Here is a 56,149-nt window from a genome sequence, read left to right as displayed (position 1 = left end):
CGGGTTGGAGGATTCCTGGGTCGATCCGTTAACCGGCCTGCACAATCGCCGATATGCGATGCGCGCGATGAATCAGATCATGCACAAGGCTGCGCGGACCGAGCAAGGTTTTGCGGTGATGCTGGCTGACCTGGATCACTTCAAGTGTATCAACGACACCTTCGGCCACACCGGCGGGGATCTGGTGCTGGCCGAGGCAGCGGCCCGGATGAAACAAACGATTGGCTCGGCCGGGTTCATCGCACGAATCGGTGGCGAAGAGTTCATGGTTGGCCTCGCCGAAACAACGCAGGCCAAAGCACTGAAACTAGCAAGAAGCTTGTGTGATTGCATCCGTGACAAACCTTTTGAGCTGCCAGACGCTCCTGCCCCAATACCGGTCACGATCAGCATCGGACTAATCGCAGCCCAACCAAACGGGTGGTCGCAATCTCATCAACTACCCCGGTTGGAGGGGCTGATCAAATCGGCCGACACCGCGCTTTATGCTGCCAAGTCGGCTGGGCGCAACCAGGTTCGGGTCCGGCAGAGCGCAGCCTGAACCGATCAATCCTTGTGCTTGCGCCCATGCGCCTTGCGCTCGACCACTTCCTGCAGCCGGTCCGCGTAAGCCTGACGTTCCGCGTCAGTCATCGCGGTGATGCGGCCCAGCCATTTATCCTGTAATGCGCTTTGCAATTCGGCCATGGCTTGCGCCTGTTGCTGCAGCAGCGCCTGTACCGCCTCGGGATCGAACGGTTCCGCGCGCAAGGCTGCCTCAAGCGCGGCAAAGTCCTGCGACCGCATATTCGCCCCCTTGGTATGCCGCTCAGACAACTCACCGCGCAACGCTTTCCGTTCTTCTTTGGGCAGCGCCCGGTACAACGTTGGGGCAAATCCGGGCGGACCCTTGCCGTGATGCCCGCCTTTGACCCTGTAAACAGTGCCCAAAGCGACCCCGACAACCAAAAGGTTCAGCGCCAGCGATACGGTCAAAAGAACCGTCACCCACCGTCTTTTGGGTTTGGCATTATCGCTCATTCGGCGTCCTCCAGAAAAGTTGTGTCCAGGCCAAGGTCAGCGACCACAAAGCTGGTGTCCTGCGGAAAAATAATCGTTGCCGGGTCAGGTAAAAAGTCGGGCGCGGCAAATCCGATCCAAACCCCTGCGGCACTGGCCGCGACCAAACCACCCATGCTCTGCCAGCCTCCGATCCCGTCCAGCAGCCGCGCCCAGACAGAACGCGGTGGATCTGCAGGTTTCATCCGGTCAAGACGCACCGTTTCGGCGTCCGTCAGAATGCGAACCGCCAGATCATCGGGCAGTTCCGGCCGGGCTTGCCGTGCCTGAGCAAACAACTGGTCCAATTTCATGTCATCTTCAGCCATCTTCGTACCCCAGTTCATCTTGCCGTCCTGCCAGTATTGCCGCCAAGGCACGCTTTCCACGCGCGGTCAGGCTTTCTACCGCTTCAGTCGAAATGCCCATGATCCCGGCGATTTCAGGGTTGGGCAGTTCTTCGATATGCCGCAAAATCACCGCTTGCCGTTGGCGGTCTGGCAATTGCGACAACGCTGATTGCAGCGCATCCTTACGCGCCGCTTCTTGTAGCCGCTCGGTAGCGCTCAGGTCTTCATCCTCGGGCTCGGGCACATCGTCCAGACGGTCCGGCCTTTTCTTGCGCTGCACATCCACACACAGGTTCAGCGTAACGCGATAGAGCCAGGTGGACACCTTGGCCTGCCCCGGCACCCATTTGGGGGCCATCTGCCACAGCCGCATCATGGCGTCCTGCGTTACGTCTTCGGCCTCGGCGCGGTTGCCCAGCATTCGCATCGCGACTGAAAAACAACGCGGCCCCAACCGGTCAGTCAACTGACGGGCAGCCGCCGCGTCGCCGCCCGCGAACTGCCGCAGCAACGCATCATCTGTCGTATCCGCGGCACATTCTGCGCCGCGGACATCTTGAAATGGAGAGGTCAGATCCTCCATCCTTCATCAGCTGTCGTCAGAGTCCGCCTTGCCGTGTTTCTTGTGCTTGCGACCCATCCGCTCTTTCGCATCGGCGTATTCCTGTTCCGAGATCGTTCCGCTGTTATCCGCGTCGATACGGTCAAACATCTTGCCAGCGCGGCGCGGTTTGGGCAACTCGTCTTCACTCAGAAAGCCGTCCTGATTGGCGTCGTGTTTTTCGAACATCTTGGTCACGCGGTCATTGGCGCGTTTTTGGCCAGCGGCCTGCATTTCTTCGACGCTCAGTTTGCCGTCGCCGTCAGCGTCAGCGTTCGAGAATCGCTGCGTGCGGTGGGCCTCCAATTCTTCCTGCGTCAGTTGACCGTCACCATTGGCATCCAGTTCTTGAAAGCTTGCAGGTTCACGATCCTTTGGTCCGGCCGCCAATACGGACGTGCCTGTGATTGCAATAGCCGAGATAAGGATGGCCGGAATGAATTTGGCGCTTTTCATGTCGTTTTCCCTTTGTTTGGCGGCCCCATCGCCGCTGCTCACATAAGTTCAAACGCAGGGCTGGATGCTTTCCGTCGCAAAAATCCAAAAAACTTTGCAGGCCTTTACCAAAACCCCACGCCACAAAGCGACGCACCCCTCTTTTTTTCAGGGCAAAACAAGCGCATTATCCGGCTCAAACGAACGCGCGAGTTTTACAATGACAGATCAAACGATCGACACCACGACTGAGAATGACCGCCCCACTTGGCCTGCTTTGGTCAAAGGCTTCCGCTGCCGCTGCCCCAAATGCGGCGAGGGCAAGGTTCTGAAAGGCTATCTGAAGGTCAAGGACAGCTGCGACTCTTGTGGGCAAGAGCTGTTTCACCATCGGGCAGATGACGGTCCGGCGTACCTGACCATTCTGCTGGTCGGACACCTGATGGCACCGGCCCTTCACGTGTCTTATGTAGAGTTTCGCCCGGAACCGATGACCATGTTCCTGATCTTTGCCATCGGTTGTACGGCCCTGTCCTTGTTCCTGCTGCCTCGGCTGAAGGGCGCGGTTGTCGCGTACCAATGGGCACGTCGCATGCACGGATTCGAAAAAGCGCAATGACCTCGCTCATCGGCTCGCACAGAACATGACAGTCGACAAATCAGCGATACGGGACGCGGCAACGGTCATCGTTCTTCGAGATCGTATGATCGAGCCGTCCATCCTGATGGGGCAACGCGGTGCAAAGGCCGTATTCATGCCCAATAAGTTCGTGTTTCCCGGCGGTGCCGTCGATGCCGAGGACAGCTCGGTACCTTTGGCCACGCCCCTGCCCGCGTTGTGCAGCGATAGGCTGGACGAAAAGTCCGAACCGGGATTGCAAAACGCACTGGCCGCAGCCGCAATTCGTGAATTGTGGGAAGAAACCGGGCTGATCCTGGGGGATCCCGGCGGGTGGAGCGGCACAGTTCCGGAGGATTGGCAGGGCTTTGCCGACTTGGGTTACCGCCCATCGGCCAGCGCGCTGCAATTTGTGTTCCGTGCTGTGACCCCTCCGGGGCGCCCACGCCGTTTCGACGCACGGTTCTTTCTGGTCGATGCCAACGCCGTTCAGGGGGATCTGGATGATTTCAGCCGCGCGTCGGATGAGCTGTCCCATTTGCAATGGGTCCCGCTGGACCGCGCGCGCGAACTGGACCTGCCCTTCATTACCGAGGTCGTTCTTGCGGAAATAGCGGCCCGGGCTACAAATCCCGAACCACCCGCCACCGTGCCGCTATATCTGCATACCGAAGAACAAAGCCTGTTCTTGCAGCTCAAGGGTTATCCCATGCCCGACGCGGACTAGGCGTCACCTCATCCGGCTGATAACCGTCGTCACCTCGGGCTTTTTACCGATTTCTGACTTGGCGGTCTGGCGCACGATGCGGCGCAAAGCTTCCTCCAGCTTGTCATCGTCGCGCAACGTCTTGGCATCGGCCCGCATCAGGAATTGGTTCAGGTCCTCTTCCAACACTTCAATCAGCGCCGCCCGCGACGTCCCGATTTCAGGCAAGCCCATCGTGTCGCACCACGGCTCACCCAGCGGCTCGTCCTCTTCGTCCAAAATGACCGTCACGGTCACGTGCCCGTTCAAAGCCATGCGAATACGGTCACGCACGATCCCGTCCAGAGCCCCGACCTTGACGGTGCCGTCCAGATAGGTGCGGCCGGTTTCAATATAATCCACCACCTGCGGCGCATTGCCTGTCAGGTCAACCATCGTTCCGTTGACGGCCAGAATGCCCGTACGCCCACCGGCCTCGGCCAGTTTAGTGTGTTCACGCAAATGCCGATGCTCGCCGTGCATCGGGATCACCATCTGCGGGTCGATCAGGGCGTGAACTCTTTCAAGATCCGGTCGGTTGGCATGGCCGGACACGTGGTACAGACCTGAACTGTCATCCACCACATCCACACCCTTTTCGCTGAGCTGGTTCATGATGAAAATCACGCCGCGCTCATTTCCGGGGATGGTTTTGGATGAGAACAGGAACAGATCACCCTCTTTCAGCTCCAGCCCGCGGTATTTGCCCCGCGCCAGTTGGGCACTGGCGGCGCGGCGTTCGCCCTGGCTGCCGGTCACGATCAGCATCAGGTTCTGGCGCGGCATGTCCACGGCCTCTTCGGCACTGACAACCTTGGGAAAATCCGTGAGGATTCCAGTTTCAGTCGCGGCTTCGATCATCCGTCGCATGGCACGACCCAGCAACACAACCGAACGCCCGGCGCGCTGGCCCGCTTCGGCCAGTGTTTTCACCCGTGCAACGTTCGATGCAAAGGTGGTCGCAACCACCATACCTTCGGCGCTTTCAACCAGTTTGGTGATCTCGGGGCCGACCTCGGATTCCGAACGACCTGCATGTCCAGAAAAAACATTGGTGCTGTCACAGACCAGCGCCTTAACACCGGATTTCGCGACCTCGGCCCACAGATCGGGATCAAAGGGCTCACCCACCACGGGGTTTTCATCCAGCTTGAAGTCACCAGTATGCACAATCCGCCCCTTGGGCGTGTCGATCACCAGCGCAGCACTTTCGGGGATCGAATGCGACACAGGCAGGAAGCCAATCGTGAAGGGACCGACCGAGACCTGCTCGGGCCAGGCCGATACCGTGCGGACCGCGTCCTCGGGGTGGCCATGTTCCTCCATCTTGCGACGGGCAATGTTGGCGGTGAATGCGCGTGCATAGACAGGTGCGCCCAGTGCCTCATAGCAATGGGCCACGGCGCCGACGTGGTCTTCGTGCGCGTGGGTGACGAATACGGCCTCAAGCCGGTCCGCCCTTTCGCGCAGCCACGAGATATCGGCATGGATCAGATCAACGCCCGGCGTCGTGTCCATATCCGGAAAGGTCACGCCAAGATCCACCAGGATCAGACGCTCTTTCCCGGGCTTTCCATAGCCATAGACATACGCATTCATGCCAATTTCGCCGGCACCACCCAGCGGCAAATAGATCAGTCGTTCACTGCTCATGTCGAGCCATTATCCTTGTTATAGCGATGGATCACGGTCAGCCCGTGCATCGTCAGATCTTCTTCGATCGCATCAAACCCGACATCCGCCTGATCGAACAAAGGCGCAAGCCCACCGGTGCCGACCACTTTCATCGGCATGCCGTATTCTGCCTTGATCCGGGCAATCAGCCCCTCGATCAAGCCGGAATAGCCCCAATACACGCCGGACTGGATACATCCAACCGTATTCGTACCAATCACCTTTTCCGGGCGGGTAATGTCGATATGCGGCAATGCAGCCGCGCCTTGGTGGAGTGCCTCAAGGCTGAGGTTCACACCCGGTGCAATGATGCCGCCAACATAGGCACCGTCGTGGGCCACTACATCGAAATTCGTGGCCGTCCCGAAATCGACCACAACAACATCGCCGCCATGGCGGTCAAACGCGCCCACGGCATTGGCCAACCGGTCCGGGCCGGGGATTGTTCCTTCGTCAATGCGCGGTGCCACGGGCAACAGGCATTCAGGCTTGCCCACAACCAGCGGCCGACACCCAAAGAAGCGATCAGCAAAAATACGCAGGTTAAAGACCACACGCGGCACGGTCGAGGCGATCACCACGTCAGTGATCTCCGCTTCGATCCCGTAATGTTTCACCAGCGTCGAATACCAAGTGAAATAGGCATCCGCCGTACGCGAATGATGGGTCGAGGTGCGCAGGGTACACAGGAACTTTTCGCCGTCCCAGATCGAGAAAACGGTATTGGTGTTGCCGCAGTCGATAGCCAGAAGCATCTGAGCCCCCTTTAGAAGTACACGTCCGCCGCAGGAATGCTGACACGGCCTTTTGCGGTCTTTAGGACAAGGTTGCCGCCCGAGTCCACGGTTTCAAAGGTTCCAACCGTTTCAGATGTCGAGGTTCGCGCTGTGATCACTTCACCCAAGCGAGCGGCACGAGACAGCCAGGCAGTGCGGATCGGCTCGAACCCGTAGGTCACGAACTGAGTTTCATATTGTGCATAAGCCGCGGCCAATTCGGTCAGAAAATCCTCGGGCAGCACTGCGGCACCGGTTTCCGACAACAGAGAGACTGGCCGCACCGCGCTTTGTTCCACCGCATAGGCTGGGGGCGCCTGGGAAAGATTTACACCGATGCCAATCGACAGATACGACACGCCCCCGCCCTTTCCGGTGCTTTCCAGCAAGATGCCCGCCAGCTTGCCCCCGTTCAGCAGCACGTCGTTGGGCCACTTCAATGACAGCCCGTCGGCGCGACCGGTGACCGCGACACAGGCGTCGAACAGCGCCAAGGCCGCCACAAAGCTGCGCAAGGCCGCTTGTTCCGGATTACCCTGCGGTCGCATTAACAAGGTCGCCGCCAGGTTGCCCTTGGGGTTGGCCCACGCCCTACCCCGTCGTCCCCGCGCCGCCGTCTGGTGATGCGCCATGATCCACACAGGGCCCGGCGCCGTAGGGGCAAGCCGGGCAGCCTCATTCAATGTACTGTCGACTTCCTGCACGATGTGCAGTCCGTATCCTTGCGGCCAATCAGTCACGTCAAAAAGGCCCGGCCTTTTGACCGAGCCCCCTGTAATTGGATGTTAAACACGTCAGTTGACAAGCGTCGCTGCCGCAGCCGCAGCCGCGCCTTCGATGCCGAACTGATAGAAAACGCCCACCAGCATCAACGCCGCCGACCCCATCAGCGCGACCCACAGAACCGGGGTCGAGTGGGTTTCGATCGGATCCTCGTTCTCGGCCCCGAAATACATATAGAACACGATCCGCAGGTAATAGAACGCACCGATCACAGAGGCGATGGCCGACACGATCACCAACCCGGTCAGACCCGCGCTGATACCAGCCTGCCAGACGCCGAACTTGGCGAAAAAGCCCAACATTGGCGGAACGCCAGCAAGGCTGAACATTAGGATCAGAACAGCCAGGGCCTTACCCGGATCGCGTTTAGAAAACTGGCGCAGCGCATCGATATCAGTGACGGGTTTGCCATCGCGCTCCATCATCAGGATGAAGGCAAAGGTGCCGATATTCATGGTCACGTAAATTGCCAGATACATCAGCATCGCTTTGATGCCCATTTCCGTACCCGCTGCCAGACCGATCAGCGCATAACCCATATGGGCAATCGATGAAAACGCCATCAGCCGCTTGATATTGCGCTGACCAATCGCGGCAACCGCACCCAGCAGCATCGACAGAACCGAAAGCAGCACGATCACCTGCTGCCAGTCTTTCACTACGCCACCAAAGGCGTCATGCATCAGGCGGGCAAACAGCGCCATCGCTGCCACTTTTGGTGCGGTTGCAAAGAAGGCGGTGATCGGCGTGGGCGATCCTTCGTACACGTCCGGCGTCCACATATGGAAGGGCACAGCCGAAACCTTGAAGGCAAGGCCCGAGATCAGGAAGATCAGGCCGAACAGCAGACCAACCGAGATGTCGTCATGGTGGACCGTTTGGATGATGCCCGAAAACAGCGTCGTGCCAGTAAAGCCATAAACAAGCGATGCACCATACAGCAGCAGCCCCGAACTGAGCGCACCCAGTACGAAGTACTTCAGACCGGCCTCAGTTGATTTGGCGCTGTCACGACGCAACGCAGCCACGACGTACAGCGAAAGGGATTGCAGCTCCAGCCCCATATACAAGGACATCAGATCGCCTGCGCTGACCATCATCATCATACCGACAGCAGCCAGTGCCACCAGCAACGGGTATTCGAACCGCAACAGATCGCGGCGGGTCATATATTCCTGGCTCATCACCAGAACAGCCGCAGCCGACAGCAGGATCGCGACCTTGGCAAACCGCGAGAACCCGTCATCGACGAACATCCCGTTGAACGCCACGTTGGTGCCATCGCCATTGGTTGCAATCCAGAAGGATAGCAGCGCCATTAGCCCCGCCGTCGTCCACACCAGAATTGGCGCCAGCGCGTCTTTCGTCGTGTAAACTGCCCCGATAAGGGCGGCCATCGCATACACGGCCAGAACGATTTCCGGCAGGATTATTGTCAGATCAGCCTGGATCATGTCTCCAAAGCTCCCTTAATGCGAGGCGGCCGTCTGGGTCGCGGCCTCAGCCGCGGCCAGAGCCGAGTCATAGTTCGAAATCAGCGCGGCGGTCGAATTGCCGATCACATCGGTCACCAGCGACGGGTAAACGCCCAGCAGGATGGTCATCACGATCAGCGGTGCAAAGATCAGCCGCTCGCGCGAGCTCATGTCCGTCATTGCCTTGAGGCTTTCCTTGATCAGATCGCCAAACACGACTCGGCGATACAGCCACAACGCATAGGCAGCCGAGAAGATCACGCCAGATGCAGCCACAGCCGTCACCCAGGTATTGACCTGGAACGCGCCCATCAGCGTCAGGAATTCACCGATGAACCCGGATGTACCCGGCAGGCCGACATTGGCCATTGTGAACAGCATGAAGACCAGCGCGTATGCGGGCATGCGGATCACCAGACCGCCATAAGCGTCGATGTCACGCGTGTGCATCCGGTCATAGATGACACCGACACACAGGAAGAGCGCGGCCGAGATAAACCCGTGGCTGAGCATCTGGAAGATCGCGCCGTCAATACCCTGCTGGTTCGCAGCAAAGATACCCATAGTCACAAAGCCCATATGAGCAACCGAGGAATAAGCGATCAGCTTTTTCATATCCTCCTGCACCAGCGCCACCAGCGAGGTGTAGACTACTGCGATGGCCGACATCCAAAGGACCAGATCGGTCATCACCGCTGACCCGACTGGGAACATCGGCAGACTGAACCGCAGGAAGCCATAGCCGCCCATCTTCAGCAGGATCGCCGCCAGCACAACCGAGCCTGCAGTCGGCGCCTGAACGTGTGCGTCAGGTAGCCAGGTATGAACCGGCCACATCGGCATTTTCACCGCAAACGAGGCAAAGAAGGCCAGGAACATCAACGTCTGCATACCGCCGACGATATAAACGCCCAGCACGCTGAACCCTTCGGACGAGAAATGGTGGCTCATCAAGGCTTCGATATCAGTTGTGCCTGCATCGGAATACATCGCAACCATCGCCACCAGCATCAGCACCGAGCCCAGGAAAGTATAGAGGAAGAACTTGAAGCTTGCGTAAATCCGGTTCGCCCCACCCCAGATGCCGATGATCAGGAACATTGGGATCAGGCCGGCCTCGAAGAACAGATAGAACAGGACCAGATCCAGCGCCATGAATACGCCCAGCATCAGCGTTTCCAGCAGCAGGAAGGCGATCATGTATTCTTTGACGCGGTCGGTGACCTGCCAGCTGGCCAGAATGGTCAGCGGCATGATGAAAGTGGTCAGCAGTACGAACAGAACGCTGATACCGTCTACACCCATCTTGTATTTCAGACCCAGCAGCCACTCGGCCTCTTCCACCATCTGAAAGCCGGTATTGGACGGATCAAACCCTGTGTAGATACCGATCGAGACAAGGAAGGTCACCGTGGTCGCCACCAGTGCAACCCATTTCGCGTTGCGCTGCGCAGCCGCGTCCTCACCATGCAGGAACAGGGCCAGGATGCCTGCCGCCACTGCCGGAATAAAGGTGACGATCGAGAGGATATTATCCATTAGTGTGCGCCTCCGCCGATCGACATCCAGGTGACCAGGGCAGCGATACCCAGAACCATCCAGAAGGCATAAGTAAAGATGTAGCCCGTCTGTGCCTTGCCTGCGAGGCGGGTAAAGAAGGGAATAACGCCCATCGAAACCCCGTTCAGGAAGCCGTCGATAGTATTGCCATCACCGCGTTTCCACAGGAACCGACCAAGCGCAACGGTGGGTTTGACAAAGATCGCATCGTAGATCTCGTCAAAGTACCACTTGTTCAGCAGGAACAGGTAAAGCGGACGCTGGTTCTGTGCCAGACGCCCCGGCAGGGACGGGTTCACGATATAGAACCAATAGGCCATGACAAAACCCAGCGCCATCGCGACAAAGGGTGAGACCTTGACCCATTTCGGGGCGGCATGCGCATCGTCCAGAATATGGTTGTCCGGCGCGATATAGATCGCGCCCTCGCCCGGCTCACCCGCGAAGACATAGTGGTGATCACCGCCATGCGCATCCTTCTCGCCGTGCCCATCATCGGCATGAGTATCTTCTGCGTGCCCCTCATCAGCGTGTGCATCATCCGCATGTGAATCCGCAGTGCCATGATCGACCGCCTCGGCATGCTCCGACGCCTCGGCCACCGGAATGCCATAGAACTTGCCGACCTTGTCCGCATGACCAAAGAAGTTGCCATACCAGATCATCCCGGCAAAGACCGCACCCAAGGACAGCACGCCTAAAGGAATCAACATGGTCATCGGGCTTTCATGCGCATGCTCATGCGTATGCTGATCACCCCGCGGCTCGCCATAGAAAGTCAGGAAGATCAGGCGCCAGCTGTAGAACGAAGTGAACGCAGCCGCGATCACAAGCAGCCAGAAGCCATAGGCCGACCCACCAGCATAGGCACTCTCGATGATGGCATCCTTGGACAGGAACCCTGCGAACCCGATGGTGGTCAGCGGAATACCAACGCCGGTAATAGCCAGTGTCCCGATCATCATCGCCCAGAAGGTATAAGGGATTTTCTTACGCAGACCGCCGTATTCGGTCATTTCCTGCTCGTGATGCATAGCGTTGATCACCGAACCGGCCCCAAGGAACAGCAGCGCCTTGAAGAACGCGTGCGTGAACAGGTGGAACATCGCAGCCGAATACATGCCCACACCGGCGGCCACGAACATGTAGCCCAGCTGCGAACATGTCGAATAGGCGATGACGCGCTTGATGTCGGTCTGCACCAGACCCACAGTTGCGGCGAAAAACGCGGTCGAAGCGCCCAGTACGGTGATGAACCCGGTCGCACCCGGTGCGAACTCCATAAGCGGCGACATGCGGCACACCAGGAAGACACCTGCTGTCACCATCGTCGCTGCGTGGATCAGTGCCGACACCGGTGTCGGGCCTTCCATCGCATCCGGCAACCAGGTGTGCAGGATCAGCTGCGCCGATTTACCCATCGCACCGATGAACAGCAGCACACAAATCACCTCGATGGCGTTCCACTCACCCCACAGGAAGTGCAGTTGCGTTTCCGCTAGTTCAGGGGCCGACGCGAAAATGTCGGAAAAATTGATGCTGTCCGTCAGGAAGAACAGAGCAAAAATCCCCAGCGCAAAGCCAAAGTCGCCCACCCGGTTGACAATGAACGCTTTCATCGCCGCCGCGTTGGCCGATGGCTTGCGGTAGTAGAAGCCGATCAGCAGGTAAGACGCGACACCCACACCTTCCCAGCCAAAGAACATCTGAACCAGATTATCCGCCGTCACTAGCATCAGCATGGCAAATGTGAAGAAGGACAAATAGGCAAAGAAGCGCGGCTTATAACTCTCGCCTTCGCGCCATTGCGGATCATGGGCCATATAGCCGAAGGAATACAGGTGTACGAGCGCCGATACGGTCGTCACCACGATCAGCATGATCGCGGTCAGCCGGTCCAAACGCACGGCCCAGCTTGTCGAGAGCGAGCCGCTCTCGATCCAGCGCATGATCTCGACCTGCTGGGTCACCCCGTCAAAGGTGAAGAACACGATCCACGACAGCAAACAGGCCAGAAACAGCAGGCCGGTGGCGGTCCACATGGCGGCCTTTTCGCCAATGAATCGCCAGCCGAACCCGCAAAGCAGCGCGCCCACCAGCGGGGCAAAGAGGATGGTGGTTTCCATGTTCTCTTACCCCTTCATCATATTGACGTCTTCAACCGCGATGGTGCCGCGGTTGCGGAAGAAGCAGACCAGAATGGCCAGACCAATCGCCGCCTCGGCCGCTGCAACGGTCAGCACGAACAGCGTAAACACCTGCCCGACCAGATCGCCGAGGAAGCTGGAAAACGCCACGAGGTTGATATTTACCGCCAGCAGCATCAACTCGATGCTCATCAGCAGGATGATGACGTTCTTGCGGTTCAGGAAGAGACCGAAGATGCCGATGACGAACAGTGTCGCCGCGACCGTAAGATAGTGTTCAAGTCCGATCATCGTCTCAAAGTCCCTGCCCCGGTTTCACGTCCTTCAACTCCATCGCCTTGGCCGGGTCGCGCATCATCTGGCCGATGATGTCCTGACGCTTGATGTCCTGACGGTGGCGCAGCGTCAGAACAATGGCGCCGATCATGGCCACCAGCAGGATCAGGCCCGCCAGCTGGAACAGAAGGAAGTATTGATCATAAAGAATGACGCCCAGCGCCTCGGTGTTATGGCGATCAACAGGCACCGGCTGAGCCAGATTGGCCGCCGCACCCTGCGCGCTGTCCCATGCGCCAAAGGCCATGACGAACTGCATCAGAATGACCAGACCGATCAACAAGGCCAATGGCATGTAACGCGCCATCTCGGCCTTCAGCTCGGCAAAGTCCACGTCCAGCATCATCACCACGAACAGGAACAGCACCGCGACCGCGCCGACATAGACGATGATCAGCAGCATTGCCACGAACTCGGCCCCCAGTAGCACGAACAACCCGGCCGAGGAGAGGAAGGAAAGGATCAGCCACAGCACCGAATGCACCGGCTGGCGGCTGATCACCGTGAACAGCCCGCCGGTGATGGCGCTGATGGCAAACAGGTAGAAGGCAAAGACGGTCATTGATCCTCATCCTCGTTATCGCCCATGACCTCTTGCGCCAGATCCAGCGCGCGGGTCATGGCCGGGATGCCGGCAAAGACCGACATCTGGCCGATCGTTTCCACGATCTCTTGTTTCTTTGCGCCCGCTTCCAGCGCGTGACGCACGGTCTGACGCACCGCTGAATCCGCCTGCGCGCCCTGACAGGTCAGCCCGGCCAGCGTCAGCAGCAGGCGGGTCTTGGCGTCCAATCCGTCCTTGTTGACGGTGTTGCCGAACATCATCTCCATGACCTCTTTGGGCATGGTCGGCCACAGCGCTTCGAACCCCTTGGGCGAGAAATTCTCGAGCCCCGGGTTCATCGCCTTGGCCATGTCCTGTGCCTGTTTGAGCATTTGCTCGAATGGGTTTGTGGGCTTGTCACTCATCTGTACGGCGCATCCATTTCCAGGTTGCGGGCAATCTCGGCTTCCCAGCGTTCGCCGTTATCCAGCAGTTTTTGCTTGTCGTAGAACAGCTCTTCGCGGGTTTCGGTGGCGAACTCGAAATTCGGGCCTTCGACGATTGCATCGACCGGGCAGGCCTCCTGACAGAAGCCGCAATAGATGCACTTGGTCATGTCGATGTCATAGCGCGTGGTTCGACGGCTGCCGTCCTCGCGCGGTTCGGCGTCGATGGTGATGGCCTGCGCCGGGCAAACCGCCTCGCAGAGTTTGCAGGCGATGCAACGTTCCTCGCCATTCGGATAACGACGCAAGGCGTGCTCGCCCCGGAACCGCGGGGACAGAGGGCCCTTTTCGTGCGGGTAGTTCACGGTGGCCTTGGGGGCGAAGAAATACTTCAACCCCAGTTTCATGCCGACCCAGAAATCCTGCAGCAAAAAGTACTTGGCAGCGCGGGTATAGTCGATCTGCGTCATGATTAACCTCCTACGCTCCAACGGGCGAATGCCCCCCAGAACCAGTCGAATTTCGCCGCAAAGGCCACAAACACCACCCAGGCCAGCGAGAATGGCAAAAACACTTTCCAACCCAATCGCATCAATTGGTCATAGCGGTAACGCGGCGTGATCGCCTTGACCATTGCGAAGAGGAAGAAGAAGAACGCCATTTTGGCGACCATCCACAGCACTCCGTCGGGCAGGCCCGGGATCGGCGACAGCCAGCCACCGAAGAACAGCAGCGATGTTAGCGCGCACATCAGGAAGATCGCAATGTATTCGCCTGCCATGAACAGCAGGAAGGGTGTGGCCGAGTATTCGACTTGATAACCGGCAACCAGTTCGGATTCCGCCTCGGGCAGGTCAAACGGTGGGCGGTTGGTTTCCGCCAGCGCCGAGATGAAGAACAGGAAGACCATCGGGAAATGCGGCAGCCAGTACCAGCTGAATAGGCCCAGCCCGCCATCCTGCGCGCGTACGATGTCGCCGAAATTCATCGACCCTGTAGAAATGATCACACCAATGATGATCAGGCCGATGGAAACCTCGTAAGAAATCATCTGCGCAGCCGAGCGCAACGATCCTAGGAACGGGTACTTTGAGTTCGACGCCCAACCGCCCATAATCACGCCATAAACCTCCAACGAGGATACGGCGAAGACATACAGGATGGCGACGTTGATATCTGACAGGACCCAGCCATCGTTGAACGGGATTACCGCCCAGGCGATCATCGCCAAAACAAAGCTTGTCAGCGGTGCCAGAATGAAAACCGTGCGGTCGGCCCCGGCGGGGATGACCACCTCTTTCACCACATATTTCAGCGCATCTGCCACCGATTGCAGCAGGCCATAGACGCCCACCACATTGGGACCGCGGCGCATCTGTACCGCCGCCCAGATCTTGCGGTCGCCATAAACGAGGAACAACAGCGAGATCATCACAAAGGCAACAACGGCAAGCACTTGCGCCAGAATGATGATGGCTATTCCGCCTGGGGTGTTAAAGAAATCAGCCATTGGTCCTCACACCGTGGGTATTCCGTTTTCCGCGTAAATTGCGAAGGCCATTTGCCTGCGCAAACTGCGGCTGGGTCGGCGCGTTGGTGTAAACAGCATCCGCCGCACTTACGCCACCCTTATTGTTGCGTCTCACGCGCATTTTCACAGCCACCTTATTGCAGGCGCCTAAAAGCGATATGAAACAGGTCTGTTTCATTCCGCCGCGATCTTCCCGGCCTTGCGTGCCTGTGCCTGCGCCGACAGCTCAGCCATCAGTTGCGAGGCGCGGGCGATGGGATTGGTCAGGTAAAAGTCCTTGATCGCATTGCGGAAAGTGGCTGTACCTAGGGGGCCAGCCTCCATCAATTGCACTTCGTTTTCGATCACCTCGTCGATGCGCGTAAGATGCGGCACTGCTTCGATCAGCGCACTGCGCAATTGCGCCAGCGAGTCGTAAGGCAGCGTCGCGCCCAATTCGGCCGACAAGGCCCGCAGGATCGCCCAGTTTTCCTTGGCCTCACCCGGTGCAAAGCCTGCGCGCATGGCCAGCTGAGGACGGCCTTCGGTGTTCACGAACAGGCCGTTTTCCTCAGTATAGGCGGCGCCTGGCAGGATCACATCGGCGCGGTGTGCGCCCCGGTCGCCATGGCTGCCCTGATAGATGACGAACGCGCCCTCACCGATCTCGACCTCGTCCGCGCCAAGGTTATAGATTACGTCCGCCGCGCTGATCGCGTCCATACCACCTTCGTTTGTCGCATCCACGTCCATCGCACCCACGCGCGAGGCTGCTGTATGCAGAACGATCAGACCGCTTTCTGTATTTGCAGCAATGGCTTGCGCAGTGGCCAGAACAGCGGCACCGTCAGCCTCTTGCAGCGCACCCTGCCCCACAACAACCAGAGAGGCCTTGCCTTTGATCACATCATCGCCGCCCATATCGACGACTTTTTGCAGTGCTGCGCGGTCATCACCCATGTGGTGATACTTATAGGTCAGATCGACAGCCGGACCGACCAGAGCAACCTCGGCCCCGTGCGCCCATGCCTTGCGGATACGCGCGTTCAAAACCGGAGCTTCCTCACGCGGGTTGGTGCCGATCAGCAGAATACGCTCGGCTCTGTCGATATCCTCGATCGCAGCAGTCCCGGCATAAGCCCCACGGTTGCCCGCAGGCAGTCGGGCACCGTCGGTGCGACACTCGACGACACCGCCCAGGCTTTCGATCATCTGTTTGAGCGCAAAGGCCGCTTCGACTGGCGCCAGATCACCCACGATACCCGCCGGTTTCTCGGCACCTTTCAGCGCCTCAGACGCCTTGGTCAGCGCCTCGGGCCATGAGGCCGGGCGCAGCTTGCCGTTTTCGCGAATATATGGGCGGTCCAAACGCTGACGCCGCAGACCGTCCCACACAAAGCGGGTTTTATCGCTGATCCACTCCTCGTTCACGCCGTCATGGTTGCGCGGCAGGAAGCGCATGACCTCACGCCCCTTGGTATCCACCCGGACGTTCGAGCCCAAGGCATCCATCACGTCGATGCTCTCGGTCTTGGTCAATTCCCACGGACGAGCCGTAAAGGCGTAAGGTTTCGAGGTCAGCGCCCCCACCGGACACAGGTCGATGATGTTACCCTGCAGGTTCGAATCCAGCGTCTGGTTCAGATAAGAGGTGATCTCGGCATCTTCTCCACGCCCCGTCTGACCCATCTGAGTGATCCCGGCAACCTCGGTCGTGAACCGCACACAACGGGTGCAGCTGATGCAGCGGGTCATCGCAGTGCCAACCAGCGGTCCCAGATCCAGATCGTCAACCGCGCGTTTGGCTTCCTTGAAGCGGCTGCCCGACAGACCATAGGCCATCGCCTGATCCTGCAAGTCACACTCGCCGCCCTGATCACAGATCGGGCAATCCAGCGGGTGGTTGATGAGCAGAAACTCCATCACCCCTTCGCGGGCCTTTTTGACCATGGGTGAGTTCGTTTTGACCTCCGGCGCTTGCCCTTCGGGGCCGGGGCGCAAATCGCGCACCTGCATCGCGCAGGACGCCGCAGGTTTGGGCGGGCCGCCCACAACCTCAACCAGGCACATCCGGCAGTTCCCTGCGATCGACAAACGTTCGTGATAACAGAAGCGCGGCACCTCGACCCCGGCTTGCTCACAAGCCTGGATCAGGGTCATCGCACCATCGACTTCTATTTCCTGCCCGTCGATATTGATCTTACGGAGGTCAGACATCGTCTAGTTCGCCCTCAAATACACGCCAATGGCGCTGTTTCTTTCAATCTCTGCCCGCCCCAGCGTGCAGAAGGAATTGGGGTTTTCGTAGGTGACACCGTGTTGGGCCAGATACGCCTCGCCCTTGGCGCGCATCCGGTCCTTTTCAGCATCCGAATCCACATACGCCCGGATTTCATTGTCCGAGTATCCCAGTTTGTTCGCTTGCGACTTCAATCCCCACAGCACACCGATCGCTTTCAGACGCCGCCCGCTGATCGAGGGGCAATACTCTGAAATCTCATTTGCAATGGCGATGTAATAGAGTTCGTTGTCGATCTCTTTGACTTCGCGCAAGGGCGGTTTCGCTTCAACGATGGTGGGCAAAGCCAGCACAGACAGCAGCGTCAGCATTTTCACACTGGACATGACAATTCCTTTCGTCTTGGGAAACCCAAGACGACCGGCAGTCGGGGTGCTATGCAATAACATCCCCCGTGTCATCGAGTGATATGCGAACACGCGCGTCATGGTCGCTGGCAAGCTCCTGCAAAGGTCAACTTGTCGTCGCTGACACGCAAGTTCTGGGGTTCAGTATCCGGGCCGACCTTCCACGCGATGCTGGAAGAACCGAAGTTCTTGATGCAGAATTTCGTCCCCTCGTACCGTCCCGCTTCGCGCGCGCCGTCCAACGAGGCAGAAACCCCATTCACAACCACGGTGAATTCGGTCGGCATCTTCTTTTTATCGACGGGCTTTGCTTTGGCCCGAAAATACTTACCGTCAAAAAGGACACGATCACTGGACGACGTGATGCCACCGCACGCCGAAACAAGTGACAACGTAAGGACGCCGGCCAACATGGACACGCGACCGGCAACACTTTTACGTCCTAGCATCTGATATTTTCCCCAAGTCTTCATCAAAACGCCGCCACTATTGCCATAATCCCCATCACGACCATGCAGGCCCAGGCGATGACATACAGAACCGAGCGCAAACCAGCAGACGGTTTGCCGATACCGCGAATATGCACCACCAGCATTATCAGGCGCGCCAGCAACGCGACCGAAGCCAGCAGGTTAACCCAAAATGGGCTGGCCCCCATAAGAATGGCCGCGACAATGACCGTCAGATAGGCGGGCAGCGTCTCGGTCCCATTCAGGTAGGCGCGATTCAGGCGATAGGCCTTGTCAGCATAGTCTTGTTCGGGTGTGGCCCCCGGCGCCAACCCTTTGCTTTGTTTCGCCAAAGCCGTGAATGGCGACATGAACAGAAGCACGAGCGTGAAGATCACTATCGAAGTAACTGCGTGGGAGTAGTCGGTTAGAAATTCCATCTAGGTCACTCCTTTACCAGAAATCGCCCGATAGCATCTTCGGTTCCTGCCACGCCTCGTCCAAACGCACAAAGAGATTTTTTGTTTGAAATTTCTACATTTCTGTCGTCGAGAACCTTCCTTACTTGCCCCTTAAGCCAATCGGATCTCCCATAGAATAAGAACTTGCGCATTTTTTGCCGACGCAATCCCTGAACCGCAGTCAGTTCTGTCGCAGTCAGCACGTAACTCTGGTAATCAGAACCGCCAACAGTGGCCAGACCGCTGCATCTGTCTTTTATGAAATGAGCCGCAAGAACTTCACCGACAGCCTGATCGTATGCCGCACGTTTCGCAGCTGCGGCTGGGGCTGCTACAGCCCCGATAAGCAAGAGTGCGACACAAGTTGTTCGAAAGCTCCGCATCTCGATCACTCCGCCGCCATCGCACCCATCCGACCCGTTTTCTGGGCCTTGATGCGATCTTCAATCTCTTCGCGGAAGTTACGGATCAGGCCCTGGATCGGCCAGGCAGCCGCATCGCCGAGGGCGCAGATCGTGTGACCTTCAACCTGTTTGGTCACATCGAACAACATGTCAATCTCTTCCAGCTCGGCCTCGCCGCGCACCAGACGGTCCATCACGCGCATCATCCAGCCGGTGCCTTCACGGCAGGGCGTACACTGACCGCAACTTTCATGTTTGTAGAATTTCGACAGCCGCCAGATCGCCTTGATAATGTCCGTGGACTTGTCCATCACGATCACCGCCGCCGTTCCCAGGCCCGAGCCCAGATCGTTGCGCAGATGATCAAAATCCATGATCGCATCGCGCATGTTCTCACCGCGCACACAGGGTACCGAAGAACCACCCGGAATAACCGCCAGAAGATTGTCCCAACCGCCGCGAATGCCGCCGCAATGGGTTTCGATCAGCTCCTCAAAGGGAATAGACATTGCCTCTTCGACCACGCAGGGGTTGTTCACGTGACCCGAAATGGCAAACAGCTTGGTTCCCGCGTTGTTCTGTCGACCGAATCCCGCAAACCAGTCCGCACCACGGCGCAGGATGGTCGGCACAACCGCGATGGATTCTACGTTGTTCACCGTGGTCGGGCAGCCATACAACCCCGCGCCCGCCGGGAACGGAGGCTTCATCCGCGGCATACCTTTCTTGCCCTCAAGGCTTTCGATCAGGGCGGTCTCTTCTCCGCAGATATAGGCACCGGCGCCGTGATGCAGGAACAGATCGAAATCCCAACCCGAACCGGCGGCGTTCTTGCCTAGCAGACCCGCGTCATACGCTTCGTCAATCGCGGCCTGCAGCGCCTCGCGCTCGCGGATGTATTCGCCGCGCAGGTAGATATAGCAGGTGTGTGCGTTCATCGCGAAAGACGCGATCAGGCAGCCTTCGATCAACGTGTGCGGATCATGGCGCATGATCTCGCGGTCTTTGCAGGTGCCGGGCTCGGATTCATCCGCATTCACCACCAGATAGGCCGGACGACCATCACTTTCCTTGGGCATGAACGACCATTTCAGACCGGTTGGGAAACCCGCGCCACCGCGCCCACGAAGGCCCGAGTCCTTCATCGTCTGAATGATCCAGTCGCGCCCATTGCCAATCAGGCCAGCTGTGCCGTCCCAATGCCCGCGGGCCTGCGCACCTTTCAGCGTGCGCTCGTGCATCCCGTAGATGTTGGTAAAGATCCGGTCCTGATCCTTCAGCATCGCGTGTTACCTTCAGCTATCCTGACGCATGCGCCAGAGTTGAAATATGTTGACGCCCGCATAGACGAACGCCGCCAGAGCGGCGAGATCAAACAACAACGCATGGCGCGTCGTCAGCTCCAGTGCGGGGCCAATGAACAGGTTCATGGCAAGCCAAATGGTCATCGTCACTGCAATGACGATACCTATGTGACGACCCTTGCGGGCTATGGCCTGTTCTTTGTCCTTGTCCATCTCATCCTTCATGCCCCGGATGGGCATGCGTCCTAGTCTTCGTAAGTGCCGTCTTCCTTGGCACGTTTGGCGAACTCGGTTTCCTCGCCCGCCGCCAGCTTACCGGCCTGTTCGATCCAGCCGTCCCGCTCGATCCGACCTTTGAACTTCAGCCGCGCATCAACCCAAGCCACCTGTTCCGATGTCCAGGCCGCAATCTGGTCGTAGTGGTAAAAGCCCAACTCGTTCAGCGTTTCTTCCAACTTGGGTCCGACACCTTTGAGCATCTTCAGGTCATCAGCTTTTCCATCGCGCGGCGCGGTCAGGGTTTCCGGCTGGTCTTCTTTCGCCTTCGCCTCTTCGGCCTGTTTCACCGCAGGCTTGCCCGGTGCCGGCGCTTTCGGAGGTTTCGGTGCTGCCTTGGTCGCTGCAGCCTTACCGTCCTTACCCAGCCAAGGGGTCAGGATGGGCACTTCGGTCCCATCAATCCGCTTGACTGTATCGCCCAGATCATTCGCCAGTTCGACACTGGCGTTAAACTGGGTTCGACCACTGTCATATTCCGTCAGACTGGTCAGACCCTTGAGAGGTTCTGCCGCATAACGCCCATTCTGCGGGCCCGGTGTCGGAACTTTGCCCGCAACCAAATCGTCGAGGATTTTACCAAAGCTCTCGGTGGTCAGGTCCTCATAATAGTCCTTACCAATCTGCGCCATCGGCGCGTTGGTACAGGACCCGAGGCATTCCACCTCTTCCCAGCTCAGCTTGCCATCGGCAGATAGTTCATGCGGCCTGGTAGCGATCTTGTCCTTGCAGACCGCAATCAGATCCTCGGCCCCGCAGATCATGCAGGACGTCGTGCCGCAGACCTGAATATGTGCCACCGAGCCAACCGGCTGCAACTGGAACATGAAGTAGAAAGACGCGACCTCAAGCACGCGGATGTAGGCCATGCCCAGCATGTCGGCGACGGATTCAATCGCCGGACGGCTCAGCCAGCCTTCCTGCTCCTGCGCGCGCCACAGCAGCGGGATAACCGCGCTGGCCTGGCGCCCCTCGGGGTACTTGGTGATCTGCGCTTCGGCCCATTGCTGGTTGGCCGCGGAGAAGGCAAAGCTTTCGGGTTGTTCGGGGTGGAGGCGGCGGAGCATTAGCGGTCAATCTCTCCAAATACGACGTCCATGGTGCCGATGATGGCGGCAACATCGGCCAATTGGTGGCCTCCGGCGACGTGGTCCATAGCTTGCAGGTGCAGGAACCCCGGTGCGCGCAGTTTGGCGCGGTAGGGTTTGTTGGTGCCGTCGGCGACAAGATAGACGCCGAACTCACCCTTTGGGGCCTCGACGGCGGCGTAGACCTCACCGGCGGGAACGTGGAAACCTTCGGTGTACAGTTTGAAATGGTGGATCAAGCTTTCCATCGAGGTCTTCATGTCTGAGCGTTTCGGCGGGGTGATCTTGCCGCGCGCCAGAACATCGCCGGGGCACTCACGGATTTTGACGATGGCCTGCTGGATGATCGACAGCGACTGGCGCATCTCTTCCATGCGCACCAGATAACGGTCGTAGCAGTCGCCGTTCTTGCCGACGGGGATCTGGAATTCGAACTCGTCATAGCATTCATAAGGCTGCGCGCGACGCAAATCCCATGCCAGACCAGACCCGCGCACCATCACGCCCGAGAAGCCGTATTTCTGGATGTCATCCTCGGTTACGACGCCAATATCGGCATTACGCTGTTTGAAGATACGGTTTTCGGTCAGCAGACCGTCAATGTCATCGAGAACGGCGGGGAATTCGTGGCTCCACGCCTCGATATCGTCCAGCAGTTCCGGCGGCAGGTCCTGATGGACACCACCAGGACGGAAATAGGCGGCGTGCAGGCGGGCACCGCAGGCGCGCTCATAGAACACCATCAGCTTTTCGCGTTCCTCGAAGCCCCACAGCGGCGGCGTCAGCGCGCCGACGTCCATCGCCTGCGTGGTCACATTCAGCAGATGGTTCAGGATGCGCCCGATCTCGGAATAGAGAACACGGATAAGCGAGCCGCGACGCGGCACTTCAACCCCGGTCAGCTTTTCGATGGCCAAACACCAGGCGTGCTCCTGGTTCATCGGTGCCACGTAATCCAGACGGTCGAAATACGGCAGGTTCTGCAGATACGTCCGGCTTTCCATCAGCTTTTCGGTGCCACGGTGCAGCAGACCGATATGCGGGTCACAGCGCTCGACAATCTCACCGTCCAGCTCAAGCACCAGACGCAAAACTCCATGCGCAGCAGGGTGTTGCGGACCGAAGTTAATGTTGAAGTTGCGGATTTTCTGTTCTCCGCTCAGCGCGTCCGTGCTGCCATCATCGTATCTTGAGCCGTCCATCAACGCCCCCGTTTTTTCTTTTTCGCGTCGGCCCGAACCCGAACCTTTTCAGCTTCGGCCGCTTTGGCAGCGGCACCTGCCAGCAGCACCCCCAGCGCACCCAGAATGATAAGTTCACCCATCATCTCAGCGGCGCTCCAACTCTTGCAGTTTCAGCCCAACCCACCACAGCAACGCAATTGTGCCAAATGGAACCAGACAAAGAAGGCACCAGAACTTGTTGATCCCGAAAAACGGCAAAATCTTCACCATCGGAATGATGGTCAGTGCAGAAAGGATCAGCCACCAGATGCCACCCATTATTCAGTCTCCTGTTTTTCATCCCCCGGAAGAATGTAGTTCGCGCCTTCCCACGGGGACATGAAATCAAACTGACGGTATTCCTGCACCAACGACACCGGCTCATAGACAACGCGCTTTTGCGCTTCGTCATAGCGCACCTCGGTATAGCCGGTGGTCGGGAAATCCTTGCGCAGTGGGTGGCCGCGGAACCCATAGTCGGTCAGGATGCGGCGCAGGTCCGGGTGGCCCGAGAACAGGATGCCGAACATGTCGAACACCTCACGCTCGAACCAGTTCGCCGAGGGGTGAACGTCAACGATCGAGGGCACCATGTCTTCTTCTCGAATTGAAACCCGCAGGCGGATGCGCTGGTTCTGGTACATCGACAGGAAGTGATACACCACATCGAACCGCTTGGCCCGTTCGGGGTAATCCACGCCAGTGATGTCAACCAGCGACGAAAACTGGCAATTCCGGTCGGATTTCAGGAACTCAATGAATTCCACAAGGTTCGACGGCGCCACATCCACGTTCAGTTCGCCATGGGTCACATCCCAGGACAGAACGCAATCGGCCCGTTTCAGTTCAAGCTGCGCGCCGAGTTCTTTGAGTGCTTCGCTCATCAGCTCTCTCCTCAGCGTACGATGGTGCCGGTGCGGCGGATTTTGCGTTGCAACTGCATCAGGCCATACAGCAACGCCTCGGCGGTTGGCGGGCACCCGGGGACGTAGATATCCACTGGAACCACGCGGTCACAGCCGCGCACGACCGAATAGGAATAGTGGTAATACCCACCGCCATTTGCGCAGGACCCCATCGAGATCACATAGCGCGGCTCGGGCATCTGGTCGTAAACCTTGCGCAGCGCCGGGGCCATCTTGTTAGTCAGCGTTCCCGCCACGATCATTACATCGGACTGACGTGGGGACGCCCGCGGGGCGATACCAAACCGTTCGGCATCATAACGCGGCATCGAGGTGTGCATCATTTCAACCGCGCAGCAGGCCAGACCGAAGGTCATCCAGTGCAGCGATCCGGTGCGAGCCCAGTTGATGATGTCTTCGGTCGAGGTCAGCAGGAACCCTTTGTCCTGCAACTCGGCATTCAGGGCCTGGGTTGCGACTTCTTTGTCGACACCGGCAGTGTTTGCACCCGTCATCACTCCCATTCCAAGGCCCCCTTCTTCCATTCATAGGCAAAGCCGATGGTCAGAACACCCAGGAACACCATCATCGACCAGAACCCTACATCGCTGATGTCCTTGAAGCCGACGGCCCACGGAAACAGAAAGGCGATTTCCAGATCGAAGATGATGAACAGAATCGAGACCAGATAGAACCGGACGTCGAATTTCATCCGCGCATCGTCAAAGGCGTTGAAGCCACATTCATATGCGCTGACCTTTTCAGGGTCGGGGTTGCGGACTGCCAGAACCACAGCCGCCAGAATCAGGACGATTCCAAGGCCGACAGCAACGGCCAGAAACACCAGAATCGGGAGATACTCCCGTAGCAGGTCTTCCACGAATAGCTCCTTTCCTGCGCAACCCGGTCGGGGGGCGCCGTCAATTGGCGTGTTGACTGGACATTCTCTATCCGCGCGGGGTCAGAGGGTCAACCGAACACAGTCGCAGACAGGAGTAATAATCCACTTGTCATGCCCTGTGATCCGGGAAAGGTGATTCCTACTGCAACTGCAATGAAATTAAGGCCTAAACCTAACTTTTCCATGCAGGTTTTCGCTTTTCAAAGAACGCACCGATTCCCTCCATCGCCTCGTCGGTTTCCCACCGATCCACCAAGGCTCCGATCGTCTGGTCAATCACAGCATCGTCAATTTTGGGTCCCAGCTTGCTGACCAAATCCTTGGCCGATGCAACCGCGCCTGGCGCACAGGAAAGATAGGGCAGAACTTCGGCTTCGACCGCATCAGCTAAATCAGTTGCCGGAACGGTTTTGGCCAGCAGCCCAAGCTCGACCGCCTCGACAGCATCGAACAACCGGGCCGACATGAACACGCGCCGCGCCCGCGCCTCACCCATCCGGGCAATCACATATGGGCCAATCGTGGCGGGGATCAGGCCCAGCCGCGTTTCGGTCAGGGCCATCTTTACGCTGTCCACACCAATGGCCACGTCGCAAACAGCAGTCAGCCCAACACCACCGCCAAACGCATTGCCCTGAATCGCACCGATCAGCGGGCGGGGCATGGTGTTCAGCGCCTGCAGCATCTCGGCCAGCTTGCGCGCCTCGGCAAACCGCGTTTCGGGGTCGGCGGCCATCTGGTCCTGCATCCAGCCCAGGTCACCGCCCGCACAGAAACTCTTGCCCGCCCCGGTCAGCACCACCACGCGCACTGTGTCATCTGCACCCAGTTGCGCGGCCGCTTGTGTCAGTTCGGCAATCATCTGCGCCGACATCGCGTTGTGTTTTTCCGCCCGGTCGAGCGTCAAAGTCGCAACTCCACGCGCGTCTGTGGTCACCGAGATCGTTTCAAACATGCCCGCCCCTCACTCTGGCCGCATGGCCCGCGCCATTTGCGCGGCCTGCTCTACGATTTCCAGATCAAGCCCGGTTTCATAGCCCAACCGCTCCAGATGGGCGGCCACGGCCTCGGTCGCAACATTCCCCGCAGCTCCGGGCGCATAAGGGCAGCCGCCCAATCCACCAACCGCCGTATCAAAGGTTCGCACGCCCAACGCCAGGGCAGCATCAATATTGTCGAGCGCCCGGCCATTGGTGTCGTGGAAATGCCCAGCCAGACGGGTTACCGGCACGCGTTCTCGTACGGCCAAGAGCATATGCGCGATGGTATCTGGCGTCCCCTGCCCGATTGTATCGCCCAATGAGACCTCATAGCAGCCCAAGCCAAACAGCTGATCAGCGACCTCGGCCACCTTCTCGGGCGGTGTTGGGCCATCATAGGGGCAGTCGGTCACGCAAGAGACATAGCCACGCACCGGCAGATCAATGTGGCGCGCGGCCTCGAGGATCGGTGTAAATCTCTCGATGGATTCGGCAATCGTGGCGTTGATATTGGCTTTCGAAAATCCCTCGGAGGCCGAGGCGAATACTGCAATCTCATCCGTTTTGGCCGTCAGGGCGTCCTCATATCCACGCATGTTGGGCGTCAGCGCGGCATAGCGCACCCCATCTGTCCTTATTATTCCGGCCAAAACTTCCGCACTGCCGGCCATCTGCGGCACCCATTTGGGCGATACAAAACTGGCTACTTCGATCCGGTTGAACCCGGCGCGGCTGAGGCAGTCGACCAGCGCCACTTTCTCGGCAACCGGGATCTCACGCTGTTCATTTTGCAGGCCGTCACGTGGACCTACTTCGAAAATCTCGACCCGCTCACCCATGGCCGCGCTCCTCCCGGTTTTGTTTCGTGTCCTGTTCGGATGGCCTGACTGTGCCACGCGATGCGGCGCGCGAACAGGTCACTCTTCTTTTAATCTGATCAGGGCCGCTCCGGCTTCGACCTGCGCGCCGTCCTCAGTCAGCACCTCGGCAATGACACCGTCGCGGGCGGCCAGAAGGGAATGTTCCATTTTCATCGCCTCCAAAATGGCAAGCCTGTCTCCCTCACTTACCTTTTGACCCACGGCGGCAAACACCGCCTTGACCAATCCGGGCATGGGGGCTTCGATCACGTTAGTATCGCCTGCAGCGCTGGCATCGCGGTCCAGCGGATCAACAATGTCAAACGCCTGCCCGTAGGTGTCAAAGACCGTGATCCGCGCGCCCGAAACCGACACCTGCGGCATTGGGTTGCCGTCAATGGACCAGATACCGTTGCTGCGCTCGGCAATGACAGTATCTTCCCCGACCTGCCAAACCTGACGATTTGAACCTTCAACCTGAACATCAAGATCAAGGGTGTCATCTGCCTTTAGCTGAACTGCTCGGTGCAACGGAGCCCACAGGGAAAACCCAGTCTCTTCCTTCGTATCGACCAAGTCCAACGCCATCATCGCAGCCGCCACGCATGTCGCTGCCGAAATCGGAGCTACCAGTGTCAGCGCATCAATATCCCGCCCGATCAGCCCGGTATCTACATCACCTGTGGCGAAACCTTCATGCCGGGTCAGCGCGCCCAGAAAGGCGAGGTTGGTCACGGTGCCTGCGACCTCGGTCTGCTGCAGGGCACGATGAAGCTGTTCCAATGCAACCGCGCGCGTGGGGCCATGGACGATGACTTTAGCGATCATCGGGTCATACCAAGGGCTGATCGTATCACCCGCACGCACTCCGCTATCGGCACGGCAGGCCGTAGGGAATTGCAGATGCGTCAGGGTGCCCGTTGCAGGCAGGAAGCCCTTGGGCACGTCCTCGGCATAAAGACGGGCCTCAAATGCGTGGCCAGTGATGGATAGATCGTCCTGACGTTTCGGCAACGCCTCGCCAGCGGCGACCCGCAATTGCCATTCGACCAGATCGACCCCGGTGATCGCTTCGGTCACGGGATGCTCGACCTGCAGGCGCGTGTTCATCTCCATGAACCAGAACCTGTCCGGACGCAGCCCGTCCGAAGCATCAACGATGAATTCAACCGTCCCTGCGCCCTTGTACCCGATCGCCTCGGCGGCCCGCACGCCCGCCTGCCCCATCGCCTCGCGCATCTCAGCCGTCATACCCGGGGCCGGAGCCTCCTCGATCACCTTCTGGTGTCGGCGTTGAAGCGAGCAGTCTCGTTCAAACAGATGCACCGCATGGGTGCCGTCGCCAAACACCTGCACTTCGATATGGCGGGGTTTGGCGACAAATTTCTCGACCAGAACGGCGTCATTGCCAAAGGCTGTTTTGGCCTCACCCCGTGCGCTGTCCAATGCTGAGGCGAAATCCTCGGGACGTTCAACCAGCCGCATGCCCTTGCCGCCGCCACCTGCCACGGCCTTGATCAACACGGGATAGCCGATGGTTTCAGCAGCGCCCGCCAGATGTTCGGGGTCCTGATTGTCACCATGATATCCCGGCACAACCGGCACGCCTGCCTGCTCCATAAGAACCTTGGCCGCATCCTTGAGACCCATCTTGCGGATCGCATCCGCCGAAGGGCCGATGAACGTCAAACCAGCCGCATCGACCGCATCCACGAATTCGGGGTTTTCCGAGAGAAAGCCATACCCCGGATGGATCGCCTGAGCTCCGGTATCCAGCGCAGCCTGAATGATCACGTCGCCCTTCAGGTAGCTTTCAGCGGGAGCCGCGCCGCCGATACGGACAGCCTCATCGGCCATCTGCACATGTTTTGCCGAGGCATCCGCGTCGGAATAGACCGCAACACAGAAGACGCCCATTTTCTGAGCCGTTTCCATGACGCGACATGCGATCTCGCCCCGGTTGGCAATCAGGATTTTGTTGAACATGTCTTACCCCTCAACAGCCAGATCTTCGACAAGACGGAAACGTTCGCACAATAACTCCATCTCGGGATCGAAACCGCCATTGCGCTCGAAGTAACAACGGTGATCCTCGCGCCATCCTTCAAGCGTTTCATTCTCACCCTCGGCCAATGCAAAGTCCTCAGTCACATCGCAAAAACAACAGATCGTGACATCGACCGTTTCGATCACCAAAGCCGGGGTGTCATCCCATTCCAGAGCGATATCGCGTCGCCCGACAACTGGTGTCTCAGGGCTTCCGCCCGGATAGTCGCGCAGCGCCCCACAAGTTGCTTTTTTTTGGCCTGAGCGCACCAATGCCAGCAATTCAGCACTCAAGGCAGCGCTATCGCCGAACTTAAAAGTCTGTGCGTCCGGGTAGCGGGTCATTACTTCTTTCAGGTCCATGCGCATCACATCCTGAACACGCCGAAACGTGTCTCTTCAATCGGGGCATTCAGCGCGGCTCTCAGCGACAGCGCCAGCACATCGCGGCTTTTGCGTGGGTCAATGATGCCATCATCCCACAACCGAGCAGAGGCATAGAGCGGATGCGACTGTTCCTCGAACATCTCCAGTGTGGGGCGTTTGAACTCGGCCTCCTCCTCGGCAGACCAGGTGCCGCCCTGCCGTTCGATCCCGTCGCGTTTGACGGTGGCCAGAACACCCGCCGCCTGTTCGCCTCCCATCACGGAAATCCGCGAGTTCGGCCATGTCCATAGGAAGCGCGGCTGATAGGCCCGTCCCGCCATGCCGTAATTCCCGGCCCCAAAAGAACCGCCGACCAGCATCGTGACCTTCGGCACGTTCGTCGTGGCAACTGCTGTCACCATCTTGGCCCCATGCCGTGCGATGCCTTCGTTTTCGTATTTCCGACCAACCATGAACCCGGTGATATTCTGCAGAAACACCAGAGGGATTTTCCGCTGCGAACACAGTTCGACAAAATGCGCGCCCTTCTGCGCAGCTTCGGAAAACAGCACGCCGTTGTTGGCAATGATCCCGACAGGGCAGCCTTTGACATGGGCAAAGCCAGTCACCAGCGTCTCGCCAAAGCGCGGTTTGAACTCATCGAAACGCGAGCCGTCGACCAACCGCGCGATCACCTCACGGATGTCATACGGCGTGCGCAGATCGGCGGGCACAACGCCCAGAATTTCCTCGGGGTCATAGGCCGGATCCTCGGGGCTGGCCCAATCCACCGTCTGCGGTTTGCGCAGGTTCAGCGACCCGACCGCGCGCCGCGCCAGAGCTAGCGCGTGGGCGTCATCCTCGGCCAGATAGTCGGCTACACCAGACAAGCGAGTATGAACGTCGCCGCCACCCAAATCTTCGGCGCTGACGATCTCTCCGGTCGCGGCCTTGACCAGAGGCGGCCCGGCCAGAAAGATCGTGCCTTGGTCGCGCACAATGATCGTCACATCCGACATCGCAGGCACATAGGCCCCACCCGCCGTACACGAGCCCATTACCACGGCGATCTGTGCAATCCCTTTGGCGCTCATCCGTGCCTGATTGTAGAAGATGCGGCCAAAGTGGTCGCGGTCGGGAAAGACCTCATCCTGATTGGGCAGGTTCGCGCCGCCGCTATCGACCAGATAGATGCAGGGGAGGTTGTTTTCCTCAGCAATCTCCTGCGCCCGCAGATGTTTCTTGACCGACATCGGGTAATAAGTGCCGCCTTTCACAGTGGCATCGTTGCACACCACCATAACCTCACGCCCCTGCACGCGGCCAATACCCGCGACGACCCCGGCAGCAGGCGCGGCATCGCCATACATCCCATGCGCTGCCGTCGCGCCGATCTCAAGAAACGGAGACCCCGGGTCCAGCAAGTTCGCCACCCGACGACGTGGCAGCATCTTTCCCCGGGATTCATGCCGCGCGCGGGATTTCTCACCACCGCCCATGCGGGCTGCTTCGGCGGCGGCAGTGATTTGTGCCAGCGCATCGAGATGAGCGGTGCGGTTTGTCTTGAAGCCCTCAGAGGCGGGCATGGCTTTGGATGTGAGTTTCATTCTTTGCTTTCCTGGTCCATCAGAAAACCCGCCGAAATAAGAAGCATCATCTTTCCTCCAACAACGTCTTTAACCAAACCACTCTTTGGCTCGTTCGCTCCAAGCGACACCCGGCCCCAAGGAGTTTCGCACCTGTTCCCCCTCTCCACTGAAGATACTCCACCAAGCAGTCCGCCTCCTGCATTTCTTCCCAACGTTCTTGTGCTTCGGTTAAACTCGGCACTCTAAAAGGTAGAGAGGAAGCTTTCTCAGCGTCTCCTTTATCAAGCATGCTGTAATGAACCAGCAGGTCTGCGGCACTCTCGTCCACCAGCGTGTCCCAGACCGCTGTTTCAGCTTCGACGCAAAAGTAAATTCCCAGAGTGCTTTGCCCCCAAGAAATATCTTCATTCATGCAATCGCCCGAAAAAGCACCAATACAGTCGGAAAGGTCTGTTGGTGCTCCAGCACTTTCGACACACCCACGGACTTGAGCATCCATGTAGGCTTGGTCCACGGTAGTTTGTCCGTGCTCATCTTGAACTTGATAGTTCTGTGCCCAAAGGTCTTGGGGCAGCACAAAGGTGAGAACTGAAACAGTGCCTAGAGTAAGCAAATCAAAGCTGTGCAACTTATTCAGCATTGTTTGTCCTCCGCCGCCGCTCGCACTTTCAATTCCTTCCGGACCACCTTCCCCGTCACCGTCATCGGCAACTCCTCCAGAAATGCGACCTCACGCGGATAGGAATACTGAGCCAGACGCGCCTTGACCCAGTCCTGCAACTCCGACCCCGAAGCCTCGGCCCCCGGTTTCAGCACCACATAGGCCTTCACGATCTCGGTCCGTAGTGGGTCGGGCTTGCCGACCACGCCCACGGTCGCCACCGCCGGGTGGGTTAGCAGGCAATCCTCGATCTCGGCCGGGCCGATGCGGTATCCGGCTGAGGTAATCACGTCATCATCGCGACCGACAAAGCGTAGATACTCGCCCTCCCACACGCCGCGATCTCCGGTGATCAGCCAGTCGCCGCGAAACTTCTCAGCCGTCGCCTCTGGCCGATTCCAATATTCCAGCAACATCGAGGCCGAACCGCGCCGAATGGCCACGTCACCCTCCTCGCTGATCGGATTGCCGTCCTCATCGATCACAGCAACCTCGTGCCCTGGCACTGGCTTACCAATGCAGCCGGGTTGTACCGGGAAATCCTCGGCGCAGGAGGAGACGACCATGTTGCATTCCGTCTGGCCGTAGAATTCGTTGATCGTCAGGCCAAACGCCTGTTGCCCCCAGGCCAGCATCTCGGCCCCCAGCGGCTCACCGCCCGAAGCGACCGAGCGCAGACCGGGGATGGCCTGATCCGCCGCCTTCAGCATGCGAAGTGCGGTCGGAGGGAAGAACACGTTCCGCACACCGCCGCGGGCGATCACGTCGGCGCAGGCTTCCGGCGTAAACTTTTCCAACCGCGCCGCGACCACAGGAATACCCAGCGCAAGCCCGGGCATCAATACGTCGAACAGACCTCCGATCCAGGCCCAATCCGCAGGTGTCCATAGGCAATCGCCTTCGCGCAGGTGATTGTGGCTGATCGAGACACCCGGCAGGTGGCCGGTCAGAACCCGGTGCCCATGCAGTGCGCCCTTGGGGCTACCCGTGGTGCCCGAGGTATAGATCAGCACCGCCGGGTCCTCGGGGCCTGTATCTGAGCAGGGGAACGGATCATCCGATGGCGCAATATGTTCGACCAGAACCGGGTGGGCCAGATCGCCCAGCAACGCGGCTCCTTCGGCATCGGTCAGCACCTGCCGCGCACCCGCATCCCCCACGCGCGAGGCCAACGCATCCCGTTTGAACAGCTTGAACAGCGGCACCGAAACCGCCCCAAGCTTCCAGATCGCCAGATGCGCCGCCGCACACCAGGGCGACTGGCTCAGCAACACACCCACGCGGTCGCCGGGCTGCACCTGCTGATGCAGTTCACGTGCAATCCCGTCCGTCATGCGCGTGAGTTGACCAAAGGTAACGGCTTCGCGGTACCCGTCTGTCAGATCAACGATGGCCACATTGTCACGAGGATGCGCCAGGCATTGTCGCGCCATATTGAGTTGATCCGGAATATCCCAGACGCCCGACTTCCGCATACCGGGTATGCACCTATCGGGATGCATGCGCGAAACCCCTTGTTTTTCTTACCCTTGGCGGGTGCGGGCGCCCCCCTGCTTTCACAGGAACTTGATGCAGATCAGAGTTCGCAACGGTCCGGTCCTGCACAAGCGACTCATCAACAAATTCAAAGGCCATAAAATGACCAAAACACTCGCCGCTTTGACGCTCTCGACTGCGCTTGTCGCACTTGCCGCCCCTGCAATGGCCCAGAACCAAGGTGACTGGACCGTGGGTGTCGGTGTTGGTTATCTGGACCCGAAATCCGACAACGGAACCCTGGCTGGTCTCGATACCGACATTGACGCAGACACCAGCGCGATCTTCACAGTAGAGTATTTTGTCCAGGACAATCTTGGCATCGAACTGCTGGCCGCGACCCCGTTCAGCCACAGCATCGCGCTGGGGGGCACCGATCTGGCCAGCACCAAACACCTGCCGCCCACCCTGTCGCTGAACTATCACTTCGCGACCAACAGCGCCTGGAAGCCCTATGTTGGCGCCGGTCTGAACTACACCATCTTCTTTGACGAAAAATCCGCGCTTGGGGATCTGGACATCGACAACTCCTTCGGTGTGTCGCTGCAAGCCGGTTTGGACTACATGGTCACCGAAAAAGGAGCCGTGCGTCTGAACGTGCGCTGGTTCGACATCGACTCGGACGTAAAACTGAACGGCACCGATATCGGCACTGCAGAAATCGATCCCTGGCTGGTCGGCGTATCCTACGTCCATCGCTTCTGATCCTTGTCTTTAACGCCCCGCCACCCTTTGGCGGGGCGTTTTTCTCAGCACATTTCGCTCATCAACTCGCGCCCGATCAGCATTCGGCGAATTTCGCTGGTGCCCGCGCCGATCTCCATCAGCTTGGCGTCTCGGAATATCCGGCTGACCGCTGAATCCGACAGGAACCCGGCCCCGCCCATCGCCTGCACAGCCTGATGCGCCTGCGTCATAGCCTGTTCCGAGGCGTAAAGGCAGCACGCCGCTGCATCCTGACGGGTCACGTCACCCCGGTCACAAGCCTTGGCAACTTCATAGACATAAGCCCGCGCGGAATTCATCGCGGTATACATGTCGGCAATCTTGCCCTGCATTAGTTGGAAGCTACCGATCGGTTTGCCGAACTGCTTACGCTCGGCCAGATAGGGCATGATCTCGTCCAGACAGGCAGCCATGATGCCGGTGCCGATCCCAGCCAGCACGACGCGTTCATAATCCAGACCTGACATCAGAACCGCAACGCCCTTGCCCTCTTCGCCCAGAACGTTCTCGAACGGCACTTCGACATCTTCAAAGATCAGTTCGGCTGTGTTCGACCCCCGCATCCCCAGCTTGTCGAAATGCGTAGAGGTCGAGAATCCCCTCATCTCTTTCTCGATCAAAAAGGCCGTGATCCCTTTTGAACCCGCCTCGGGGTCAGTCTTGGCATACACGACTAGCGTGTCCGCGTCCGGCCCATTGGTGATCCAATATTTGTTGCCGTTAAGACGGTAGTGATCGTTACGCTTTTCCGCGCGCAGCTTCATCGACACAACGTCTGATCCGGCCGAGGCTTCGGACATTGCAAGCGCGCCAACATGGTCACCCGAGATCAGGCGCGGCAGGTATTTCGCCTTCTGCTCGTCATTGCCGTTCAGCTTGATCTGATTGACGCACAGGTTCGAATGCGCCCCGTAAGACAGCGAGACCGAAGCCGAGGCCCGCGCCACCTCCTCCACCGCTACGGTGTGGGCCAGATAGGACATCCCCGCCCCGCCATACTCTTCGGGCACGGTGATGCCCAACAGCCCGAGGTCGCCCATCTCTTTCCACAGTTCATTGGGAAAGGCGTTCGATTGATCGACCTCGGCCGCCATCGGTTTGACCCGATCCTGCGCCCAGCGATGCACCATCTCGCGCAGAGCGTTCACATCCTCACCCAGATCAAATTGCATTGTGGCCGTGAACATGTTGCGACCTCCTCATCGAATTAATGAACACTTGTTCAATAATTAGGTAACAGCGAATCCTCCACGGGTCAATGAGAAGGCTAGCACTAAAGAAAATGCCACCCCGAACAGGGTGGCATTTTTCAAGATTAAAGCGTGCGCCAAAGGCGCACTCAATTGGATCACGATTGAAACACAGCCCCAACTTCGGCCCGGATGATGCGCGCGATCAGGCGGCAGTCGTCCAGCGAAAAAGTCAACGGCACGCGCATATCCATCACCCCGGCAAGGATACGATCACTTGCGGGCAAAGGCGTGCTTTCGGCATAGCGCCAACTGTCATAGCGCGAGGTGAATCCCGTCGGCTCCGCCCCACCAAACCACTTAATCTCAACCCCCCGTGCGCCGCAACGACGGATTACCTCGGCAATGCGTTCGGGCGTCCAGTCGAGCAGCAAGAACTGGATCGACGAACCGACATAGGTCTCTTGCTCGGGGCGCTCGACGATAGTCAGGCCGGGGGTGTCTCGCAGGCCGGTCGCGATCTCGTCATAGCGTTCGTTCCAGCGCTGCACCTGCCGGTCAAGATCACGCAGTTGCGGGCGCAGGATCGCGGCGCGCAGATTGTCCATGCGGCCGGACACATTGGGCGTGGTGTATTTGATCTTTTCAAACACCTCGGGCCCCGGTGCGGCAAGGTGGCGTTCATACAGCATGTACGAACCCGACAGCATCGTGGCCTTGGCCGCAAGCACTTCGTCATCGGTGATCAGCAGACCGCCTTCACCGGAATTGACGTGTTTGTACGTCTGGCAGGAATAGCACCCAATCGCCCCCTGACGCCCCGACAATTGCCCGCGCCATGCGGCACCCATTGTGTGGGCGCAGTCCTCGATCACCGCAACGCCCGCCGTATCACACATCTGCATTAGCCGGTCCATATCGCACAGATGTCCGCGCATGTGGCTGAGCATCAGCACCCGCGCCTGATCCAGCTTGGCCTCAAGATCATCCAGATCAATCGTCAGATTCTCAGTCACGCCCACAAAAACCGGCCTTGCCCCGACCGAGGCAATCGACCCCGGCACCGGCGCAAGCGTGAAGGCGTTGGTCAAAACCGGATCACCCGGCTGCACCCCCACGGCCCGCAATGCGGTGGCCAGTGCATAACCCCCAGAAGACACAGCCAGACAGTATTTCGCCCCCATTTGCGCCGCGAACTCCTGCTCCAGCAGCGCGGTTTCGCCCAACTCTCCGGGGACGACGTTATAGCGATGCAGACGCCCATGGCGCAGAACGGCCATGGCGGCGTCAATCGCCTCTTCTGGAATAGGTTCCTGCTGGGTGAAGCTGCCAGTGAATATTTCGGTCATGGGCTAGTTCTGATCCTGCAAAGGGTTGGGGTCAAGAATTTGTGCCGCCGCACCAATCAGTCCGGTGACCAGCTCTGGCAGATCATCAAAGTGATGCAGCAGTGCTTCGGGTTCCAATGCGGCCATATCTTCCCCGGACGGGCCAAACGTCACCAGCACCGAGGGCACGCCCGCTGCCCGCGCCGTATTTCGGTCGGTGTCGGAATCGCCGATCAGCACACACAAATCGGGGTGTCCCCCGGCCCGGCGCGCGGCTTCGCGCAGTGGTTCGGGGTCCGGTTTGCGCACGGGCAACGTATCTGCGCCCACCAAAGACGCAAACTGATCCCGCACGCCCATCTGGGTCAGCAGCTGATGGGCCAGAGCCTCGGGTTTATTGGTGCAGATACCTACGCCATAACCTTGGGATTTCAGCATTTCGACAGCCTCAAGCGCACCGGGATAGAACCGAGTGTGGGTGTCGATGTCCTTCGCGTAAGCCTCAAGCAGGGTGGGATAATAGGACAGAACAGTATCCTCATCATAAGCACCGACCCGCTTCAGCCCATGGGTCAGCATCATCCGTCCACCCCGCAAGGCAACGGCTGCGTCATCATCGTGAACCAAGACATCCCCATGCCCCATCTGGCGAAAACAGTGGTTGGCCGCCGCGAGCAAATCGCCCGACGTATCGGCCAAAGTTCCGTCCAGATCGAAGATCACTGTGCGCATTGTGCCTCCTGCCTCGGCGGTTTATTGCCGTCTCGTGTTGCAAACGGCAATCTTGTTTGATCCGTGAACCGCTTGCGCCTTTGCCCTCAGCGGATAAAACGGAGCGCAACAAAACACAAAGAGAAATCGATTTCATGAGCACTGCCCTTGTCATCCTTGCCGCTGGAAAAGGCACCAGGATGCATTCGGATATTCCCAAAGTTCTTCATCCCATCGCGCAGGTCCCGATGCTGGTGCACGCCATGCGCGCCGGGGCCATATTGTCGCCCGAGCGGACCGTTATCGTCACCGGGCACGGGGCTGAAGCCGTAGCCAAAGTTGCAACTGCCGAGGATGAAGCGGCGCAAATCGCTGTTCAGGACGAGCAGTTGGGCACTGCCCATGCCGTCGCGCAGGCACGCGAGGCTTTGGACGGATTCACCGGCGACGTCGTGGTTTTGTATGGCGACACGCCGTTTCTGCAGCCCGATACGCTGGAACGCATGATCGCGGCGCGGGCAGAAAACGATCTTGTCATTCTGGGGTTTGAGGCCGGCGATCCTGCGCGTTATGGTCGCCTGGTGATGAACGGTGACAGTCTTGAGCGGATCGTCGAATTCAAAGACGCATCGGATGAAGAGCGCGCGATAACCTTCTGCAACTCTGGTCTTTTGGCCTGTGATGCGCAGGCGTTGTTTTCCCTGATCGACACGGTAAGAAATGACAACGCGGCAGGTGAGTATTATTTGACGGACGTCGTGGAAATCGCGCGCGCGCGCGGTCTGAAAGTCACCGCAGTCGCCTGTGACGAAGCACAGACATTAGGTGTGAACTCCCGCACCGATTTGGCTGCGGCAGATGCTGTGTTTCAGGCCAGTGCCCGTGCCGAGCTGTTGGATCTTGGCGTCACCCTGATGGCACCCGATACTGTTTATCTGGCCGCTGACACCGTCATCGGGCGCGACACTGTGATTGAACCCAACGTGGTTTTTGGCCCCGGCGTCACAGTCGAAAGTGGTGCTACAATCCGGTCGTTTTCGCATTTGGAGGGCTGCCACGTCAGCCGCGGTTCTATTGTTGGGCCCTATGCCCGCCTGCGCCCAGGTGCCGAGTTGGCCGAAAACGCCCGCATCGGCAATTTTGTCGAGATAAAGAACGCCGAGATCGCCGAAGGGGCCAAGGTTAACCACCTCAGCTATATCGGTGACGCGTCGGTAGGTGCGGCGTCGAATATCGGCGCTGGAACAATCACCTGCAACTATGACGGTGTGATGAAGCATCGCACGACAATTGGTGAGAATGTTTTTGTCGGCTCAAACACAATGCTGGTGGCCCCGGTGACGGTGGGCGACGGGGCGATGACCGCGACAGGAACGGTTGTAACGCGAGACGTCGAGCCCGACGCGCTGGCCGTGGCCCGCGCCAAGCAGGACAACAAGCCGGGTTATGCACGTAAGTTGTTTGATATGTTGAAGGCGAAGAAGGCTCGCCGCGACAAAGGAGCCTGATCTATGTGTGGAATTGTAGGTGTACTGGGGCAACACGAAGCCGCCCCTATTTTGGTTGAGGCGCTGAAACGGCTGGAATATCGCGGCTATGACAGCGCCGGCATTGCGACGGTCAATGACGGTGAACTTGGGCGGCGTCGGGCTGTGGGCAAGTTGGTCAACCTCAGCGATTTGCTGGTGCACAATCCTCTGCGCGGAAAATCGGGCATCGGGCATACCCGTTGGGCCACACATGGCGCACCATCAGTCACCAACGCGCACCCGCACAAGGCAGGCCCCGTGGCCGTGGTGCATAACGGCATCGTGGAAAACTATCGCGATTTGCGGGCTGAGTTAGCCGAACATGGCGTCGATTTCGTCACCGAGACCGATACCGAAACCGTGGCCCTGATGGCCGAGCATTATCTGAACAATGGACTATCGCCCGTTGATGCGGCGTTCAAAACCATCGACCGGCTTCAAGGGGCGTTTGCACTTGCATTTCTGTTTGACGGGCAAGACGACCTGATCGTCGCGGCGCGTAAGGGGTCACCTTTGGCCATTGGGCATGGGGAAGGCGAAATGTATGTGGGTTCGGATGCCATTGCGCTGGCGCCGCTGACGGATCGTATCACCTATCTTGAAGAAGGCGACCGGGCGGTCCTGACCCGCACTTCGCTTGAAATCCGCAATGAAGCCGGAGAACTGGCCAACCGCGAGACCCGCCAGATCAAACTGGATCAAACACGGGCCGACAAGGCGGGTCACAAGCATTTCATGGCAAAGGAAATCGCCGAGCAACCCGTGGTGGTGGCCGAGGCAATCCAATCCTACCTGCCCACTGGTGGCAACGAGATCACCCTGCCCTGTGAGCTGGATTTCAGCAAGCTGGACCGCCTGACCATGGTCGCCTGCGGAACTGCCTTTTATGCCTGTCTGACAGCAAAGTACTGGTTCGAACAGTTGGCCAGAATGCCCGTCGAGGTCGATATCGCCAGCGAGTTTCGCTATCGCGAACCTCCGATCCCCGATCGCACGGCGGCCTTGTTTGTCAGCCAGTCGGGTGAGACCGCCGACACGCTGGCCGCGCTGCGCTATTGCGAGGGCAAGGCCGATAAGATCGTTTCGGTGATCAATGTCCCCGAAAGCTCGATCGCGCGCGAAAGCGACATCGCCCTGCCGATCCATGCTGGGGTTGAGATCGGTGTGGCCTCGACCAAAGCTTTCACTTGTCAGCTAAGCGTATTGCTGATGCTGGCGCTCAAGGCGGCTGCGGATCGGGGCACCCTAAGCGATGAGGAACTGGCTGATCATGCCGCCGCATTGCGTGGGTTGCCGACCGCACTAAATGCCGCGCTGGATCAGAACCAGTCCATCAAGGCCTCGGCCCAGCGCTTGTCCGAGGCGCGCGATGTGCTGTTCCTGGGCCGCGGCCTGATGTATCCACTGGCTATGGAAGGTGCGCTGAAACTAAAAGAAATCAGCTATATACACGCCGAAGGTTATGCATCTGGCGAGCTTAAGCACGGCCCCATCGCCTTGATCGACAAGCACATGCCGGTGGTGGTCATGGCCCCACGCGATGCGGTGTTCGACAAGACCGTGTCGAACATGCAAGAGGTCATGGCGCGCAAAGGCAAGGTCATACTGGTCTCGGATGATGACGGCGTGACCGAGGCCGAGGATGGGGTGTGGAGCACTATTCGCATGCCCCATATCCATCCCAGCCTTGCCCCGATCCTGTATTCGGTTCCAGCGCAGCTGCTGGCCTATCATACGGCTGTCGCCAAAGGTACCGATGTGGACCAGCCCCGCAATCTGGCGAAATCCGTCACCGTCGAATAAGCCAAGATCGGGCCGCGCACACGGCCCCGTTTCACCAACAGGGCGGCAAACATTGAATACCTATCTGGACCAGATCAAAGCTCATGCCGACCCCGTACGCGCGAGCCAAATGGCGGCCTATCACAAGGTCGACCGCCCCTATCTGGGTGTCGCGAACCCCGTTCTGAACGACCTGACGAAAGAATGGCGTCAAGACCTGGATGTATCTGAGCGCGTGGAGTTGGCGGATGCCTTGTGGCAGACCAATATACACGAGGGCCGTCTGGCCGCAGCCAAACTGCTGACCCAGGCCCGCATTCGGCCTGATGGGGCGGTCTGGGATTTACTGCACAGCTGGTTGCCCGATTTCGACGCCTGGGCTGCGGCCGATCACGCCTGCATGGCGATGCAAAAACGTCTGTCAGCCGACCCAACCCGGTTGGATCAGGTGGAAATCTGGACGACTTCCGATCATATGTGGACACGGCGCGCAGCGCTGGTGGCCACCCTTCCCTGGACCAAGCAGAATCACCCCAAACCCGACGATCTGGCACGGCGCGACCGCATCCTTGGCTGGGCGGCAAGCTATGTGCCGGACCGGGACTGGTTCATTCAGAAAGCCATTGCTTGGTGGCTGCGTGACCTGTCCAAACACGACGCTGAACGCGTCATCGCGTTTCTGAAAACCCATGGTGACGCGATGAAGCCTTTCGCCCGCCGCGAAGCCGGAAAACACCTGAAAGATCAGTTGGAATAGACCTCAAGTTCAACCAATTCGTCGAATGGCAACAACAAGGCCCGCATCGCATCCAGAGACAACCGACTGCCGCCGCTTTCGGGCCCTGGCGCTGGAACCAGCGTAATATAAGCCTGCGAGCCGGTTCTGGGAACGACCACGCGACCGGTGAATTCGACGTCGACCAGCGGAGTTTCCAACCAACGACCCGGCGTGGTCGGATCGCCCAATCCGGCTATGGTCGTCTTTGCGCCCACCCAGCCGGCAGCATTGGCCGCAACGGGTTCTGGTTCAACTGCTTCCTCTGTCACAACCTCTTCGACCACGACGTCTTCAGGTTCAGAAGGCGTCTTTTCGCCCCCAAAGACCCGATTTGTCGTGGACCGTACGGTGTCGCATCCGGCCACCAGAATACACAAAGCGAATAGCATATATCTCATGCCATCAACCTATCGCCCTGTGCGCATCTGTACCAGCGCAAAGGAAACTTCGCCCTTGTCGCAGGCAGGTCGCGGCTTTACCTATGTCGCATGACTGCTCCGCTTATCGACCCATTCGCACGTGCGATCACCTATCTCCGCGTCTCTGTTACGGACCGCTGCGATTTCCGCTGTGTTTACTGCATGTCCGAGGACATGAAGTTTCTGCCAAAGAAAGACCTGCTGACGCTGGAAGAGCTGGACCGCATGTGCTCGACCTTTGTAAAGTTGGGGGTTGAAAAGCTGCGCATTACCGGTGGTGAGCCGCTTGTGCGCAGAAATATCATGACGTTTTTCAACAGCATGACGCGCCATCTGGACAGCGGCGCGTTGAAAGAGCTGACGCTGACCACCAATGGCTCGCAGCTGCACCGTTTTGCCGATGACCTGTACGCGGCAGGTGTGCGCCGGGTAAATATCTCGCTGGATACGCTAGACGAAGATAAATTCGCCGCGATCACCCGCTGGGGCCGTCTTAAACAAGTGTTGAACGGCATCGACGCGGCGCAGAAAGCCGGGCTGAGGATAAAGATCAACGCGGTGGCCCTGAAGGGCTTTAACGAAGAAGAATTGCCGACGATCACGAAATGGTGTGCTGAACGCGATATGGACCTGACCTGGATCGAAGTCATGCCCATGGGCGATATCGGCAATGAGGATCGTCTGGATCAATACTGGTCGCTCAAGGACGTTCGTAAGGAATATGAGAACCATTATTCCGTGACCGATCTGGCAGAACGCAGCGGCGGGCCAGCGCGTTATGTTCGCCTAGAGGAAACCGGCCAAAAGATCGGCTTCATCACCCCTCTGTCGCATAATTTCTGCGAAAGCTGCAACCGCGTGCGCCTGACCTGCACTGGTGAGCTGTTTATGTGTCTGGGCCAAGAGGACATGGCTGACCTGCGTGGTCCACTACGCGATCACCCCGATACAGAGCAACCACTCGAAGACGCAATCCGCGCGGCGATCAACCTCAAGCCCAAGGGACATGATTTCGACTATTCCCGTCAGGCGGTCGACGGCAAGATGAGCCGTCACATGAGCCACACAGGCGGCTGACGTGCCGGACCAGATGGGCCGACCGACGCTGCTGTATCATCTGTATTGCGGCCTGACCTCTGTTGCGGGACCGTTCGTCTGGCGCACCGTACGGAACAAACTGCAAGCCGCGGATGTACCCGAGACCCGGCAGCAGGAACGCCAGGGCCATGCCGGCCTGCCCCGCCCCGACGGCCAGCTGATCTGGTTCCACGCCGCCAGCGTTGGTGAAACCCTTTCGGTCATCAGCCTGATCAAACGGTTGGGGGAACGTCTGCCGGATGCCGAGTTTCTGATCACCTCTGGCACGCCAACCTCGGCCGCTTTGATCGAAAAACGCATGCCGCCGCGAACGCGCCACCAATATCCGCCGCTGGACACGGCTGGCCCCGTGCGGCGCTTTCTGGACCACTGGCGCCCGAATGCCGGTATTTTCGTCGAAAGCGAAATCTGGCCCCGTCTGATTGTCGAAGGTGCCAACCGTGGCATGCCCTTGGCTCTGCTCAACGCACGCCTGTCGGACAAATCCGTCGAAGGCTGGAAGAAACGCCCGGACACAGCCCGGTTCATTCTGGATCGTTTTCGCTTGTTCCTGACCCAGAACGACAAGACCGCGCAAAACCTAATCGTGATGGGCGCGCCCGCTGATCGTGTACAGCCGGGCACGAACCTTAAGGCCATGTCTGACCCCTTGCCGATTGATCAGGCCACGCTGTTCGACATCCGCGCACAGATCGGCGCCCGCCCCGTCTGGATCGCCAGTTCGACACATGCCGGTGAAGAGGAAACCGTTCTTGCCGCCCACGCAGAGCTGCTCAAACGCTGGCCCGACCTGCTGCTGTTGCTGATCCCGCGCCACCCTGAACGCCGCGCCGAGGTCGCCAGTCTGGCAACCCAAGCGGGGCAAACTGTGGCCATTCGATCGAATGACGACAAGATCACCGACAAAACGCAGGTCTACATGGCAGATACGCTGGGTGAAACCGGCACATGGTACGCGCTGTGCCCTATTGTGTTCCTTGGCGGATCACTGAAAGAGATCGGCGGCCACAATCCGTTCGAACCGGCACAGGCGGGTGCCGCTGTAATCACCGGCCCCGGCTATTTCAACTTTGCCGAAACATTCGCCCCGCTGATCGAATCCGGCGGGGCGCTACAAGTTCAATCTGCTTCCGAACTGACCGAGGCCGTGGAAACCTGGCTATCGGATCAAACCACGCTGGACACAGCCCGTACGGCTGCGAAATCCTGCGTAAACACCCAACAATCGGCGCTGGATGCAATCGTCGAGACGCTATGCACCGAACTCAGCTTAACTGGGTCGGGTTCAACGTCATCTGACTAAGTACGTACCGGGTAGCGCGAGGGGCTGGCCCCTCGCCACCCAACGCCAAGATCAGGCCGCCGGCATCCGCTGTTCGACAATCTCAGCCCACCAGCTGCACCCTGCCGGAATGGCCTCGTCGTTGAAGTTGTACTCAGGATGATGCACCGCCGCCGTGTCGCCATTGCCAACCAGAATATACGCCCCCGGCCGTTCTTCGAGCATAAAGGCGAAATCCTCGCCGCCCATGATCAACGGTGCCTCGTCGCAATTACCCGCCACCGAACGTGCGACATCCGCTGCAAAGTCGGTCTGCTCGTCGCTGTTTACCATCACCGGATAGCCCAAGTAATAGGTGACATTGGCCGTTCCGCCAAACGTCGCCGCGATTCCGTTGCAAATCTCTTTGATGCGCTTTTCCGCCATTTCCCGCATTTTTGAACTCATCGTTCGGACGGTACCTTTGATCTGTACCGTTTGGGGGATGACGTTAAAGGCGGTGGTCGAGGTTTCAAACGACGTAACTGAAACCACGACCTGATCCACCGGATCTGCATTGCGCGACGCCACCGTCTGCAATGCCAGAACCGCCTGCGCCGCCATCACGGTTGTATCGACTGTCTCATGCGGTTTGGCCGCGTGACCGCCCTTGCCCTCAAAGGTGATATCAAATTGATCTGTGGCCGCAAAGAACGCACCGGGACGAATAGCAAAACTGCCTACCGGGCGACCCGGCCAGTTGTGCATGCCATAGACCTCTTGGATGCCCCAACGGTCCATCATGCCGTCCTCGCACATCTCGCGGCCTCCGCCGCCACCCTCTTCGGCGGGTTGAAAGATCACCACGACGGTGCCGTCGAAATTCCGCGTTTCCGAGAGGTATTTCGCCGCGCCCAGCAGCATCGCCGTATGCCCGTCATGGCCACATGCGTGCATCGCCCCATCGGTCTTGGAGGCATACTCCAGACCCGTCGCCTCATGTATCGGCAGCGCGTCCATGTCGGCCCGCAGACCGATCACCTTGCCCCCCGTGTCAACCTTACCTTTGATCACCCCAACGACCCCGGTGCGACCAATTCCGGTGACAACCTCATCACAGCCGAATTCCGTCAGCTTCTCAGCAACCAGTGCGCTGGTGCGGTGCGTTTCGAATAGAATCTCGGGGTTTTCATGAATATCGCGCCGCCACCCAGTGATTTCACTCTGCAATTCGGCAAAACGGTTTTTGATCGGCATAGTCTTCTCCCATCTTTTTTCTTTGCCCCGGCTTTATCCCGGCGCGGAATTCTTAAGTCAGTCCAAAGACGCAGGCCGCAGCGCGCCGGACAGCAGGACAATCAGGATGGCCAAGGGCAACAAAACCATGAATGCCAATCGTAATGTAAGCATCTCGGCCAAAATCCCAATAAGCGGTGGGCCGATCAGTAACCCTCCGTACCCCAGCGTCGCCACACTGGCGATGGCCTGCCCCGGCGGCACATGCGGATCATTGGCTGCCCGGCTGAAGGCCAGCGGCATGATCACAGCATAACCAACCCCCATCAGGGCAAAACCCGCCAAGGCCAATCCCGCCTCTGATGCCGAGACCACACCGAACACGCCAAGTGCCGCGCAAATGCCTCCAAAACGGGCCGTTGCGACAGGACCAAACCGCGCGATTGCAAATCCGCCAGCCAGCCGAAACGCCACCATCGTCACCGAAAACACGGCATATCCCAACGCAGCGACGCTTTCGGCGGCACTGGTCACATCGCGCAGGAATATTGCACTCCAATCCGCCACGGCACCTTCCCCCAAAGCACCGCACAGCGCAGTGAACCCAACCAATATCAACGCACCGGACGGCAGGGCAAAGACACTGCCGTCATGTGAGACAGCTCTGCGCGACGTCCACTTAACCCAGGACAGGGCCAGCGCCAGCGCCACGACAACTCCGCCAGCCAGTAAAAAGTGCTGCATCACTGTCAGTCCCAGCTGCACCGCCCCGAATCCGCTAAGCGCCCCCAACCCGGCGCCCAAACTCCACATCGCGTGGAACGAGGACATGACTGGTTTGTCATAGGCTTGCTCGACCTCGGCGGCCCAGGCGTTCATGGCCACATCCATTGAACCGTGAAAGGCACCGAATACGAACAGGAACCCCGCCAGCGCCCAGAACCCATCGGCCACGGCCAACAGAATCAGAGACAACGTGTACAGCACCGCAATAACCCGCGTGATGGCTACGGCCCCGAACCGATCAGACAACCGCCCCGTCACCGGAAAGGAACACACAGCACCCGCTGCCATGAACAGCAGACCATAGCCCAATGCCTCATGCGTCAATTCCAGCCTGTCCCGCACGGCTGGAATGCGAGATGCCCAAATGCCAAACAGCGCACCGTTCAGGATGAACATGGCAGCCACCGCCCGCCATGCAGACATAATTCCGATCACAGAAAACTCCCACGCGCAGTTTGCTGTTCCTAAAGCGCCCTAGGTAATTCGCAATTGTGGGCTATTGCAAACGCTTTCGAATCTGACGGATGGCAACCCAGACGCACAGAATGACAGGGATCGTCACAACCGAAGTCAACCGTCCCTGACTGATCCCATCCTCGGTCAGCGGGTAAAGAAAGTCACTGACCAGCGTCACCGCGTAGAAACTGATAGCTACCACAGACAGCCCTTCGACGGTGTGCTGTAGCCGCAGCGCAATCTGGGCACGCCGATCCATGCTTTCCAGCAGTGCCTGGTTTTGCGCACTGCGTTCCACATCGACCCGGGTACGTAACAATTCTCCGGCACGGATCGCCCGATCGGACAAAGCCTGCAGGCGGCGCTCGGTGGATTTGACGGTTCGAATGGCTGGATCATACCGGCGCATCATGAAATCGGCGAAACTCTGACGGCTCTCAAACCGCTCTTCTCGCAGCACTTCGATCCGCTGGTTCACGATAGCCTCATAGGCCCCCGTCGCCCCAAACCGAAAGGAACACTGGGCGGACAGCGTTTCCAGCTCGGTCGAGGTGGACAATAGATCGGGCAGCAGTTCATCTGGGTGGGCCGCGTTGTCGGTCATTTGCCCCATCAACTCGGTCAGCCTACCGTCCAATTCACCGATACGTGGGGTCAGCTGTTTGACGCGGGCAAACCCAAGCATTGACATTGCTTTATAGGTCTCGATCTCACACAAACGCTGAATGATCCGCCCCGTCCTGCGTCGCCCTGTGCCCTTGCTGACAAACATCGCAAAGCGCATGTGCCCGGCCGGATCGATACGGAAATCACTGGCACAAATGGCGGTATCGTCCAGCACCCGGGCCACGGCAAGGCTTTCAGGCTCGAACCAGTTCCCCAGAGAGGACCGGACCGCTTCGTCGTCCTGGCGTTCAACCACGCGGAGCATGGCCGACGTCACCCTCTGCCCTGGGCTGGCCATCAACCAATCAGGGGGAAAGACTTCGAAATCTGCCGGGTTGAAGGGGCGATCGCTGACATTTTGTGTAATCGCAGTGTAAGTAACGAATTCGGTATGCTGTTCCCATTTCAACCAATGACGGCCAATCTGACCAGCGTAATGCGTCGCCTCCGGCTGCGGATGTTGTGCACCGTGGCGATCCAGCAGATTGATCAGATGGGCCAGATCCTCATCCCGGTCCCGTGCCACGGCTGTATCTGGCTTCTTGATCGCCAAGAACACCACCGTGCACGGCGTCGCGGCCACCGGAAAGGGACGCGCGTGCAGTTCATTGGCCAGCGCATAGCGCAGCGGGTGATCATCAATGGGCGTCATGCAGAGCTCCGTTTTGTCCGGGGCACTATACGCCACCTCAAAAATACATCAATTCTCTTTTTATTTCATATACTTAAGTGGATACGGCTGTATACATTCCATCTATCTCATTGATTTGGCTGCCACAGCTCGATCGGATTGCCCTCGGGATCGTGAATGCGGGCAAACTTTCCCACCTCACTGGCCCACTCAGCACGTGTTTCTACGGTGATCCCGGCGGCCTCAAGCTGCGCTATCAGTGCCGCCAAATCGTCTACTCGGAAATTGATCATCCATTGCTGATCTGCGCGGCCGAAGTATTCCGTAATTTCGGCAAATGGGGCAAAGACAGTAAACCCTTCGCGCTGCTACCAGGGCAAAGGATCGTAATGATTGACGCCCAAGTGTTTCTCATACCACGCGCTCAACGCGTCTGGGTCGCGGGCACGAAAGAACACACCACCTATGCCGTTTACTTTCTGCATGGCTACTCTCCTGACACCCACCACGTCAGACCAGTCTATCACAATCCGCCTGCTTCATCTGGCTACAAATATCCCCAAGGTCCGGAGGCAGAGCCTCCTTCACTACAAATAAGAAAAGGGCGCCCGAAGGCGCCCTTTGCAATTTGGTTACACCCCAAGCTCAGTCGATCATGGGCAGAAGCTTGTCCAAGCTGGCCTTTGCGTCGCCATAGAACATGCGGGTGTTTTCCTTAAAGAACAGGGGGTTTTCGATGCCCGAATACCCGGTGCCCTGGCCGCGTTTGGACACGAACACCTGTTTCGCCTTCCAGCATTCCAGAACCGGCATGCCGGCGATGGGGCTGTTGGGGTCTTCCTGTGCCGCAGGGTTCACGATGTCGTTCGAGCCGATGACGATGGCCACATCCGTTTCGGGGAAGTCGTCGTTGATCTCGTCCATCTCCAGCACGATGTCATACGGCACCTTCGCCTCGGCCAGCAGCACGTTCATGTGGCCCGGCAGACGGCCCGCGACCGGGTGGATCGCAAAGCGCACGTTCTTGCCCTGGGAGCGCAGCTTGCGGACCAGTTCGGATACGGACTGCTGCGCCTGCGCCACGGCCATGCCATAGCCGGGGATGATGATGACACTGTCAGCATCGTTCAGCGCTGCGGCCACACCATCGGCCTCGATGGCAATCTGCTCACCCTCCACGGCCATCTGTTCGCCCTGCGGGCCACCAAAGCCGCCCAGGATCACGCTGACAAAGTGACGGTTCATCGCCTTACACATGATGTAGGACAGGATCGCACCGGACGAGCCCACCAGCGCACCAACCACGATCAGCAGGTCGTTGCCCAACGAGAAGCCGATCGCCGCCGCAGCCCAACCCGAATAGGAGTTAAGCATCGACACAACCACGGGCATGTCGGCACCGCCGATTCCCATAATCAGGTGATAGCCAATGAACAGCGCGGCCAGCGTCATCAGGAACAGCGGGAAGAAGCCGCCGGTCGAGGTGTACCAGACCAAGCAGATCAGCGAGAGACCTGCAGCCGCCGCATTTAGCGCATGACCGCCCGGAAGCTTGGTCGCCGCCGATGTGACCTTGCCGGCCAGCTTGCCATAGGCCACGACCGACCCGGTAAAGGTGATCGCACCGATGAAGATGCCCAGGAACAGTTCGACATGCAGGATTGCCAACTCAGCCGAGGTTTTCTTGGCAATCAGCTTGGCGAATGCCCCCAGATCAGAAAGGTCCGCTTCTTTTGCGCTGTCGGCAATGGCCATGACCTGCGCCACGTTGCCAATCTCAAAATGCGCGTTGAAGCCGACGAACACAGCCGCCAGACCAACCAGCGAGTGCATCGCAGCCACAAGCTGCGGCATCTCGGTCATCTGCACGCGTTGTGCGACGTACTGACCGATCAGGCCACCGCCCGCAATCAGCAGCAGCGACAGCAGCCACAGCCCCGAACCGGGACCAACCAGCGTGGCAAAAACCGCCAGCGCCATACCGACGATGCCATACCAGACCGCGCGCTTGGCACTTTCCTGGTTCGACAATCCGCCGAGCGAAAGGATGAACAGAACAGCCGCAACAACGTAGGCGGCAGTAGTGAAGCCAAATTCCATGTGCCCGGCCTCCTTAAGATTTCTGGAACATGGCGAGCATGCGCCGGGTTACGAGGAAGCCGCCGAAGATGTTAATCCCGGCCATGAAGACAGACAGCGCCGCCAGCAGAATAACCAGGAACGACCCCGATCCGATCTGCATCAAGGCCCCAACAATGATGATCGACGAGATCGCGTTGGTGATCGCCATCAGCGGTGTGTGCAGGCTGTGAGCAACACCCCAGATCACCTGGAAGCCCACAAAAATGGCCAGCACAAAGACGATGAAGTGCTGCATGAAGCTGGCCGGGGCGATCAGCCCCACCAGCAGCATCAGCGCGCCACCAACACCCAACAGGGTGAACTGCTGTTTGGTCTGCGCCTTGAAGGCCGCAATTTCCTGCGCCTTTTTCTCTTCCGGGGTCAGTTCCTTGACCTCGGGTTTTTTCTGTGCCGCAATCGCCTGCACCTTGGGCGGTGGTGGCGGGAAGGTGATCTCACCCTCATGGGTCACGGTCGCGCCGCGGATCACGTCATCTTCCATGTCGTGGTTGATCTGACCATCTTTCTCAGGGGTCAGGTCCGTCATCATGTGGCGGATGTTGGTTGCATAAAGCGACGAGGACTGCGCCGCCATCCGGCTGGGGAAATCGGTATAGCCGATAATGGTCACGCCATTATCGGTGACAATCTTCTCATCCGCGACGGTCAGCTTACAGTTGCCGCCCTTTTCTGCTGCAAGGTCGACAATGACCGAGCCGGGCTTCATCGCCTCGACCATATCCTTGGTCCAAAGCTCGGGCGCTTCGCGGTTGGGGATCAGCGCCGTGGTGATGACGATGTCCATCTCCGGGGCCAGTTCACGGAACTTGGCCAGCTGTGCCTCGCGGAACTCGTCCGACTGGACGCTGGCATAGCCGCCGGTGGCCGCGCCGTCCTGCTGGTCTTCTTCAAAATCCAGATAGACGAACTCGGCGCCCATGGATTCGACCTGCTCGGCCACTTCGGGGCGCACGTCGAACGCGTAAGTGATCGCACCCAGCGAGGTCGAGGTCCCGATCGCCGCCAGACCGGCAACACCGGCCCCTACGATCAGCACCTTCGCAGGCGGCACCTTACCGGCCGCCGTCACCTGACCGGTGAAGAACCGGCCAAAGTTGTTGCCCGCCTCGATCACCGCGCGGTAACCGGCAATATTGGCCATCGACGACAGCGCATCCATTTTTTGTGCGCGGGAAATACGCGGCACCATCTCCATGGCGATGACGTTGGCGCCCTTGGCCTTAGCCGCTTCCATCCCTTCTTCGTTCCCTGCCGGGTTGAAGAACGAAATCAGCGTCTTACCCTTGGTCAGACGCTTCAGCTCGGTTGCGTCGGGTTGACGAACCTTGGCAACAATGTCGGCCTCTTTCCACAGCGCAGCCGCCGTCTTGACGACCTCAACGCCTGCAGCCTCATACGCCGCATCCGAAAAGCCCGCAGCAGCCCCAGCGCCTTTCTCAATCAGGCACTCATAGCCCAGTTTCTGCAACTGCACCGCAGAGTCCGGCGTCATCGCAACCCGGTTCTCGCCCTCATATTTTTCCTTCGGTGTGCCTATCTTCACTGGCAGTCCCCCTAGTTCTCACTCAAGCTGAGCGGGTGGTCGGTATTCTTCGTTAAGCAAACATGTATCTTGCGCAACATTATTTCGCAAGTGCAGCATTCACGATATGATATTATCGGTCTGTCCATCCTAAACCCACCGTCGGGTTTTACGTTCATAACGGGCAAAATCCGCGTGAAAAGTACGGCGCAGGCGATCTTCTTCGGGCAGAATGAACCGGCGCTCAAGCACCCAGACGAAGATTGGGATAAGGATCAGAGACAGCACAGCATCAAACCGTAAAACCAAACCAGCCAGAATCAGAACATCGCCAACATAGATCGGGTTGCGGCTGCGTTTATAAATGCCTGACTGAACCAGCGCCGAAGGTGTTTCGTGCGGGATAACGGTTGTTTTGTGACGGCGAAACTCCATAATCGCCAATACGGCGAGCAGAATGCCGCCCCCGATCAGCAACCCGCTTAACAAGTCAGTCAGTCCACCGTCCAGCGACAAGCCCAGGGGGAAATGACGCGCCTGCAGCCAGGCCAGAAAAGCGAACCCAACAAGCCAGACGGGCGGTATGTCGATCCGGTGCATGCGCATCCCCGCAACTGACAACATGCACAGGCATGTCGTTTCTGGCCGATGTCCTACCGCTTTCGAACCGAATTGGCAAAAGCTCAGGTTGTCGCATCAATGGACAGGCCGATACGGATCGGCTAGGCCGAAAGAAAGCAACACAACACAAAGTAGTGAGCCGCCCATGACCGACTTTGCCGCGACCAAAGCCATGTTCGATCTGCCCGAGGATGTCATTTATCTGGACGGCAATTCGCTGGGTCCGTTGCCGCTGGCTGCCAGTGATCGTGTCAGTGACATGATGGTCAAGGAATGGGGCCAGATGCTGATCACCGGCTGGAACAAGGCCGGATGGATGGGTTTGCCGACCGGCCTGGGCGACCGCATTGGCCGTCTGATCGGCGCGGAACCCGGGACGGTTGTGACCGGCGACACCCTGTCGATCAAAGTGTATCAGGCCGTGGCATCTGCGCTGGAACTGTGCCCGGACCGCAAGGTGGTCCTGTCGGATAACGGCAACTTCCCGTCTGATTTGTATATGGTGGACGGGCTACTACGCTCGCTGGGGCCGGGTTATGAACTACGCGTTGTCGCACCCGAGGACGTGGCCGCTAACATAACCGACGACGTCGCCGTGTTGATGCTGACCGAGGTGGACTATCGCAGCGGGCGCATACACGACATGAAGGCGCTGACCGAACTGGCACATGCAAACGGGACGGTCACTGTCTGGGATCTGGCCCATTCCGCCGGAGCTATCCCAGTGGACCTGTCCGGCTGCAACGCCGATTTCGCGGTGGGCTGCACATATAAATACCTTAACGGGGGCCCCGGTGCGCCAGCCTTTATCTATGTCGCGCCACGCTTGACAGATCGCGCCCGTCCGGCCTTGTCAGGTTGGCTGGGGCACGAGGCACCCTTCGCCTTCGACCTGGACTACCGCCCCGGCAGCGGGATCGAGAGGATGCGGGTCGGCACCCCTCCGATCCTTCAAATGACCGCCCTGTCCGCCGCGATGGACATCTGGGACATGGCGGACATGGCTGATGTGCGCGCCAAATCCATCGACTTGACCGAGTTGTTCATAGCCCGTGTCGAAGGCACCTGCCCTGAGTTGGAACTGGCCAGCCCACGTGATCCGCAGCAGCGCGGCAGTCAGGTCTCGTTTCGGTTTACTGAAGGTTACGCCGCCATGCAGGCTTTGATCGCGCGCGGCGTGATCGGAGATTTCCGTGCGCCGGATATCATGCGCTTCGGGTTCACGCCTTTGTATATCGACGCGAGGGACGTTGAGCGCGCTGTCGAAATCTTGGCTGACATTATGCAAAACCGTTTATGGGATGCACCGGAATTCAAAGTGCGGCAGCGGGTTACCTGACCTCAAGCCCCGCACCGATCAACGCCGCGATCTGCGCAACCTGCTGTTCATAGACCTCTGCACCTGCACCGATCAGCTTGAGCCCCTTAAGCGTGGCCGTAATCGTCCGACCAGTCTCGGCCGCACCGGACAGTAGGCGCACCCGCCCGGCCCGTTCTTGTAGTGTCAGCCAATCCGCGTATAGCCCTGACAGTTTAGCCTCACCCTCCGCGATGATCTCGGCGGATAAGGATTTGGTGTTGTCCAGCATCTCAAGCCCATGAGGCGAGGCCAGTATCGCTGCCATCCCTGCCGTCTGCGCCTGAATCGCACTGGCTAGAACCTCGGACACTGAACCTGACGTTGCCAGCGCCTCGGCAACAGCCGCGCATTTTTCGACATAGTAGACTTCGGTCAGTTTACTGACGATCGCCTCCTTATTCTTGAAATACAGATACAGCGCCGGCCGGGACATCCCCGCCCCCTGCGCAATGTCATCCATCGAGGTTTTTCGGTACCCATAGGCGGCAAAAGCCTGAAAAGCCGAGTTCAGGATGGTTTTTTGCCGTAAATCGTCAACTGCTTCCGTCATACCAGAACCTCTGACATTTTTTGTAAATTTTGTCAATTGACACACTGACACTTTGCGCTAAATATGTCAGCAACCAGCCACAGCCAGATGAGGTGCGCCATGGCGACCACCCTGAAGATTAACGGTAAGCAACATCAGGTTGACCTGCCCGATGACGTCCCCTTGCTTTGGGTCTTGCGCGATGAGGTCGGCCTGACCGGCACCAAATTCGGCTGCGGCGTGGCGGCCTGTGGTGCCTGCACGGTTCATATTGATGGCGAGGCTGTACGCTCGTGCCAGGTGAGCCTGTCGGATGTTTGGGGCGATGTCACCACGATTGAAGGTATCGGGACGCCGGGTACGATGGCGACAATCCAGCAAGCCTGGGTCGATCATCAGGTGGCGCAGTGCGGATATTGCCAGTCGGGCCAGATCATGCAGGCCGCTGCGTTGCTGGCTGAAAACCCTGCACCTTCGGACGCCGATATTGATGAGGCGATGCAGGGCAACCTGTGTCGTTGTGGCACCTACCCCCGTATCCGCGCTGCGATCCATGACGCGGCTGGCAAACTGAAGGAGGCGTAACTCATGGCTTCTGTTGGTAAAATCCTTCGCCGCACTTTCCTGATCGGCTCGGCCGCAATTGTCGGCGGCGTAGCATTCGGCGCCTATTATGTCAGCCGCCCCGCCGCGAACCCGCTAAAACCTGGCGAGGGTCAGGCGGCGTTGAACCCGTTTGTCCTGATCGACCAAAACGGCGTAACCCTCTTTGCACCGCGCGCTGAAATGGGTCAGGGCGTCAAGACCACATGGGCCGCGCTGATTGCCGAGGAATTGGACGTGGATCTGAACCAGATCACTGTGCTGCACGGTCCGGCGGCAGCGGCCTACTATAACTCTGCCATGCTGGGGGAAGGTTTGCCCAACAAGGGTTATGACATCTCGGACTTCCAGCACAATCTGGGCGAAGCGCTGGGTGTGCTTGGCAAAGCTCTTCACCTCCAGGTCACGGGTGGTTCGACATCGATGAAGGATGGGTTCGAGCGGATGCGTCAGGCCGGTGCCTCGGCCCGAGACACGCTCAAACGCGCTGCGGCCCTTCGTTTGGGTGTTGACCCGTCGGAACTGGGAACTGCCGCAGGGCATGTCATCGCGCCAAATGGCGACAAGATTGCCTATACCGACTTGGCCGTAGACGCCGCCGGACTTGAACCGGTCGAAGTGCCCCTTCGCGATCCGTCCGAATGGCGTTATCTGGGCCAAACCCAGCCGCGTCTGGACATGGTCGAAAAGGCAACTGGTACCGCCGAGTTTGGCGTCGATGTTCGCCTGCCGGGGATGAAATTCGCGGCCGTGCGCATGAACCCCAAGCTGGGCGGCGCGATGAATGGTTTTGACGACAGCGCCGCGCAATCCATGCCGGGGGTCGAGAAAATCGTTGATCTGAGCACAGGTGTCGCCGTGATTGCCAACAACACGTGGCTCGCCAATCAAGCAGTCGAGGCCATCGACGTGGATTGGGGTGACGCCCCCTACCCGCCCGAGACGGATGGCATTTTCACCAAGATCGCCAATGCGTTTGATGACTCGGCGAATTCGACAATGCGCGACGATGGCGATGTCAGCGTCACACCCGAAGGCGCAACCGAGATTACCGCAGAATATCAAGTGCCCTACTTGGCCCATGCCACGATGGAGCCGATGAACGCCACCGCGCTGTATACCGGCGATGCGTTGGAGCTGTGGTGCGGCAATCAGGCCCCAACCCTGATCCGGTTCCGCGCGGCCAACACCGCTAATCTGGACACCGAAGCGGTACAGATCCACACCACATATCTGGGTGGTGGGTTTGGTCGCCGGGGTGAACTGGATTTCGGCGAGATTGCCACCAAGGTTGCCATGGCCATGCCCGGCACCCCGGTTCAGACGACCTGGAGCCGCGAAGAAGATATGCGCCACGACTATTACCGCCCCGGCGCCATTGCCCGGATGCGCGGGGCAGTGCAGGACGGCAAGGCAGTTCTGATTGACGGCAAAGTTTCGGCGCAATCCTGCACGCAGCAGGCCGTGACGCGATATACTGGCATGCCTGGTGCCGGCCCGGACAAGGTTCTGGTCGAAGGTTTTTTCAACCAGCCCTACGCGGTGCCGAACTACCGCATGAGCGGCCACATCCCCAAACTTGACGTCCCCGTCGGGTTCTGGCGGTCGGTCGGCAACAGCCATAACGGCTTCTTCCACGAAACCTTCATGGATGAGATGGCTTATGCCGCGGGCCGCGACCCGCTGGAATTCCGGTTGGAACTGATGAAGGGTGAACACGCCCCCTCGGCCGGTTGCCTCGAAGCAGTGCGCGAGATGTCCGGATGGACCGGGCAGACACCGGACGGCGTGGGGCGCGGCGTGGCGTTCACCTACAGTTTCGGTACTCCGGTCGCACAAGTGATCGAGGTGGTAGACGAAGACGGCACCATCCGCATCAACAAGGCGTGGATTGCCTGTGATATGGGGCTGGCTCTGGACCCCGAGAACGTCAAAGCGCAGATGTTCGGCGGCATGATGTATGGTCTGTCAGCAGCCTGCTACGGCGAGATCACCTTTGCCGAAGGTGAGGTCGAGCAATACAACTTCCCCGACTACGATT

At 58.8% G+C, this 56,149-nt stretch carries 60 protein-coding genes (2 of these 60 only partly in view); 12 read left to right on the top strand and 48 right to left on the bottom strand.

The features are described 5' to 3' along the window. On the top strand, window positions 1-541 hold the final stretch of the coding sequence (locus ACR0B0_RS01960; protein WP_480646178.1) for a diguanylate cyclase. 860 nt of this gene lie to the left of the window's left edge; the window shows 541 of its 1,401 coding nt (coding positions 861-1,401); its start codon lies beyond the left edge, outside the window; the stop codon is at window positions 539-541. 5 nt (window positions 542-546) lie between these two features. On the opposite strand, the gene ACR0B0_RS01955 is transcribed toward ACR0B0_RS01960, so the two are convergent. The 4 genes from ACR0B0_RS01955 to ACR0B0_RS01940 are packed head-to-tail and all read right to left on the bottom strand — an operon-like array spanning window position 547 to window position 2,445. Beyond that, complete coding sequence (locus ACR0B0_RS01955) at window positions 547-1,020, bottom strand: periplasmic heavy metal sensor (protein WP_480646176.1); 474 nt, start codon at window positions 1,018-1,020, stop codon at window positions 547-549. Next, on the bottom strand, window positions 1,017-1,385 hold the full coding sequence (locus ACR0B0_RS01950; protein WP_254428647.1) for a hypothetical protein: 369 nt from the start codon (window positions 1,383-1,385) through the stop codon (window positions 1,017-1,019). The genes ACR0B0_RS01955 and ACR0B0_RS01950 overlap by 4 nt, the downstream gene beginning before the upstream one ends. Continuing rightward, complete coding sequence (locus ACR0B0_RS01945) at window positions 1,360-1,971, bottom strand: RNA polymerase sigma factor (RefSeq protein WP_170348177.1); 612 nt, start codon at window positions 1,969-1,971, stop codon at window positions 1,360-1,362. The genes ACR0B0_RS01950 and ACR0B0_RS01945 overlap by 26 nt, the downstream gene beginning before the upstream one ends. A 6-nt stretch (window positions 1,972-1,977) precedes the next feature. Then, entirely contained in the window at window positions 1,978-2,445 is a 468-nt protein-coding gene (locus tag ACR0B0_RS01940; RefSeq protein WP_170348176.1) for an EF-hand domain-containing protein, read from the bottom strand. A gap of 199 nt (window positions 2,446-2,644) precedes the next feature. Between ACR0B0_RS01940 and ACR0B0_RS01935 the strand changes: the two genes are divergently transcribed. Together ACR0B0_RS01935 and ACR0B0_RS01930 are read left to right on the top strand one after the other, a co-directional pair. Further along, a complete protein-coding gene (locus ACR0B0_RS01935; RefSeq protein WP_170360144.1) occupies window positions 2,645-3,043 on the top strand; it encodes a DUF983 domain-containing protein in 399 nt (132 codons plus the stop codon). Window positions 3,044-3,068: 25 nt separating this feature from the next. Next, window positions 3,069-3,770, top strand: coding sequence for an NUDIX hydrolase (locus ACR0B0_RS01930; RefSeq protein WP_170348174.1), 702 nt, complete (start codon window positions 3,069-3,071; stop codon window positions 3,768-3,770). Window positions 3,771-3,773: 3 nt separating this feature from the next. Here ACR0B0_RS01930 and ACR0B0_RS01925 read toward each other — a convergent pair whose 3' ends face one another. The 31 genes from ACR0B0_RS01925 to ACR0B0_RS01775 all read right to left on the bottom strand — a co-directional run bounded on the left by ACR0B0_RS01925 (window position 3,774) and on the right by ACR0B0_RS01775 (window position 32,700). Beyond that, window positions 3,774-5,441: a ribonuclease J gene (locus ACR0B0_RS01925; protein ID WP_170348172.1), complete on the bottom strand. Its 1,668-nt coding sequence runs from the start codon at window positions 5,439-5,441 to the stop codon at window positions 3,774-3,776. Then, complete coding sequence (locus ACR0B0_RS01920; protein ID WP_170360150.1) at window positions 5,438-6,217, bottom strand: type III pantothenate kinase; 780 nt, start codon at window positions 6,215-6,217, stop codon at window positions 5,438-5,440. The genes ACR0B0_RS01925 and ACR0B0_RS01920 overlap by 4 nt, the downstream gene beginning before the upstream one ends. Window positions 6,218-6,228: 11 nt before the next feature. Further along, window positions 6,229-6,978: a biotin--[acetyl-CoA-carboxylase] ligase gene (locus ACR0B0_RS01915; RefSeq protein WP_170348169.1), complete on the bottom strand. Its 750-nt coding sequence runs from the start codon at window positions 6,976-6,978 to the stop codon at window positions 6,229-6,231. Window positions 6,979-7,032: 54 nt separating this feature from the next. Then, window positions 7,033-8,475, bottom strand: coding sequence for an NADH-quinone oxidoreductase subunit NuoN (nuoN, locus tag ACR0B0_RS01910; protein WP_170348167.1), 1,443 nt, complete (start codon window positions 8,473-8,475; stop codon window positions 7,033-7,035). A 15-nt stretch (window positions 8,476-8,490) separates the two neighbouring features. Next, window positions 8,491-10,035, bottom strand: coding sequence for an NADH-quinone oxidoreductase subunit M (locus ACR0B0_RS01905; protein ID WP_170348165.1), 1,545 nt, complete (start codon window positions 10,033-10,035; stop codon window positions 8,491-8,493). Further along, window positions 10,035-12,182, bottom strand: coding sequence for an NADH-quinone oxidoreductase subunit L (nuoL, locus tag ACR0B0_RS01900; RefSeq protein WP_480646174.1), 2,148 nt, complete (start codon window positions 12,180-12,182; stop codon window positions 10,035-10,037). Before nuoL ends, ACR0B0_RS01905 begins: the two co-directional genes overlap by 1 nt. 6 nt (window positions 12,183-12,188) lie before the next feature. Then, window positions 12,189-12,494 carry an NADH-quinone oxidoreductase subunit NuoK gene (gene nuoK, locus ACR0B0_RS01895; protein ID WP_005984024.1) on the bottom strand — a complete coding sequence of 102 codons (306 nt, stop codon included), beginning with the start codon at window positions 12,492-12,494 and terminating at the stop codon, window positions 12,189-12,191. A gap of 4 nt (window positions 12,495-12,498) precedes the next feature. Beyond that, window positions 12,499-13,101, bottom strand: coding sequence for an NADH-quinone oxidoreductase subunit J (locus ACR0B0_RS01890; protein WP_170348161.1), 603 nt, complete (start codon window positions 13,099-13,101; stop codon window positions 12,499-12,501). After that, on the bottom strand, window positions 13,098-13,508 hold the full coding sequence (locus ACR0B0_RS01885; protein WP_170348159.1) for a carboxymuconolactone decarboxylase family protein: 411 nt from the start codon (window positions 13,506-13,508) through the stop codon (window positions 13,098-13,100). The genes ACR0B0_RS01890 and ACR0B0_RS01885 overlap by 4 nt, the downstream gene beginning before the upstream one ends. Next, the gene (nuoI, locus tag ACR0B0_RS01880) at window positions 13,505-13,999 is read right to left on the bottom strand and encodes an NADH-quinone oxidoreductase subunit NuoI (protein WP_170395751.1); all 495 of its coding nucleotides are present in this window, start codon (window positions 13,997-13,999) and stop codon (window positions 13,505-13,507) included. The genes ACR0B0_RS01885 and nuoI overlap by 4 nt, the downstream gene beginning before the upstream one ends. A gap of 2 nt (window positions 14,000-14,001) precedes the next feature. After that, window positions 14,002-15,039: an NADH-quinone oxidoreductase subunit NuoH gene (gene nuoH / locus ACR0B0_RS01875; RefSeq protein ID WP_170348155.1), complete on the bottom strand. Its 1,038-nt coding sequence runs from the start codon at window positions 15,037-15,039 to the stop codon at window positions 14,002-14,004. Between the two features lie 195 nt (window positions 15,040-15,234). Next, on the bottom strand, window positions 15,235-17,256 hold the full coding sequence (nuoG, locus tag ACR0B0_RS01870; RefSeq protein WP_170360162.1) for an NADH-quinone oxidoreductase subunit NuoG: 2,022 nt from the start codon (window positions 17,254-17,256) through the stop codon (window positions 15,235-15,237). Window positions 17,257-17,259: 3 nt separating this feature from the next. Then, the gene (locus ACR0B0_RS01865) at window positions 17,260-17,664 is read right to left on the bottom strand and encodes a DUF5333 domain-containing protein (protein ID WP_254428648.1); all 405 of its coding nucleotides are present in this window, start codon (window positions 17,662-17,664) and stop codon (window positions 17,260-17,262) included. Window positions 17,665-17,762: 98 nt separating this feature from the next. Then, a complete protein-coding gene (locus ACR0B0_RS01860) occupies window positions 17,763-18,134 on the bottom strand; it encodes a hypothetical protein (RefSeq protein WP_254437374.1) in 372 nt (123 codons plus the stop codon). Between the two features lie 23 nt (window positions 18,135-18,157). Continuing rightward, entirely contained in the window at window positions 18,158-18,574 is a 417-nt protein-coding gene (locus tag ACR0B0_RS01855) for an MAPEG family protein (protein WP_170348149.1), read from the bottom strand. 409 nt (window positions 18,575-18,983) lie between these two features. Then, window positions 18,984-20,282, bottom strand: a complete 1,299-nt coding sequence (gene nuoF, locus ACR0B0_RS01850) for an NADH-quinone oxidoreductase subunit NuoF (protein WP_170348145.1) — start codon at window positions 20,280-20,282, stop codon at window positions 18,984-18,986. A gap of 12 nt (window positions 20,283-20,294) precedes the next feature. Beyond that, window positions 20,295-20,516, bottom strand: a complete 222-nt coding sequence (locus tag ACR0B0_RS01845) for a DUF5337 domain-containing protein (RefSeq protein WP_170349358.1) — start codon at window positions 20,514-20,516, stop codon at window positions 20,295-20,297. A 32-nt stretch (window positions 20,517-20,548) separates the two neighbouring features. After that, entirely contained in the window at window positions 20,549-21,646 is a 1,098-nt protein-coding gene (gene nuoE, locus ACR0B0_RS01840; RefSeq protein WP_480646171.1) for an NADH-quinone oxidoreductase subunit NuoE, read from the bottom strand. Continuing rightward, window positions 21,646-22,869 carry an NADH-quinone oxidoreductase subunit D gene (locus ACR0B0_RS01835; RefSeq protein WP_170409203.1) on the bottom strand — a complete coding sequence of 408 codons (1,224 nt, stop codon included), beginning with the start codon at window positions 22,867-22,869 and terminating at the stop codon, window positions 21,646-21,648. Before ACR0B0_RS01835 ends, nuoE begins: the two co-directional genes overlap by 1 nt. Continuing rightward, window positions 22,869-22,994, bottom strand: coding sequence for a hypothetical protein (locus ACR0B0_RS01830; RefSeq protein WP_480646169.1), 126 nt, complete (start codon window positions 22,992-22,994; stop codon window positions 22,869-22,871). Before ACR0B0_RS01830 ends, ACR0B0_RS01835 begins: the two co-directional genes overlap by 1 nt. A 1-nt stretch (window position 22,995) precedes the next feature. After that, complete coding sequence (locus tag ACR0B0_RS01825) at window positions 22,996-23,169, bottom strand: hypothetical protein (protein ID WP_058274391.1); 174 nt, start codon at window positions 23,167-23,169, stop codon at window positions 22,996-22,998. Next, window positions 23,169-23,774 carry an NADH-quinone oxidoreductase subunit C gene (locus ACR0B0_RS01820; RefSeq protein ID WP_170395739.1) on the bottom strand — a complete coding sequence of 202 codons (606 nt, stop codon included), beginning with the start codon at window positions 23,772-23,774 and terminating at the stop codon, window positions 23,169-23,171. The genes ACR0B0_RS01825 and ACR0B0_RS01820 overlap by 1 nt, the downstream gene beginning before the upstream one ends. Before the next feature lie 11 nt (window positions 23,775-23,785). Then, the gene (locus ACR0B0_RS01815; protein WP_010442777.1) at window positions 23,786-24,319 is read right to left on the bottom strand and encodes a NuoB/complex I 20 kDa subunit family protein; all 534 of its coding nucleotides are present in this window, start codon (window positions 24,317-24,319) and stop codon (window positions 23,786-23,788) included. Continuing rightward, window positions 24,310-24,675, bottom strand: a complete 366-nt coding sequence (locus tag ACR0B0_RS01810; protein WP_050602775.1) for an NADH-quinone oxidoreductase subunit A — start codon at window positions 24,673-24,675, stop codon at window positions 24,310-24,312. Before ACR0B0_RS01810 ends, ACR0B0_RS01815 begins: the two co-directional genes overlap by 10 nt. Window positions 24,676-24,868: 193 nt before the next feature. Then, entirely contained in the window at window positions 24,869-25,651 is a 783-nt protein-coding gene (locus tag ACR0B0_RS01805) for a crotonase/enoyl-CoA hydratase family protein (RefSeq protein WP_170504752.1), read from the bottom strand. A 9-nt stretch (window positions 25,652-25,660) separates the two neighbouring features. Next, on the bottom strand, window positions 25,661-26,515 hold the full coding sequence (locus ACR0B0_RS01800; protein WP_170395735.1) for a hydroxymethylglutaryl-CoA lyase: 855 nt from the start codon (window positions 26,513-26,515) through the stop codon (window positions 25,661-25,663). Window positions 26,516-26,593: 78 nt separating this feature from the next. Further along, window positions 26,594-28,522 (bottom strand): acetyl/propionyl/methylcrotonyl-CoA carboxylase subunit alpha, encoded by a 1,929-nt coding sequence (locus tag ACR0B0_RS01795; protein ID WP_480646166.1) that lies wholly within the window; start codon window positions 28,520-28,522, stop codon window positions 26,594-26,596. A 3-nt stretch (window positions 28,523-28,525) separates the two neighbouring features. After that, window positions 28,526-28,951 (bottom strand): ASCH domain-containing protein, encoded by a 426-nt coding sequence (locus tag ACR0B0_RS01790; protein WP_170348133.1) that lies wholly within the window; start codon window positions 28,949-28,951, stop codon window positions 28,526-28,528. Continuing rightward, on the bottom strand, window positions 28,951-30,555 hold the full coding sequence (locus ACR0B0_RS01785) for a carboxyl transferase domain-containing protein (RefSeq protein ID WP_480646164.1): 1,605 nt from the start codon (window positions 30,553-30,555) through the stop codon (window positions 28,951-28,953). Before ACR0B0_RS01785 ends, ACR0B0_RS01790 begins: the two co-directional genes overlap by 1 nt. Before the next feature lie 46 nt (window positions 30,556-30,601). Then, window positions 30,602-31,177, bottom strand: coding sequence for a lysozyme inhibitor LprI family protein (locus ACR0B0_RS01780; RefSeq protein ID WP_480646162.1), 576 nt, complete (start codon window positions 31,175-31,177; stop codon window positions 30,602-30,604). Beyond that, window positions 31,171-32,700 (bottom strand): AMP-binding protein, encoded by a 1,530-nt coding sequence (locus tag ACR0B0_RS01775; protein WP_480646159.1) that lies wholly within the window; start codon window positions 32,698-32,700, stop codon window positions 31,171-31,173. The genes ACR0B0_RS01780 and ACR0B0_RS01775 overlap by 7 nt, the downstream gene beginning before the upstream one ends. A gap of 136 nt (window positions 32,701-32,836) precedes the next feature. Between ACR0B0_RS01775 and ACR0B0_RS01770 the strand changes: the two genes are divergently transcribed. After that, window positions 32,837-33,439 carry an OmpW/AlkL family protein gene (locus tag ACR0B0_RS01770; protein WP_170348125.1) on the top strand — a complete coding sequence of 201 codons (603 nt, stop codon included), beginning with the start codon at window positions 32,837-32,839 and terminating at the stop codon, window positions 33,437-33,439. A 44-nt stretch (window positions 33,440-33,483) separates the two neighbouring features. Here ACR0B0_RS01770 and ACR0B0_RS01765 read toward each other — a convergent pair whose 3' ends face one another. The 3 genes from ACR0B0_RS01765 to ACR0B0_RS01755 form a co-directional block, all read right to left on the bottom strand. Further along, window positions 33,484-34,647: an isovaleryl-CoA dehydrogenase gene (locus ACR0B0_RS01765; RefSeq protein WP_480646157.1), complete on the bottom strand. Its 1,164-nt coding sequence runs from the start codon at window positions 34,645-34,647 to the stop codon at window positions 33,484-33,486. A gap of 161 nt (window positions 34,648-34,808) precedes the next feature. Further along, a complete protein-coding gene (locus ACR0B0_RS01760; protein ID WP_170348121.1) occupies window positions 34,809-35,999 on the bottom strand; it encodes a DegT/DnrJ/EryC1/StrS family aminotransferase in 1,191 nt (396 codons plus the stop codon). 3 nt (window positions 36,000-36,002) lie between these two features. Further along, on the bottom strand, window positions 36,003-36,710 hold the full coding sequence (locus ACR0B0_RS01755) for an HAD-IA family hydrolase (RefSeq protein ID WP_170348119.1): 708 nt from the start codon (window positions 36,708-36,710) through the stop codon (window positions 36,003-36,005). A gap of 134 nt (window positions 36,711-36,844) precedes the next feature. On the opposite strand from ACR0B0_RS01755, the gene glmU reads away from it, so the two are divergent. Genes glmU through ACR0B0_RS01740 form a run of 3 tightly spaced genes read left to right on the top strand, consistent with a single transcriptional unit; the run spans window position 36,845 to window position 40,757 of the window. Continuing rightward, window positions 36,845-38,197 carry a bifunctional UDP-N-acetylglucosamine diphosphorylase/glucosamine-1-phosphate N-acetyltransferase GlmU gene (gene glmU, locus ACR0B0_RS01750; RefSeq protein ID WP_480646155.1) on the top strand — a complete coding sequence of 451 codons (1,353 nt, stop codon included), beginning with the start codon at window positions 36,845-36,847 and terminating at the stop codon, window positions 38,195-38,197. Between the two features lie 3 nt (window positions 38,198-38,200). Further along, a complete protein-coding gene (glmS, locus tag ACR0B0_RS01745; protein ID WP_170360198.1) occupies window positions 38,201-40,021 on the top strand; it encodes a glutamine--fructose-6-phosphate transaminase (isomerizing) in 1,821 nt (606 codons plus the stop codon). A 52-nt stretch (window positions 40,022-40,073) separates the two neighbouring features. Continuing rightward, window positions 40,074-40,757 (top strand): DNA alkylation repair protein, encoded by a 684-nt coding sequence (locus tag ACR0B0_RS01740; protein ID WP_480646153.1) that lies wholly within the window; start codon window positions 40,074-40,076, stop codon window positions 40,755-40,757. Here ACR0B0_RS01740 and ACR0B0_RS01735 read toward each other — a convergent pair. After that, a complete protein-coding gene (locus ACR0B0_RS01735) occupies window positions 40,745-41,176 on the bottom strand; it encodes a hypothetical protein (protein WP_480646151.1) in 432 nt (143 codons plus the stop codon). The genes ACR0B0_RS01740 and ACR0B0_RS01735 overlap by 13 nt on opposite strands. A gap of 90 nt (window positions 41,177-41,266) precedes the next feature. On the opposite strand from ACR0B0_RS01735, the gene moaA reads away from it, so the two are divergent. Together moaA and ACR0B0_RS01725 are read left to right on the top strand one after the other, a co-directional pair. Beyond that, complete coding sequence (gene moaA, locus ACR0B0_RS01730) at window positions 41,267-42,274, top strand: GTP 3',8-cyclase MoaA (RefSeq protein WP_170348111.1); 1,008 nt, start codon at window positions 41,267-41,269, stop codon at window positions 42,272-42,274. A 13-nt stretch (window positions 42,275-42,287) separates the two neighbouring features. Then, window positions 42,288-43,598 carry a 3-deoxy-D-manno-octulosonic acid transferase gene (locus ACR0B0_RS01725; protein ID WP_480646754.1) on the top strand — a complete coding sequence of 437 codons (1,311 nt, stop codon included), beginning with the start codon at window positions 42,288-42,290 and terminating at the stop codon, window positions 43,596-43,598. Window positions 43,599-43,649: 51 nt separating this feature from the next. On the opposite strand, the gene ACR0B0_RS01720 is transcribed toward ACR0B0_RS01725, so the two are convergent. The 8 genes from ACR0B0_RS01720 to ACR0B0_RS01685 all read right to left on the bottom strand — a co-directional run bounded on the left by ACR0B0_RS01720 (window position 43,650) and on the right by ACR0B0_RS01685 (window position 51,595). Then, entirely contained in the window at window positions 43,650-44,813 is a 1,164-nt protein-coding gene (locus ACR0B0_RS01720; protein WP_480646149.1) for a M20 aminoacylase family protein, read from the bottom strand. A gap of 57 nt (window positions 44,814-44,870) precedes the next feature. Further along, entirely contained in the window at window positions 44,871-46,013 is a 1,143-nt protein-coding gene (locus tag ACR0B0_RS01715; protein ID WP_480646147.1) for an MFS transporter, read from the bottom strand. A gap of 61 nt (window positions 46,014-46,074) precedes the next feature. Further along, complete coding sequence (locus tag ACR0B0_RS01710) at window positions 46,075-47,352, bottom strand: DUF3422 family protein (RefSeq protein ID WP_480646145.1); 1,278 nt, start codon at window positions 47,350-47,352, stop codon at window positions 46,075-46,077. Between the two features lie 107 nt (window positions 47,353-47,459). After that, on the bottom strand, window positions 47,460-47,660 hold the full coding sequence (locus ACR0B0_RS01705) for a VOC family protein (protein ID WP_480646752.1): 201 nt from the start codon (window positions 47,658-47,660) through the stop codon (window positions 47,460-47,462). A gap of 39 nt (window positions 47,661-47,699) precedes the next feature. Further along, window positions 47,700-47,816, bottom strand: coding sequence for a VOC family protein (locus tag ACR0B0_RS01700; protein WP_480646143.1), 117 nt, complete (start codon window positions 47,814-47,816; stop codon window positions 47,700-47,702). A gap of 160 nt (window positions 47,817-47,976) precedes the next feature. After that, window positions 47,977-49,431 carry an NAD(P)(+) transhydrogenase (Re/Si-specific) subunit beta gene (locus tag ACR0B0_RS01695; protein WP_480646141.1) on the bottom strand — a complete coding sequence of 485 codons (1,455 nt, stop codon included), beginning with the start codon at window positions 49,429-49,431 and terminating at the stop codon, window positions 47,977-47,979. 13 nt (window positions 49,432-49,444) lie between these two features. Then, a complete protein-coding gene (locus tag ACR0B0_RS01690; RefSeq protein ID WP_170348102.1) occupies window positions 49,445-51,016 on the bottom strand; it encodes a Re/Si-specific NAD(P)(+) transhydrogenase subunit alpha in 1,572 nt (523 codons plus the stop codon). 129 nt (window positions 51,017-51,145) lie between these two features. Continuing rightward, window positions 51,146-51,595 carry a methyltransferase family protein gene (locus ACR0B0_RS01685; protein ID WP_170348100.1) on the bottom strand — a complete coding sequence of 150 codons (450 nt, stop codon included), beginning with the start codon at window positions 51,593-51,595 and terminating at the stop codon, window positions 51,146-51,148. Between the two features lie 166 nt (window positions 51,596-51,761). Here ACR0B0_RS01685 and kynU point away from each other — a divergent pair, with 166 nt between their 5' ends. Continuing rightward, window positions 51,762-52,955 carry a kynureninase gene (gene kynU / locus ACR0B0_RS01680; protein ID WP_170348098.1) on the top strand — a complete coding sequence of 398 codons (1,194 nt, stop codon included), beginning with the start codon at window positions 51,762-51,764 and terminating at the stop codon, window positions 52,953-52,955. On the opposite strand, the gene ACR0B0_RS01675 is transcribed toward kynU, so the two are convergent. After that, on the bottom strand, window positions 52,948-53,526 hold the full coding sequence (locus ACR0B0_RS01675) for a TetR/AcrR family transcriptional regulator (protein WP_480646139.1): 579 nt from the start codon (window positions 53,524-53,526) through the stop codon (window positions 52,948-52,950). The genes kynU and ACR0B0_RS01675 overlap by 8 nt on opposite strands. A gap of 99 nt (window positions 53,527-53,625) precedes the next feature. Here ACR0B0_RS01675 and ACR0B0_RS01670 point away from each other — a divergent pair, with 99 nt between their 5' ends. Together ACR0B0_RS01670 and ACR0B0_RS01665 are read left to right on the top strand one after the other, a co-directional pair. Then, window positions 53,626-54,090 (top strand): (2Fe-2S)-binding protein, encoded by a 465-nt coding sequence (locus ACR0B0_RS01670; RefSeq protein ID WP_170348095.1) that lies wholly within the window; start codon window positions 53,626-53,628, stop codon window positions 54,088-54,090. Between the two features lie 3 nt (window positions 54,091-54,093). Continuing rightward, window positions 54,094-56,149, top strand: the 5' portion of a protein-coding gene (locus tag ACR0B0_RS01665; RefSeq protein WP_480646137.1) for a xanthine dehydrogenase family protein molybdopterin-binding subunit. 185 nt of this gene lie beyond the right edge of the window; 2,056 of the gene's 2,241 nt are visible here — the first part of the coding sequence; the start codon lies at window positions 54,094-54,096; its stop codon lies off the right edge, out of view.

Source organism: Ruegeria sp. BA12 (assembly GCF_056539625.1).
The sequence above is the reverse complement of the archived record's forward strand: the minus strand, read 5'-3'. Positions and strand labels throughout refer to the sequence as shown.

Coding starts and splice junctions, on each gene's coding strand:
- ACR0B0_RS01955 (WP_480646176.1), bottom strand. CDS start 1,020: ATGAGCGATAATGCCAAACCCAAAAGACGGTGGGTGACGGTTCTTTTG.
- ACR0B0_RS01950 (WP_254428647.1), bottom strand. CDS start 1,385: ATGAACTGGGGTACGAAGATGGCTGAAGATGACATGAAATTGGACCAG.
- ACR0B0_RS01945 (WP_170348177.1), bottom strand. CDS start 1,971: ATGGAGGATCTGACCTCTCCATTTCAAGATGTCCGCGGCGCAGAATGT.
- ACR0B0_RS01940 (WP_170348176.1), bottom strand. CDS start 2,445: ATGAAAAGCGCCAAATTCATTCCGGCCATCCTTATCTCGGCTATTGCA.
- ACR0B0_RS01935 (WP_170360144.1), top strand. CDS start 2,645: ATGACAGATCAAACGATCGACACCACGACTGAGAATGACCGCCCCACT.
- ACR0B0_RS01930 (WP_170348174.1), top strand. CDS start 3,069: ATGACAGTCGACAAATCAGCGATACGGGACGCGGCAACGGTCATCGTT.
- ACR0B0_RS01925 (WP_170348172.1), bottom strand. CDS start 5,441: ATGAGCAGTGAACGACTGATCTATTTGCCGCTGGGTGGTGCCGGCGAA.
- ACR0B0_RS01920 (WP_170360150.1), bottom strand. CDS start 6,217: ATGCTTCTGGCTATCGACTGCGGCAACACCAATACCGTTTTCTCGATC.
- nuoN (WP_170348167.1), bottom strand. CDS start 8,475: ATGATCCAGGCTGATCTGACAATAATCCTGCCGGAAATCGTTCTGGCC.
- ACR0B0_RS01905 (WP_170348165.1), bottom strand. CDS start 10,035: ATGGATAATATCCTCTCGATCGTCACCTTTATTCCGGCAGTGGCGGCA.
- nuoL (WP_480646174.1), bottom strand. CDS start 12,182: ATGGAAACCACCATCCTCTTTGCCCCGCTGGTGGGCGCGCTGCTTTGC.
- nuoK (WP_005984024.1), bottom strand. CDS start 12,494: ATGATCGGACTTGAACACTATCTTACGGTCGCGGCGACACTGTTCGTC.
- ACR0B0_RS01890 (WP_170348161.1), bottom strand. CDS start 13,101: ATGACCGTCTTTGCCTTCTACCTGTTTGCCATCAGCGCCATCACCGGC.
- ACR0B0_RS01885 (WP_170348159.1), bottom strand. CDS start 13,508: ATGAGTGACAAGCCCACAAACCCATTCGAGCAAATGCTCAAACAGGCA.
- nuoI (WP_170395751.1), bottom strand. CDS start 13,999: ATGACGCAGATCGACTATACCCGCGCTGCCAAGTACTTTTTGCTGCAG.
- nuoH (WP_170348155.1), bottom strand. CDS start 15,039: ATGGCTGATTTCTTTAACACCCCAGGCGGAATAGCCATCATCATTCTG.
- nuoG (WP_170360162.1), bottom strand. CDS start 17,256: ATGTCTGACCTCCGTAAGATCAATATCGACGGGCAGGAAATAGAAGTC.
- ACR0B0_RS01865 (WP_254428648.1), bottom strand. CDS start 17,664: ATGTCCAGTGTGAAAATGCTGACGCTGCTGTCTGTGCTGGCTTTGCCC.
- ACR0B0_RS01860 (WP_254437374.1), bottom strand. CDS start 18,134: ATGCTAGGACGTAAAAGTGTTGCCGGTCGCGTGTCCATGTTGGCCGGC.
- ACR0B0_RS01855 (WP_170348149.1), bottom strand. CDS start 18,574: ATGGAATTTCTAACCGACTACTCCCACGCAGTTACTTCGATAGTGATC.
- nuoF (WP_170348145.1), bottom strand. CDS start 20,282: ATGCTGAAGGATCAGGACCGGATCTTTACCAACATCTACGGGATGCAC.
- ACR0B0_RS01845 (WP_170349358.1), bottom strand. CDS start 20,516: ATGGACAAGGACAAAGAACAGGCCATAGCCCGCAAGGGTCGTCACATA.
- nuoE (WP_480646171.1), bottom strand. CDS start 21,646: ATGCTCCGCCGCCTCCACCCCGAACAACCCGAAAGCTTTGCCTTCTCC.
- ACR0B0_RS01835 (WP_170409203.1), bottom strand. CDS start 22,869: ATGGACGGCTCAAGATACGATGATGGCAGCACGGACGCGCTGAGCGGA.
- ACR0B0_RS01830 (WP_480646169.1), bottom strand. CDS start 22,994: ATGATGGGTGAACTTATCATTCTGGGTGCGCTGGGGGTGCTGCTGGCA.
- ACR0B0_RS01825 (WP_058274391.1), bottom strand. CDS start 23,169: ATGGGTGGCATCTGGTGGCTGATCCTTTCTGCACTGACCATCATTCCG.
- ACR0B0_RS01820 (WP_170395739.1), bottom strand. CDS start 23,774: ATGAGCGAAGCACTCAAAGAACTCGGCGCGCAGCTTGAACTGAAACGG.
- ACR0B0_RS01815 (WP_010442777.1), bottom strand. CDS start 24,319: ATGGGAGTGATGACGGGTGCAAACACTGCCGGTGTCGACAAAGAAGTC.
- ACR0B0_RS01805 (WP_170504752.1), bottom strand. CDS start 25,651: ATGTTTGAAACGATCTCGGTGACCACAGACGCGCGTGGAGTTGCGACT.
- ACR0B0_RS01800 (WP_170395735.1), bottom strand. CDS start 26,515: ATGGGTGAGCGGGTCGAGATTTTCGAAGTAGGTCCACGTGACGGCCTG.
- ACR0B0_RS01795 (WP_480646166.1), bottom strand. CDS start 28,522: ATGTTCAACAAAATCCTGATTGCCAACCGGGGCGAGATCGCATGTCGC.
- ACR0B0_RS01790 (WP_170348133.1), bottom strand. CDS start 28,951: ATGCGCATGGACCTGAAAGAAGTAATGACCCGCTACCCGGACGCACAG.
- ACR0B0_RS01785 (WP_480646164.1), bottom strand. CDS start 30,555: ATGAAACTCACATCCAAAGCCATGCCCGCCTCTGAGGGCTTCAAGACA.
- ACR0B0_RS01780 (WP_480646162.1), bottom strand. CDS start 31,177: ATGCTGAATAAGTTGCACAGCTTTGATTTGCTTACTCTAGGCACTGTT.
- ACR0B0_RS01775 (WP_480646159.1), bottom strand. CDS start 32,700: ATGCATCCCGATAGGTGCATACCCGGTATGCGGAAGTCGGGCGTCTGG.
- ACR0B0_RS01770 (WP_170348125.1), top strand. CDS start 32,837: ATGACCAAAACACTCGCCGCTTTGACGCTCTCGACTGCGCTTGTCGCA.
- ACR0B0_RS01765 (WP_480646157.1), bottom strand. CDS start 34,647: ATGTTCACGGCCACAATGCAATTTGATCTGGGTGAGGATGTGAACGCT.
- ACR0B0_RS01760 (WP_170348121.1), bottom strand. CDS start 35,999: ATGACCGAAATATTCACTGGCAGCTTCACCCAGCAGGAACCTATTCCA.
- ACR0B0_RS01755 (WP_170348119.1), bottom strand. CDS start 36,710: ATGCGCACAGTGATCTTCGATCTGGACGGAACTTTGGCCGATACGTCG.
- glmU (WP_480646155.1), top strand. CDS start 36,845: ATGAGCACTGCCCTTGTCATCCTTGCCGCTGGAAAAGGCACCAGGATG.
- glmS (WP_170360198.1), top strand. CDS start 38,201: ATGTGTGGAATTGTAGGTGTACTGGGGCAACACGAAGCCGCCCCTATT.
- ACR0B0_RS01735 (WP_480646151.1), bottom strand. CDS start 41,176: ATGAGATATATGCTATTCGCTTTGTGTATTCTGGTGGCCGGATGCGAC.
- moaA (WP_170348111.1), top strand. CDS start 41,267: ATGACTGCTCCGCTTATCGACCCATTCGCACGTGCGATCACCTATCTC.
- ACR0B0_RS01725 (WP_480646754.1), top strand. CDS start 42,288: ATGGGCCGACCGACGCTGCTGTATCATCTGTATTGCGGCCTGACCTCT.
- ACR0B0_RS01720 (WP_480646149.1), bottom strand. CDS start 44,813: ATGCCGATCAAAAACCGTTTTGCCGAATTGCAGAGTGAAATCACTGGG.
- ACR0B0_RS01710 (WP_480646145.1), bottom strand. CDS start 47,352: ATGACGCCCATTGATGATCACCCGCTGCGCTATGCGCTGGCCAATGAA.
- ACR0B0_RS01700 (WP_480646143.1), bottom strand. CDS start 47,816: ATGCAGAAAGTAAACGGCATAGGTGGTGTGTTCTTTCGTGCCCGCGAC.
- ACR0B0_RS01695 (WP_480646141.1), bottom strand. CDS start 49,431: ATGGAATTTGGCTTCACTACTGCCGCCTACGTTGTTGCGGCTGTTCTG.
- ACR0B0_RS01685 (WP_170348100.1), bottom strand. CDS start 51,595: ATGCACCGGATCGACATACCGCCCGTCTGGCTTGTTGGGTTCGCTTTT.
- kynU (WP_170348098.1), top strand. CDS start 51,762: ATGACCGACTTTGCCGCGACCAAAGCCATGTTCGATCTGCCCGAGGAT.
- ACR0B0_RS01675 (WP_480646139.1), bottom strand. CDS start 53,526: ATGACGGAAGCAGTTGACGATTTACGGCAAAAAACCATCCTGAACTCG.
- ACR0B0_RS01670 (WP_170348095.1), top strand. CDS start 53,626: ATGGCGACCACCCTGAAGATTAACGGTAAGCAACATCAGGTTGACCTG.